Origin of the sequence: Limnohabitans sp., from assembly GCF_046052765.1 — a bacterium.
Lineage (GTDB): Bacteria > Pseudomonadota > Gammaproteobacteria > Burkholderiales > Burkholderiaceae_C > Limnohabitans.
This window is the reverse complement of record NZ_JAVLFQ010000055.1, coordinates 1-48,396: the sequence shown is the minus strand read 5'-3', so window position 1 is coordinate 48,396 and position 48,396 is coordinate 1. Positions and strand designations below refer to the sequence as shown.

Below are 48,396 nucleotides of genomic sequence, written 5' to 3'. Positions count from 1 at the left end.
AAAAAAACCCCGCACCAGGCGGGGTTTGATAGGCATGAAAGTTAATCAGTTCTTACGCGCACCGACCACTTCAATTTCGACGCGGCGGTTTTTGGCGCGGCCTTCTTTGGTGCCATTGTCAGCAACAGGTTGTTTCTCGCCCTTGCCTTCTGTGTAAATGCGAGATTTGTCCACGCCTTTGCTGATCAAATAGGCCTTGACAGCATTGGAGCGACGCATAGAGAGCTTTTGGTTGTATTCATCGGAACCTACAGAGTCGGTATGACCCACAGCGATGATGACTTCCAAATTGATGGCTTTGATTTTGTCAACCAAGTCGTCCAATTTGGCCTTGGCTTCAGGTTTGATGACGTACTTATTGAAGTCGAAGAAAGTATCGGCAGCATAAGTCACTTTGGAGGACACTGACACGGGTGCCGGTGCAGCTGCAGGGGCAGGTGGGGCGGGCTGAACTGCAGGTGGCGCAGACTCCATTTGAGGCGCAGGTGCAGGCGCTGCTGGTGCTGGTGCTGGTGCAGGAGCGGCCATCTTTGGCTCCTCGACAATCGCGCCATCACACCCTGCTGCTGCAGTGGCAGGCGTCCAAGATGAATTGCGCCAGCATTCACCGGTTGCGTTCTTCCAAACTTCACCAGATGATGACAACCAATTATTGATTTCTCCAGCAGTTGCCATATTGGCAAGTGCAAAAGTTGACATAACAATCGCAAGAAATTTGCTTCTTTTCATAACATTCCCTTTGTTACTGAGCACGTTTTGTTTCAATCTTAGTTGATGTACAGGCTAGGTTAAACCCCTAGTTCACACTGATTATGGCACATGAAACATAAAAATTCAAAGTAAGCCTTAGCCTAAAATGACCTATTTACCTGCCCTGAATAGACTGCCTACATGACCCAGTTTGCCAAAGAAACACTGCCGATCAGCCTTGAAGAGGAGATGCGCCGCAGTTACCTAGATTACGCCATGAGCGTGATTGTCGGCCGGGCCCTACCCGATGCGCGTGACGGATTAAAACCTGTACATCGGCGGGTCTTGTTCGCCATGCATGAATTGAACAACGACTGGAACCGTCCTTACAAAAAATCGGCACGTATCGTTGGTGATGTGATTGGTAAATACCACCCGCACGGCGACAGCGCGGTTTATGACACCATTGTTCGCATGGCCCAAGACTTTTCCTTGCGCCACATGCTGGTCGACGGTCAGGGTAACTTCGGCTCGGTTGATGGCGACAACGCAGCAGCCATGCGTTACACCGAAATTCGCTTGTCCAAAATCGCCCATGAAATGCTTGACGATTTGGACAAAGAAACCGTCGATTTCGGGCCCAACTACGACGGCAGCGAAAAAGAACCGCTGGTCATGCCTGCCAAATTCCCCAATTTGTTGGTCAATGGTTCGGCCGGTATTGCTGTTGGCATGGCCACCAATATACCGCCGCACAACTTGAACGAAGTGGTCGACGCCTGTCTGCATATGCTGCGTCACCCAGATGCATCTATTGATGACCTGATGGACATCGTGCCTGCGCCCGACTTTCCTACCGCTGGCATCATTTATGGCATCAGCGGCGTCAAAGAGGGCTATCGCACCGGTCGCGGTCGTGTGGTCATGCGCGCCAAATGCCATTTCGAAGACATAGACCGTGGTCAGCGTCAGGCCATCATCGTTGATGAACTTCCCTATCAGGTCAACAAAAAGACCTTGCAAGAACGCATGGCCGAATTGGTTCACGAAAAGAAAATTGAAGACATCAGCCATATTCAGGATGAATCTGACAAGTCCGGCATGCGCTTGGTGATCGAACTCAAGCGTGGCGCGGTGCCCGAAGTGGTGCTGAACAACTTGTACAAACAAACCCAGTTGCAAGACACCTTTGGCATGAACATGGTGGCACTGATAGACGGCCAACCGCGTTTGTGCAATTTGAAAGACCTGATCAGCGTCTTCTTGCAACACCGCCGCGAAGTGGTGACACGCCGCACCGTGTTCACCTTGCGTAAAGCGCGTGAACGCGGCCATGTACTCGAAGGTTTGGCGGTGGCATTGGCAAATATTGACGAGTTCATTGCCATCATCCGCAACGCACCCACACCGCCGGTAGCCAAAGCCGAATTGATGAGCAAGCCTTGGGACAGCCAGTTGGTGCGTACCATGCTGACGCGTGCCAAGGCCGATGGTGGCGTGATCAACGCCGATGACTACCGCCCTGATGGATTAGAAAAACAATACGGCATGGGCGCTGACGGTCTCTACCGCTTGAGCGATACGCAGGCGCATGAAATTTTGCAAATGCGTTTGCAACGCTTGACTGGTCTGGAACAAGACAAGATCGTCAATGAATACAAAGAAGTGATGGCAGAAATCGACGACTTGCTCGACATCTTGGCTCGGCCCGAACGAGTCTCCACCATCATCAGCGACGAGTTGGCGGCCATCCGCCAAGAGTTTGGTCAAAGCAAAATTGGCGCGCGGCGCAGCCACATCGAACACAACGCGCAAGACTTGGCCACCGAAGACCTGATCACGCCGACCGACATGGTGGTCACCCTGTCACACAACGGTTACATCAAAAGCCAGCCTTTATCGGAATACCGCGCACAAAAACGCGGCGGTCGCGGCAAGCAAGCCACTGCCACCAAAGAAGACGATTGGATTGAGCAACTGTTCATTGCAAATACCCACGATTACATTTTGTGCTTTTCCAACCGAGGTCGTTTGTACTGGCTCAAGGTGTGGGAAGTACCAGAGGGTTCGCGTGGTTCACGCGGCCGCCCTATTGTCAATATGTTTCCGCTGATTGAGGGCGAGAAAATCAACGTTGTGTTGCCACTGACTGGCCCTGCTCGAACCTTTCCTCAAGACCAGTTTGTGTTCATGGCGACGTCCATGGGCACGGTCAAGAAAACCTCGCTGGATGAATTCAATAACCCGCGCAAAGGCGGCATCATTGCGGTGAATTTGGATGACAACGATTTCCTGATCGGCGCAGCTCTCACCGACGGTAAACACGATGTCATGTTGTTCAGCGACGGAGGTAAAGCCGTTCGTTTCGATGAAAACGATGTTCGCCCATTGGGGCGCAGTGCCCGTGGCGTGCGCGGCATGTCCTTGGACGATGGACAAAGTGTGATTGCTTTGCTGGTAGCGGAACAAGAAAACGTGGTCACCGATGACACTGCCCTCAGTCGCAACAGCGTGCTGACGGCTACCGAAAATGGCTACGGCAAACGCACACCCATCGACGAGTACACCCGACACGGGCGCGGTACCAAAGGCATGATCGCCATTCAGCAAACCGAGCGCAACGGCAAAGTCGTGGCTGCCACCTTGGTGCACAGCGAAGACGACATCATGCTCATTACAGACCGTGGCGTACTGGTGCGCACCCGAGTCAGCGAAATCCGTGAAATGGGCCGTGCCACACAAGGCGTCATACTCATCGGACTGGACGAAGGCTCCAAGCTCAGCGGCATGCAGCGCATTGTGGAAAACGATGCTCAGGGCGGATCTGACGATACGGGCGAAACCGGTGGCGAAGAGACTCCCGCGGACGACACTCCATGAGCGACAAAGCCACTGACGGACTGGCCGATTTGCGTGCGCAAATCGACACCCTCGACCGTCAGTTGTTGGACATGCTGAATCAACGTGCGCAACTTGCCGAGCAAGTCGGCAACATCAAACGCGCGGAAGGCTCGCCTTTTTTCAGGCCTGACCGTGTGGCGCAAGTATTGGAAAAAATCCAGCAACTCAACACTGGCCCACTCAAAAACAACCACGTCGCCGCCATCTGGCGCGAAATCATGTCAGCTTGTTTGGCCTTGGAAGCGCCGCAACGCGTGGCTGTACTGGGTCCTATTGGTACTTTTTGCGAGCAGGCAGCCATCGAATATTTCGGCAGTGCTGCAGAGCTGATTTACTGCAATAACTTTGACGAGGTGTTTCACGCCACCGCTGCGGGCACGGCGGATTACGGCGTCGTTGGCGTGGAAAACTCAACCGAAGGCGCCGTGGCACGTTCACTCGATTTATTTTTGCGCACGCCGGTTCATGTGGTCGGTGAGGTCAGCCTGCTGGTGCGCCACAACCTGTTGCGTCAATCTCCTTCTCTGCAAGGCATAGAAGTGGTGCTGGCTCATCCGCAGGCATTGGGTCAATGCCAAAACTGGTTGACGCAACACTTGCCGAATGTCGAACGCCGCGCAGTGTCCAGCAATGCCGAAGGCGCTCGACTCGCCGCCACCAACCCTGCATGGGCAGGACTGGCCAGTGAACGTGCCGCCTCTCAGTTTGGTTTGCATGTGGTAGCGCACGCCATCCAGGATGAAGCCTACAACCGCACACGATTTGCCATTGTTTGCCTACCGCAGACCTTGGCCACACCACCCGCAACCGGACGTGATTGCACCTCGCTGGTAGTCTCGGTGGCCAACAAACCCGGCGCGGTGCACGACTTGTTGGTGCCCCTCAAGCAAAACGGCGTGTCCATGACGCGCTTCGAATCGCGCCCTGCCAAGTCAGGCCAATGGGAATATTTTTTCTACATCGATCTTGACGGTCACATCAGCCAAGCTCATGTAGCCCAAGCCCTCAGCGAATTGCAAAGTATGTGCGCGTTTTACAAAGTGATTGGCTCCTACCCGGTCAGCGCTTGAGGCTTATCGTTTCAACTTTTCCGCGTTGATTTTTTTGCTGTACCTTATCTATGCCACACACTCTTAAATTCAAGCAACTCGGCCTGATCGGCTGTGGCCTGATGGGTGCGTCATTTGCATTGGCATTGCAAAAATATGGACTGGTTGACAAGGTCGTAGGCTTCAGCCCCAGTCAACGCTCGCGAGACAGGGCCTTGCAACTCGGCGTCATTCATCAAGCCGTTTTGACAGCCGAGGAGACAGTTAACCACAGCGACATCGTCTTAGTGGCTGTACCTGTAAGTCGCACTGCCGAATGTTTGCAAGCGATTGCATCCTCACTGTCTCCTGATTGTTTGCTCATGGATGTGGGGTCTACCAAAACCGATGTGGTGCAAGCAGCAGTTGCTCATCTGGGTGATCGTTTGTCCTGCTTTGTGCCCGCGCACCCGATCGCAGGCAAAGCGCAAGCTGGTGTGGACCATGCTGAAGCCGATCTCTACCAAAACAGGCGCACCATACTCACGCCGCTGGTGCAAACTGGCGCAGTTCAGCTAGAAAACGCCCAACAAGTGTGGACCGCCATTGGCAGCCATGTCAGCCTGATGGCGGCGCATGACCACGACGCCACATTTGCAGCCGTCAGCCATGTGCCGCATTTGCTGGCATTTGCAGCGGTCAACGCACTTTCTGGTCAAGCACAGGGCGCTGAGTTTTTGCGAATGGCAGGACCAGGTTTTAGGGATTTCTCGCGCATCGCCGCCAGCGACCCAGATGTGTGGCGCGACATTCTGAGTGTCAACCAGAGCGAAGTACTCAAGCAAACTGCTCACTTTCGCGCAGCACTTGATGCATTTGAAAAAGCCATTCAACACAATGACTTGGACCAACTGCAACGGCTGATAGAACAAGCCAGCCGTGTGCGCTCGGGCTGGGCACTGCAAACCGGGTCAGAAGACCACGACGATTGACCGACTCAATGGCCTGACTTAAACTAGTCAGAAAACTGGTCAGATAAAACCCAAGGAATTACCGATGAATAGATGGCCTGTTCAAGACGCTAAGGCTCGGTTCAGCGAGTTGCTGACAGCTTGCCTGACCGAAGGTCCACAAATGGTCACTAAGCGCGGCACTGAAACCGCCGTATTGGTTCCTTTGAAAGAATGGCGTCGTCTGCAAAACGCAGAGAGGCCCCAATTAAAGCAACTTCTGTTGCAAGATGGTACGCGTACCGCCCAACTGGTAGCACCCCGCGCGCCCAGCCTGCGGCGCAAGGCCTCGTCTCTGGCCTGATGCCATGTATTTGCTAGACACCAATGTCGTCTCCGAGTTGCGAAAGCCCAAACCTCACGGCGGGGTACTGGCATGGTTCAAAGAAGCAGATGAAACCCATCTTTTTTTGAGTGCTGTCACGCTGGGGGAGATCCAATCAGGCATAGAAATCACAAGGCAACAAGACCCGGTCAAAGCGCAAGCCATTGAACATTGGTTGGATCAACTGGCGGCCTCCTACAACATCTTGGCTATGGACGCCGCAGCATTCAGACTTTGGGCGAAATTCATGCATCAGCAACCCAACACCGTTTACGAAGACGCCATGATTGCAGCCACAGCCAAAGCACACAAGCTCACAGTAGTCACTCGCAATCTGGCTGATTTCAAACGCTTTGATGTGGCTTTACTTAACCCTTTTCAAACAGCATAAAGCCTTATCCTGCATGTTTTCCAACACCTTCCTCGACCTACCCGCGCTAGACAGCGCCAGCGGCACGGTCACCCTGCCCGGCTCTAAAAGCATTTCCAACCGCGTGCTGCTACTGGCGGCGTTGTCGCAAGGCACCACTGAGTTACGGGACTTGCTTGACTCTGACGATACCCGCGTCATGCTCAATGCCTTGCGTGAACTTGGCTGTCATTTGCAAGCGAATGACGCCAGTTTGAAAGTCAGCGGTATCCAAGGAAAAGCGCCAGATAAATTATTAGATTTATTCATGGGCAATGCAGGTACTGCCATGCGCCCGTTGACCGCAGCGCTGGCACTCATGGGCGCACATGCGGACTTACACGGCGTGCCACGCATGCACGAACGCCCCATTGGTGATTTGGTGGACGCGTTGCGCCAGCTCGGTTGCCGCATCGATTACACCGGAAACGCGGGCTACCCGCCACTGGCTTTGCGCGGTCATGACGGCTTGCAACTGGATAAGCCCATACAAGTACGCGGCGATGTGTCCAGCCAATTTTTGACCGCGTTGCTGCTGGCGCTGCCACTCGTAGCCCAGCAAGATATTGTCATTGAGGTAGTGGGCGAACTTATATCCAAACCTTATATAGAAATCACCCTTCACTTGCTGCAGCGATTTGGCGTGCACATCCAACGCGATGGCTGGCAGCGGTTTACCGTTCCTGCAGGTAGTCGCTATTTATCGCCTGGTGTATTGCCAGTAGAAGCCGATGCGTCTTCAGCCAGTTATTTCATCGCGTTGGGCGCAATTGCGTCCGCGGATGGTGTGCGCATACAAGGCGTTGGTGCAGATTCCATACAAGGCGATATCCGCTTCACGGACGCGGCACGCGCCATGGGTGCGGACATCACCAGCGGACCGAACTGGGTACAAACCAAGCGCGGGGCTTGGCCATTGAAAGCCATTGACATGGACTGCAACCAGATTCCAGATGCCGCCATGACGCTGGCCGTCATGGCCTTGTACGCCGACGGCCCCAGCACCTTGCGCAATATCGCCAGTTGGCGTGTGAAAGAAACTGACCGCATCGTTGCCGTGGCGACAGAAGCTCGCAAACTCGGCGCGCAGGTAGAAGAAGGTGACGATTGGATTCGTATTCACCCCATTCGTCACTGGCAGGCTGCCGCCATTCACACCTATGACGACCACCGCATCGCCATGTGTTTTTCGCTGGCGGCTTTCAATCCGGCCAGATTGCCAGTGCGGATTCTTGACCCTCGATGCGTGGCTAAAACATTTCCCGATTACTTCGAGGCACTTTTCACGTTGTCACAGTCATCCAGCATTCCAGTGATAGCGATTGACGGACCGACCGCCTCAGGCAAAGGCACCTTGGCTTCGCTGGTTGCGCAACAACTTGGCTACCACTATCTCGACAGTGGCGCACTGTACCGATTGACAGCTTTTGCCGCACTGCAAACCGGTCTAGCGCTGGACACGGCAGATGAAGACGCCATTGCCGATTTGGCACGCCAACTTCCGGTGGTGTTCGAAGGTGAGCACGTGCTTTTGTCCGGTGTCAATGTTTCCGAGGCTATACGCAGTGAGGAAGCAGGAATGAATGCTTCCAAAGTATCGGTTTTACCGGCTGTTCGGCAAGCTTTGGTGGATTTGCAACTGAGTTTTAGACGACTGCCCGGTCTGGTTGCAGACGGTCGCGACATGGGCACCGTCATCTTCCCGGATGCTGCTTTGAAGGTGTTTTTAACCGCCAGCGCAGAAAAAAGAGCAGAACGGCGCCACAAGCAACTGATTTCAAAGGGAATTTCTACTACAATCGACATTCTTCGCGCAGACCTCACAGCGCGTGACGCACGCGATACTCAACGCAGCGTTGCTCCCTTAAAGCCCGCGCAAGACGCTTTGCCTCTGGACAACTCATCGCTTTCCATCGACTCGTCGGTGACCCAAGTGATGCACTGGTGGCAAAACAAACAGGTGTTCGGCCCCGGCCACACCTGACTCTGGTTCCTTACCATCCCCTTCGCGCTGCATGGCGCACCGGTGGTGAGGTTGTTTCACCCAACTGCGGTCAACCCGCGCCAACAGTCGATCAAGATGTTTCCTTGCAACCCCGTTTGCATGCCGCTTGGCCGACGAAATTAGGAAATTGAATGTCTGAATCTTTTGCAGCCCTGTTTGAAGAATCCCTGAAACGCTCTGAGATGCGCATCGGCGAGGTCATCACCGCCGAAGTCATCCGTGTCGAGCACAACCACGTCGTGGTCAATGCGGGGCTGAAATCAGAGGCCTATGTGCCCATCGAAGAATTTAAAAACGACTTGGGCGAAATCGAAGTACAGGCCGGCGACTTTGTGTCGGTGGCCATCAGCTCTGTCGAAAACGGCTACGGCGACACCATACTCAGCCGTGACACAGCCAAGCGTTTGGCGTCTTGGATGTCATTAGAAAAGGCCTTGGAATCCGGCGAATTCGTCACCGGCACCACCAGCGGCAAAGTCAAAGGCGGCCTGACTGTGCTGGTCAACGGTATCCGCGCCTTTCTGCCCGGCTCGCTCATCGACACCCGTCCCATCAAAGACTTGTCGCCGTTTGAAAACAAGACCATGGAATTCAAGGTCATCAAGCTCGACCGCAAGCGCAACAACGTCGTGCTGTCACGCCGCGCTGTGATTGAAGCTTCGATGGGCGAAGAACGCGCCAAACTGATGGAAAACCTCAAAGAAGGTTCTATCGTTCACGGCGTCGTCAAGAACATCACCGAATACGGTGCGTTTGTCGATTTGGGCGGCATCGATGGTTTGCTACACATCACCGACATGGCTTGGCGCCGTGTGCGTCACCCGTCCGAGGTGGTGGTTGCAGGACAGGAAATCACCGCCAAGATTCTTAAGTTCGACACCGAGAAAAACCGCGTCTCATTGGGCTTGAAGCAAATGGGCGACGATCCTTGGATGGGCGTGAACCGCCGCTACCCGCAAGGCACCCGCATGCACGGCAAGGTCACTAACATCGCCGATTACGGCGCGTTCGTTGAACTCGAACCCGGCATTGAAGGTTTGGTCCACGTATCCGAAATGGACTGGACCAACAAAAACGTTGCACCTTCCAAAATCGTGGCCTTGGGCGACGAAGTCGAAGTCATGGTGCTCGAGATCGACGAAGACAAGCGCCGCATCTCTTTGGGTATGAAGCAATGCAAAGCCAATCCTTGGCAAGAGTTTGCATCTGCCACCAAGCGCGGAGACAAAGTCACCGGCCCGATCAAATCCATCACCGATTTCGGCGTTTTCGTGGGTCTGGCAGCAGGCATAGACGGTCTGGTGCATTTGTCTGATTTGTCTTGGAATGAAACCGGTGAAGTCGCTGTTCGTAACTTCAAAAAGGGACAGGATGTCGAAGCGGTGGTGTTGGCTGTGGATGTGGAGCGCGAGCGTATCTCCTTGGGCATCAAGCAACTCGACTCTGACCCGTTCACCAACTTCGTGTCTGTCAATGACAAAGGTCAAACCGTCACCGGTACCGTCAAAACGGTGGATGCTAAAGGTGCAGAAATCGATTTGGGCGAAGACATCATCGGCTATTTGCGTGTCTCAGAAATCAGCCGCGACCGTGTCGAAGATGCCAGCCATGTGCTCAAAGTCGGCGACGAAGTCAGCGCTGTGGTGGTCAATATCGACCGCAAAACACGCAATATCCAGTTGTCGATCAAAGCCAAGGATGCTGCTGACCAAGCAGACGCCATGGCCAATCTGAGCCAGCAAAATACGGGCAACGCCGGCACGACAAGCTTGGGTGCGTTGTTACGCGCCAAGCTCGATAACAACGAGAAGTGATCGACTGACATTCCAACAGTCAATCACAGCCACCTGTGCGGTAGATAGCCGTCAGGTGGCTTTTCAAACTATTTTTTAAGCTGAGTTGTATCTCCATGACCCGCAGTGATTTGGTTGAAGAACTAGCCACCCGTTTTCCGCAACTGGCGCACAGAGACGCCGAGTTTGCAGTCAAGGCATTGCTGGAAGCCATGAGCGACGCATTGGTCAAAGGTCATCGCATCGAATTGCGTGGCTTTGGCAGTTTTTCTGTCAATCGGCGACCTCCGCGCATGGGACGCAATCCGCGCTCAGGCGAAAGCGTTGCCATACCTGAAAAACGTGTGCCCCATTTCAAACAAGGTAAAGCCTTGCGCGAAGCCATTGAAATTCGTACCCGGGAAATGCTCGCCAACCCGGGTGGTTCCAACGCCTGATCTGTCACCCATAAAGGGGAATACGCTTGAGCACATTCTTCAGGCTGCTTCAGTGGACGCTGAAAGCAGCCGTTTTTTTCATACTGCTGGCATTTGCACTGAATAACCAAGAAGATGTCTCGGTTCATTTCTTGTGGGGCTTTCAGTGGCGTGCACCCATGGTGCTGGTGTTGTTGATTGTGTTCACCTTGGGCTTGGTAGTAGGTGTGCTTGGCATGGTGCCTCGCTGGTGGCGTCAACGCCGTTTGGCTCGCAAAGCATTGCAACCGGCCACCCCTGAAGTCAAAAAGCAAACGGTTGAAACAGTAGCGGCGGACATGTATGGGCCTTGATATCGGATGGATTTTCTTTGGCCTGCCGATCGCATTTATTTTGGGTTGGCTGGCTTCGCGTTTTGACATTCGTCAGTTGCGTATGGAAAACCGCAGCAACCCCAAAGCCTATTTCAAGGGACTGAACTATTTGCTCAACGAGCAACAAGACCAAGCGATTGACGCGTTCATCGAAGCGGTTCAACGCGACCCAGACACTTCTGAACTGCATTTTGCGCTAGGTAATTTGTTTCGCCGTCGCGGTGAATTTGAACGTGCTGTTCGGGTGCATCAGCATTTGCTGTCACGCGGCGATCTAAGCAAGGCTGACAGAGACCGCGCCCAATACGATTTGGCGTTGGATTATGTGAAGGCAGGTATTTTGGACCGCGCAGAAGCCGCACTGCGTCCGTTGCTCAATACCTCCTTGGCGCCGCAAGCTTTGTTAGCTTTACTCAGCATTTATGAACGCAGCCGTGACTGGCGTCATGCAGCTGATATTTCCAGGCAACTTGATGGTCAAGGCCAAGGAAATTTTTCTGTTCGCAGAGCGCACTATCTGTGTGAATTGGCTGCCTCAGAAACAGATCTGGTCCAAGCGGAGGCACTGCTCAAAGAGGCGATTCAAACTGCCCCCGACAGTGCCAGGCCGCGTATTGCGCTGGCCCATTTGCTTGAACAAGATTCACGTTATGCCAAAGCCTGCGATCAGTTAGTGGAATTGGCGCAATTGGTGCCCGCAGCCATGCCCTTGGTTGCCGCCTCTCTGGCCAGATTGGCTCCCCTGGTGCAAAGACAAATTCCAGTGCTGACATTGTTGCAAGACAGCTACCACCAATTACAAAGTTTGGATTTGCTCGATGGCATTGTGAGTTTGCAGGCATCGATGGGGCAATCCGACGGGCCAGCGTTATTCGGCCTGCATTTAAAAAATCATCCTTCTTTGATTGCCGCCACGCAACTCTTGTCTGGCGCGCCCTTGAGTGTGGAGCAGCAACCGCAAATTCAACGCGCCTTGGAGCATGCAGCCAAGCCGTTGCGACGCTACCGGTGTGCCGCCTGCGGGTTTGAAGCTTTACAACATTTCTGGCAATGTCCCGGTTGCCAAGCCTGGGACAGTTACCCGCCAAGGCGCATAGAAGAACTGTAATTTTTTTCCCATACAGGTTGCTCATTTGGACTGTCTTTTTTTGTTTCTCTCCATCACCCTAAGACGACCTTGAAGCTATTTCAATTCGGTTTCATACATAAAGGGGTGGCAATTGAAAAAATGGACGTCTTTCTTTGTTCTTGTTTTGGTCATGTCATCCGTTCAGGCAGTCGATATCAATCAAGCCACCGAAGCTGAATTGGATGGACTGCGGGGCATAGGTCCTCCCTTCACCCGGCGTTTATTGGAGGCACGACAGCACCAATCGTTCAAAGATTGGCAGGACTTGATTGCGCGTGTCTCTGGCATGGGGCCCGGCATCGCCAAGAGCTTGTCAGAGCAAGGATTGACAGTGCAAGGACGCAGCTATGAACCGGATCAGCCCCGCAAGCATTCAAAAAAACTTGATCAGCCCAAGCCCTGACGAAAGTTCATCACAAGCTCACATTCTGACCCTGTAGATGAATTAAGCTGACGGTATCTGACCCTTATTCAACCCATGACGCACCACACTGGTTCCGGATTCCTGATCTTTCACAGCAACCGCATGGAGGAATTGCGTAATCTGCTGGTTCAATACTTAGGCAAACACCCGCTGCCGCCCTTGGCTGCTGAAACCCTATTGGTACAAAGCAATGGCATGAAGCATTGGCTGACCTTGTCTCTGGCCAAGGACGATGCCATCGGTATTTGTGCGGCCACGCAAATGGTGTTGCCATCCAGTCAGCTGTGGCAAATTTACCGTTCCGTGCTGGGCAAACACCGCCTGCCCTTGGCCATGCCGCTGGACAAGTCCCCGCTGGCCTGGCGCATATTGCGCCGATTGCCGCACTGGCGCGAACAGCCACAGTTTGCACCGCTTGCACATTACTTGGGCGACGATACCCATGGCATTCGTGCCTACCACTTGGCCCAACAACTTGCTGATGTGCTGGACGGTTACCAAAACTACCGATCCGACTGGTTGACGCAGTGGGCGCAGAATCGCGACACCTTGGACCATGGGCAACCCTTGCCCGATACCCAGACCTGGCAAGCCGTGATGTGGCGCGATCTTCTGGCAGATGTCAAACAATACGCCGAGCATGGCATGGGGTTTGAATCACGGTCCGAGGTGCATCAGGCGTTTTTGTCCGAGTTGACACAACGCAGCCCTGGCAGCATTGAAGGCTTGCCCAAGCGACTGGTCGTGTTTGGTATCACTGCCTTGCCCATGCAAACCATGCAAGCGCTGGTAGCGCTGGGACGTCATATCCCCGTTTTAATGTTTGTGCACAACCCTTGCCAAGAACATTGGGGTCATCTCAGCGAAGACTTATCCACCGGCGGCCATCCCTTGCTGGCCTCTTGGGGCAAACAAGGGCGTGACTATCTCCACGCCATCGATCAATTTGAATCGTTCACAGAACAATCGCCGGTCTACCAGCGTGAGGCACTGTTTTTTGACCCACTGAACGATGCCTTGGCGCTACAACAACCACCGACCGTTTTACAAAAACTGCAATCCCATATCCTGACCTTGACCACGCCTGCGCCCGTCAAAACCACAGCTTCTGACATCGATGACAGTGTCTTGTTTGTACAAACCCATTCGGCCCAGCGTGAAGTCGAGGTGCTGCACGACCGCGTACTTGGCTGGCTAAATGCTGACCCCGAGCTACAACCTGCTGACATCATGGTCATGGTGCCAGACATGGCATTGTTTGCGCCACACATACACGCCGTCTTTGGGCGTTATGCAGGCCAAGGCCAAGCCGCGCTAGACCTGCCTTTTTCAGTCACCGACAGCACGCCACGCACTCACCCATTGGTGCAAGCTGTTGACACGCTGCTGCAACTGCCCCAGCTTCGCCTGAGCCTGCGCGAATGGCTGGGCTTGTTCCAAGTCCAAGCAGTGCGACAACGTTATGGTGTGAGCGAAGCCGATGTCTCGCAACTGCACGAATGGTTGACTCAATCCGGTGTACGTTGGGGCCTTGATCCGGATCACCGTCAACCTTGGGGCATGTCGGTCACCTTGGCCGACGCTGATCAAAACACCTGGCAATTTGGCTTGCACCGTTTATTGCTGGGTTACGCCATAGGGTCGCAAGCTGAAAACACCCTTTGGCACAGCACGGCGGCACAAGCCGGCGTTGATGGTCTGGATGCGCCAGTGATCAGCGGTCTGTTGCTATGGCTGAAAGACATGAACCATTGCTTTGAAGAATTTCAAACTGATCGAACGCCGTCGCAATGGGTGCCGCTGATGCAGCAAACACTGCTGCGTTTTTTCAATGCCACGGAAGATGCAGACCAACGGGTGCTTGATCAAGTGATGTCGCCGCTGCAAGATTGGTTGGCAGATTGTCAGTTGGCTACGTTTGAAGAGCCACTTTCGCTGAGTGTGTTGCGTACCCATTGGATGATGCAACTCGACAGCATCGGTTTACAACGCCGTTTTGCAGCGGGCGGGGTGCAATTCGCCACCCTGATGCCCATGCGAGCTATCCCTTTCAACATTGTGTGTTTATTGGGTATGAACGACAGCGCATACCCGCGCAGTCCTGCGCCACGCGATTTTGATTTGATCAGCCACCCTGGTCACAGCAGGCCAGGCGACCGTGCAAGACGCGAAGATGACCGCTATTTATTTCTGGAAGCATTGTTGTCTGCCCGCGAGCGTTTATATATTTCCTGGCAAGGCAGGCGCGCCAGTGACCATGCCAAGTTGCCCCCATCGGTGCTGGTAGCGCAATTGATGGACCATTTGAACCAATGCTACCCACACCCCGACAAAAATAAAAAAGTTTTCAACGCTGTGCTTCAACCCTTGCAAGCTTTTTCAAACCGTTATTTCCAGACAGGTTCAGGGTTTGAAACTTATGCCGCTGATTGGGCTGCACTGCGTCAACCCGCTGACTACACTGAAGAATGGCAAGCATCACAGCCCTTGCCGCCCCCAGACATACTGACAGCATCAAGCTTACTCACGTTATTGAGACAGCCATTAGAGGTTTTTTTCAAACACCATTTGCAAGTTCAACTCGATGCCCCCACCACATCGGAAGATGAAAGCGAGCCCTTCGATTTGAACGGCTTAGATGGTTATCTATTGAAGCAACAAGTACTGTATGCCGATGAGCCGGAACAACTTCTATGGCAGATGAAATTGCAAGGCAAACTTGCCATGGCCGGTGGCGGTGATGCTCAACAATCACAACTGCTTGAATTGCAAAAACAAATCTATGCCCGCTTTGTGCCATTGTTAAATGCATCAGATCAGGAACTACTACCACAACAATTTCAGACGCAAGCACATGGCAGTACGTTGACCATGCACTGGGGTGCCGAGCCTATGCGATGGCGCCTCAAAGCGGATGGCAGTGTATTGCAAATGGACAGGCGAGCTGGCCATGTGAAAAGCGAAAAATCTGTTCGCCTAGATACGTTACCAGCTCTCTGGCTAGGACATTTGTGTGCGAATGCCTCAGGTATGCCAACCACCAGTGTCTTGAGTGGTGCCGATGATATGGTTTGCCTACAACCGCTATCACCAGCAAAGGCTTTAGCGATATTGCACGATCTCATGCATTTATATCAACAGGCATGGTTATCGCCTTTGCCTTTACCTTCCAAAACCGCTTGTGCTTATGTGCTTGCGCTCCACAACAACAGGGCATCTGCCTCTTCTGGGTCGCCTCATAGTCAGGCGCTGTCAGAGGCCAAGAAAATTTTTCACGGCTCCCGTTTTTACAAAGGTGAATGCCAAACTTCAGCCTATGTGCAAAGAGTTTTCACACAATTTGAAGACATGGACATCGATATGTTCAGTACGTTAGCCAACCATGTATACGGACCCATGCTGCAAGCCTGTCAAGCCGTCAACGATGCGCAAGAGCAAGACAAAGCATGAATATCCTAGATCCCTTGCGTATGCCTTTGACGGGGCGTCAAATCATTGAAGCCAGTGCTGGAACCGGTAAGACATGGACATTGGCTGCGCTCTATGTGCGTCTTGTCATCGGCCACGGACGCACCAACAACCAAGGTCTGAGCCCGCGCCACATTCTGGTCATGACATTCACCGAGGCAGCCACCGCCGAGTTACGCGAACGCGTTCGCAAACGCTTGCATGAAGCTGCGCTGTGGTTTGAGCGACTCAGCTCTGCGCAAGCATCAGAGCCAGACGATTTTTTTCATGCGCTGAGTTTAGAAATACCTGCTGATCAATGGCCCGCTTGCGCCAGTCGCTTGCATTTGGCCGCGCAGGCGATGGACGAGTCGGCCATCTACACCATACACGGCTGGAGCCGCCGCATGCTCAGCAGTTTTGCATTACTGAGCCGTGATCTGTTTGAACAAACGCATCTGGACAATCCCAAAGAGTTGTTACAACAATTGGTGCGCGACTACTGGCGTCAATGGTTTTACCCCTTACCTGCCCATTGTCAACACGCGCTGCTTGAGCAACTTGGCAACGCCCCAGACAAGCTGCTAGATCAGTTGCTGCGGGTGTGGAAGCAATGGGATGTACAACCACCCACTGCGGTCATCAGCACCGCTGGCTCTGAAGCCCTGTCTACTGACTCCCCGCTGTCGACCCCTGAAGAAGCTTTAAAGGTGTTTGCGCAATGGCAATCCGAATACGATGCTTTAGCAAACACCGTGCGTGAAGCTTGGACACCCGATTTGCCCGCGATGCTGCGCGACGCACGCATGGCAGGATTGATCAAAGCCAAAAGCATCAACACGCCCCATTTTTTGAAATGGGTCGATGAGCTTGAAGCTTGGGTTGAACATGGGCAAACCATACGACCAGTCACATTGGCTCGCTTCACCGCTGATAAATTGAAATCATTCGGATGGGCCAAAGCAGCAAACATGGATGTGTTTCAAAGGATCAGTGAATGTGTGGCATTCGCCGAGCGTGAACCTGAGTGCAAATCATTATTGATTCAACACGCGGCACACACGGTACGCCTGACTTACCAGCAAGCCAAGCAGAACCAGTCTGTGTTCGATTTCAACGACTTGCTTCAACGACTTCACCATGCATTGCACGCGGACCAAGGCGAGCTGGCAGCGGCCATACGAGAGCAATACCCCGTCGCCATGGTCGATGAATTCCAAGACACCGACCCTTGGCAGTACCAAAGTCTGGATCGTATTTACCAAGTCGGTCAAGCGAATGACAGCAACGCCTTGGTGATGATTGGCGACCCCAAACAAGCGATTTACAGTTTTCGTGGCGCCGATCTGAATACCTATTTGCTCGCTCGCAACACCGCGTATTCGATCGACCCTCTGGCCTGTCATACGCTTGATACCAACTACCGCTCTACCCCCGCTTTGGTGAGTGCGGTCAATCGAATTTTCAGCAGCATTGACCACCCTTTTCGATCTGGCGAAAACACGCTTGAGTTCACCCATGTTCATAGCGCGTCCGACGCGAAAGCTTTGTGTAACGACCGAGGCCAAGTGATGGCCCCGCTGACCTTCTGGTATTTACCGCCGCCCACAGCGCATACTGACAAACCGTACTGGCCTGCCGATCAGCATGTGCAAACCATGGCCACCGGTTTCGCCACCCAAATGGCCAAGTTATTGCAACAGCACACAGACATACATCCCGCAGACATGGCAGTGTTGGTGCGCTCACATGCACATGCGCAAGCCATGCAGTCGGCATTGGCGCGTGTAGGACTGCCCAGCGTGTTTTTGTCAGACCATGCCAACGTCTACCAGACTGAACAAGCCGTTGATTTATGGCGTGTGTTGCGAGCCATTAGCATGCCGCGCAACTCACGTTGGCTTCGCAGTGCCATGGCCAGTAGCTTATGGGGTTGGACTGCAACATCCTTAGCACAAGCCATGCATGACCCGCAGTTAAGTGATGCGCTCGCCGAATCTTGTCAAGCTTGGCTGCAACAATGGCAGCAGCACGGCGTGTTACCCATGCTTTACCAATGGATGCACAGCCAAGGCATTGCACGCAGACTGTTGGCGCAGCCGTTGGGCGAGCGACGCTTAACCAACCTACTACATCTGGGTGAGTTACTTCAAACCGCAGCTGCAGGTTTGCAGGGGCCGCAGGCTTTGTTGCATTTTTTGGCGCAGCAAATTCAATCGAGCAACGACAACCCTGAAGAACAAAAAATGCGGCTCGAAACCGATGCGCATTGCGTTCAAGTCATTACTTTCCATAAAAGCAAGGGGCTTGAATATCCGTTGGTTTTTGTGCCCTTCTTAGGAAGTTTTAAAACCGCGTCTTCACGCAAGGATGAGGAAGATGACGCCGACTTCACTGAGTCCAGCGTAGATGAAGATATGCGTCTGCTGTATGTCGCACTAACACGAGCCGAACGTGGCATGTGGCTGGGCTTGGCACCTACGGCCAACAGCTTGTCTGGGGAAGGAGAAAAACTCAAACTCAGTGCAGTTTCTGAATTGCTGCAAAGAAAAAATCACGCAGATTTGATCGAACGTTTGCAACAACAATTCGGTGATGCACCTGAAATCACCATCGCACAGCTACCGCTTGATACGGGTATTCGTTATCAACCTGACATACCCCAAGATGAGCAAAGCCGTCAAGCGTTGACAGCGCATCGCCAGAACTATGCCCATTGGGGGGTAGCCAGTTTCAGTAGTTTGACGCGTGGTTTACACGTCGGATCACAACGCGATGAAGCGCTCACTGATGCGGCGATTGATGCTGCGATTGATGCTGCGTTTAGCATCAGTTCAGAAGATGAAGTCACTGTGCCACCATCGGCGATGGAATCCGCAGCGACAATTTCTCTTGCCTCCGAAGCAAAATACGAAGAAAACTCCCATCTGCTTGCATGGCAAAATTTTCCTAAAGGCGCCGAGTACGGCAGTTTGTTACACGATTTACTGGAGTGGCAAGCGCAACAGGGTTGGCCTTTGACGCAAGCGCACAGCGAACATGAAAGTTCGATTCAACAAGCTTGGCAACATTTGCTGATGCGTAAGACCCGCTCGCTGGTTATTCCGCCGCGTGCTCATGCCATGTTGCCTGACTGGATTACAAGCATCATCACCACACCCTTACCGCTGACCAATACCCAGACACCTCTACAGCCGCTGGTTTTACAAAACCTAAAGTCTGCATGTGTGTGGCCAGAAATGGAATTCAACCTGACGACGCAGGCTGTCAACAGTGAAGTCATCGACAGTTTGATACAGCAGCATGTATTACCCTCCCAAACCAGACCCGCATTACCAGCGCGTCAACTGCAAGGAATGCTGACTGGCTTCATGGACTTGGTGTGCGAACACGAAGGTCAGTATTGGGTGCTGGATTACAAATCCAACTGGTTGCCTGCGTATGACGCATCCTCTTTGAACTCGGCTGTGTTAGACAAGCGCTACGACGTGCAATATGTTCTCTACCTGTTGGCATTGCATCGCTTACTGTCATCGCGTTTACGGAGTTACGACTACAACACGCACATCGGTGGCGCAGTTTATGTGTTTTTAAGAGGCATCAGCAGCGAAGGCGCAGGTGTGCATGTCATGAAGCCACCTTTGACATTGATTACCCAACTCGACAACGCCTTTGCGGGAAGACCATCATGAGTCTGAGAGAACTCACACACAGCGCTTGGCTGGGTACTGGCGCCACACCATTGAACGGGCTTGGTCTCTCGCTGGCTCAGTTTTGCCATGCCCTTCAACCATCACCTGACATCAGACACCGTTGGTTAGTGGCATTGGTCAGTCACCAGTGGGGCCGTGGCCATGCTTGTTTAGATCTCAGCCACTGGTCGCAACAAACCGCTGACTTACTGGGGTGGACAACCGAACAATTACAAGCCTTGCCTCCAGATTTGGTCACGGCCACAGACAGCTTGCCTTGGATTCATGGTGATAACTCTCCACTGGTACTGAGCGGACATCGCTTGTATTTGCGACGCGCTTGGCATGCCGAACAAAGTATTCAACAAAATCTTGCTGCTCGTTTGCGCCAATTACAAAATGTGCCTAGCGATTTAGAGCAACAACTCGATGGACTGTTTGGGCAAGCAGACAAAGCCACGGACCTGCAACGCGCAGCCTGTGCCCATGCCGCACAACATGCAGTGACCTTGATCACCGGTGGACCTGGCACCGGCAAAACCACCACAGTGGTCAAACTCTTATTGCTGCTGCAAGCCAATGCACCAATGCCCTTGCGTGTGGTGTTGACAGCACCCACGGGCAAGGCGGCAGCTCGCTTGTCGCAAACCATGTCACAGGCGCGTGCACGTCTTCCTGCAGAACAAGCAGCCGTATTGCCTGAGCAAGCACAAACCTTGCATCGCTGGCTGTTGGCATTGACTGCTGAACACGCTGCGGCTACGCCTGATGTGGTGGTGGTCGACGAAGCCTCCATGATTGATCTTGAAATGATGGCACGCTTGTTAAAAGCGGTTCCTTTGACAGCACGCTTGATTTTGCTTGGTGACAAAGACCAACTTGCATCGGTTGAAGCCGGCGCGGTGATGGCTCAGCTTTGTCAAAGCGCGCAGCTGTCATCGCACACACTCAGCCTGTTGCACAGCCACCGTTTTAACGATAAGCAAGGCATCGGCCAATGGGCGCGGGCAGCCAACAGCGGCGACACACTGGCCTTGCAAGAACTGTGGCAGAAAACTTCCGAAGCGTGTTTCCAAAACGGTGAAGTGGTGACCCGATTGAGCGTGACTGACAGCAAAGATTCAACCGCGCTCGCGCAATTGACAAAAATTTGGAAGCCGTGGCTCTCAGCCTTATCTGAATTGCAACGCCACCATGTCGCCTGTGATGATTCACAGGCATTGGAACTGCTGCAAAGCTTTGCCCGTGTCGGCGTGTTGTGCGCCCTGCGCGAGGGTCGCTGGGGCGTCAAGACTTTTAACCGTCAACTCCAACTGGCACTGGGTTTTGCAGACACCGACTGGTTCATTGGTCGCCCAGTCATGGCCAGGCGAAACGATTACGCCCTGGGCATCATGAATGGTGATTTGGGTTTGTGTCTGCCTCGCTTGATTGGCGGAGTGATTCGCTTGCGGGTGGCTTTTGCAGACGCTTTAGGCGGTGTACGTTGGCAAGTACCCGGTCGTTTGGATGACGTGGACACGGTCTTCGCGATGACAGTACACCAATCGCAAGGCTCGGAATTCGATCAGGTTTTGCTGGTTTTGCCAGACCGTTCAGCGCCCCTATTGACGCGTGAACTCATTTATACGGGTATGACCCGCGCGCGCAGCCAATTGTGCGTATGGGCACCAGCTCCGTCCTTGCTGATCGCTGCTTGCGAACGACGGGTACAGCGCAGCGGCGGCCTGAATTGAAGCTTGCAGTTGCGGGGTTTTTCTTCAATGGCAAAATGCGTTCATGAAACCCATCAGTTGTATGAAATGGATGCTCACCGTTTGGTTACTTTGCCAACCTTGGTTGGCGTGGGCCGACTGGGAAAAAGTCGATGAAAACCATCTGGCTGTCGTCTACATAGACCCCGACAAAATCCGCGCCAGCAGCGTGTTTCCGCAAGCATGGCATTTGATTGATTTGCTGGACGCATCCAAATCCGGTGTCAAGTCACGTTTGGTATTGATGGAGTACGACTGCCACGAATACCGCCGCCGCTCGCTGGCGTTCGCCTCTAAGTCTGAAGCCATGGGAGAAGGCAAGACTCTGTTCACCAGCACCCAATCTACCTCTTGGAAACCGGTCAGCGGTGAAACCGTGGGTGAAAAAGTCATTGGGATTTTGTGTGGACACCATGCCAAATCCCCAGGTCAAGGCAAGAAGAAAGATGACAAGGCCGGACCCGCAAAGGATGCGCATGGGGACGGCCATGGTGCCCCACCTGCTGCGCATGGCGACGCCAAACCCAGCCATTAAACCCACAGGACACACATGCAAGTCAACCAACACACCGAACACTTCGCCACTGCCCCCCAATTAGCGCCCCAGCACATGGCGTCATTGGCTGAACACGGTTTTCACACCGTCATCAATAACCGTCCAGACATGGAAGGCGGCCCTGATCAACCAAGCTCTGCACAAATGCAAGCCGCGGCCGAGGCAGCCGGACTGGTGTACCACTACCTGCCTGTTGTCAGTGGCGCTTACACGCCTGATCAAGTAGCGCAAATGGCGGCGCTGGTCAATGAGGCACCTGGTCCTGTGCTGGCCTTTTGCCGCAGTGGTGCACGCTCCACGCAGTTATGGATGATGGGACAGCCCTGATCCCTGTAGCGTCTGTTTGCGTTGAGTGATGGCTTCACGTGAACAGCGACTATGGAAGTCGTTTTCGCAAACCTATTCAATGAAAAAACAATCAGGCTTCGGTGATTGAACTGAGTTTGCGTGAATTGATGGGATCGCGAAACACCAGTGGCTTGACCTCGATGCGTTTTGCATCAGGCACTTGCGCGTAAGCCACTGCATCAAGCACCGTTTGGTGGTGCTCGGATTTATCGCACACCGGATCGGCATTGGCGGCGTCTCCGGTCAGCATTAACGCTTGACAACGGCAACCGCCCAAATCTTTTTCTTTTTCTGGACAAGTCTGGCAAGGTTCTTTCATCCAAGCATCGCCACGGTAGTGGTTGAACGCTTCTGACTCGTACCAAATATCTTTGACCGACATGTTTTTGACATTTGGAAATTCCAAGTGTTTGATCATCTTGGCCGTATGGCAAGGAAGCGCCGAACCGTCAGGCGTGATGGTCAGGAAAATATTGCCCCAACCGTTCATGCATTTTTTAGGGCGGGTTTCATAGTAGTCAGGCACCACAAAAAAGATACGCAATTTATCGCCGAGTTTTTCTCGGTATTCGTTGGTGACGCGTTCAGCGCGTTGCAATTGTTCGCGGCTGGGCATCAGACCGTCACGGTTGAGTTGCGCCCAAGAATAGTATTGGCTGTTTGCCAATTCCAAGTACTCGGCACCCAAGTCCACGGCCAACTCAATGATCTTGTCTATGTAGTCAATGTTCAGTCGATGGATGACGCAATTGAGCACCATGGGCCAGCCGTTGGACTGGATCAACTGCGCGGCTTTTTGTTTCAAAGCAAAGGTTTTGGTGTGTGACAGAAAGTCATTCAATTCACGTGTGGAATCTTGAAACGACAACTGCACATGGTCCAGCCCAGCGTCTTTCAAAGCTTTGGCACGCTCCGCTGTAAAGCCAATACCCGATGTAAGCAGGTTGGTATAAAAACCAAGTTTGTGCGCTTCAGCAACCAACTCTTCCAAGTCGTCGCGTACCAACGGCTCACCGCCTGAAAAACCGCATTGCACACTGCCAGCTGCCCGCGCATCGCGCAAAACCTTGAGCCATTCCTGCGTGGTCAACTCCGGGCCGTGCTGTGTGTAATCCACTGGGTTGTAGCAAAACACGCAATGCAATGGACAGGCATACGTGATTTCGGCGAGCAACCACAAAGGTGGTCCCACAGTGACTTCCTTGCCATTGACCGTAGGTGTCATGCTTTTACCCATCCTTGTTGATGGGCGATTTCCAGAAATGCCAACACGTCTTTTTCCAGGCCCGTGGTTTCAAAATCTTTTTCCAATTCGGCTATCAACTCAGTCACAGATTTTTTTGCGTCCAAGCGCTTGATGATTTCACCCGCACTGCCGTTCAACTTCACCATGCCCTCGGGGTACAACAATACCCATGCCTGCTGTACCTCTTCCCATTGCAATCGGAACATGGCTGACAACACAGGCGTGCTGCTCAATATCGCGTCATCATTGCTCATGTTTTGGGTCCGGTGATTTGCACATTGCATTGATCAAGCATGATGGCGTCTGCCAAGGCCCACAACACATTGAGTTTGAACTGCAATATTTCCAGTGCGCGTTCTTGCATGGCGCGTGTTTGGCTGAAATAGTCGAGCGTGAACTTCAATCCATGCGCTACATCACGTCGGGCTTGGGTGAGGCGGTTTTTGAAATATTGCAGTCCAGTGGCATCTACCCAAGGGTATTTTTCAGGCCAAGTGTCAATGCGCTGTTGGTGTATGTGCGGAGCGAACAATTCGGTCAAGCTCGAAGCCACGGCTTCTTGCCAAGGTTGGCGGCGAGCGAAATTCACATACGCATCAACAGCGAAACGACTGGCAGGCGCGACATAGCGCAATGAAGTTACATCGTCACGGCTCAAACCAACAGCCTGTCCGAGATGAATCCAAGCCTCAATGCCGCCCTCATCATTCAATCCGTTTAATTCGAAACCATCGTGGTCTAAGATGCGCAATATCCATTCGCGCCGTATCTCGCGGTTATCACAATTGGACAAAATAGCCGCATCTTTGAGCGGTATAGATATTTGATAGTAAAAGCGGTTCGCCACCCAACCGCGTAACTGTGCAGCGTTGAGTTTGCCCTCGGCCATCATCACGTGAAACGGATGGTGAATATGGTAGCTAGAGCTTTTGCCACGCAGCAGCGTTTCAAATTGTTCGGCATTCCAAGGCGTACGTGTATCAGCTTTGGCCTCGTTCATTGTGTTGTTCACAGTTCTATCTCCATGCCGTCATATGCCACCTCGATGCCATGCGTATTCAAAGTCTGGCGTTGCGGGCTACTGTCATCCAAAATAGGGTTGGTGTTGTTGATGTGGATCAAAATTTTCCTGACATGACTGGGTAATTTGTCCAGCCATGCCATCATGCCATCTGCGCCGCTTTGCGGCATGTGTCCCATGGCACGCGAAGTTTTTTGGGAAGCGCCCAAGGCAATCATTTCATCATCGGTCCACAACGTGCCATCCACCATGACGCAATCGGCCTGTTGCATGGCCTGCCACACATGAGGCTCCATCTGCCCCAACCCAGGCGCGTAAAACAATGTTTTGCCACTGGTTTCGTCTTTGACAGTCAAGCCCACGTTATCGCCTGGCTGGGGTTTGTCACGGTGAGGAGAATAAGGCGGCGCATTGCTGATGAGCGGCAAAGCTTGGAAATGCAAACCTGACAAGCCTGGCACATGGAAGCTGGTTTGCAATTGCAAATCATGCCAGTCAATGTCACAGTAATGCGACAACACTTTAAATAAAGGGTTGCCAGTGCTCAGGTCTTCACGCACCAGTGGATGGCAATACAGGGGTAATTTCTGGCGGTGCTCGCGCAGCATCAGCAATCCGGTGGTGTGGTCAATCTGCGCATCCATCAGCAATACCGCGGCAATACCAGTGTCGCGCAATGCCCGAGCGGGTTGCAATGCGGGAAAGGCCTTGATCTGTTGCAGCACATCAGGCGAAGTGTTGACCAACAACCAATCAATTTCGTTGGCGGTGACTGCAATGGAAGACTGTGTGCGAGGTAAATGGTGCGGACTGCCGCTTCGTACAGCGCTGCACTGCGGGCAATTGCAATTCCACTGGGGGAAACCACCGCCGGCGGCAGAACCAAGTACATGAATCTTCAACATAGCGCCGCTTTAAAAAAAAACCGCGTCAAGCGCGGAACATCAAATCAAAACCAGGAAAAAGGTCTGCCGGGTTGCCCCGACAGACCACCGTCAAATTAACGGTTAGCGATGTACATGGTGATTTCGAAACCGAAACGCATGTCGCTAGCTGCAGGTGTTTGCCATTTCATGGTGTATCTCCTAAGGGACGCCGCTGATCACGGCCAATCGTGTACAGAGACATTCCGAACACAGGTATGAACTATGCCCCACGCCCACCCCTGCGGCTATCGTCAGGACATGGAATCTACCCTCAAGATTATCTGTAGATCAGACTAGGGTTTTTACGCACAACAACCGTCTAAGGCTGACTGACGGCTTAAACAGACTAGGATCAGGCGTTATGACAACAGTGCGCCCTACCGATTTGTTCCCCCCCACAGAACCTTACCATCATGGGTTTTTACCGTCTGTGGCAGGGCATGCCGTGTATTTTGAAGAATGCGGCCATCCCGATGGGCTGCCGGTGGTATTTTTACATGGGGGGCCTGGCAGCGGGTGCGGCCCCAAACACCGTCAATTGTTCAATCCTCGCACCACCCGAGTGGTTTTGTTTGATCAGCGCGGCTGCGGACGCAGTACCGCAGACAAGCCTTTACACGCCAACACCACCACCGATTTGCTGCACGACATGGAACGGTTGCGCGAGCATTTAGGAATCAAGCGTTGGCTGGTGGTTGGGGGCTCTTGGGGTGGTGGATTGGGCTTGGCTTATGCAAGCACGTATCCCTCGAAATGCTTGGGCGCAGTGATTCGCGGTGTATTTTTGTCTCGACCTGCTGATCTGCAGTGGTTCTTTGAAGAGGCCCGCCAATGCATGCCGGATGCCTGGTCTGTGTTTGCAGCTGCATGCGCCAAAGCAAGGTCTGAAAAACTGCTGGACTATGTTTGTCACCAGATGCTGAACGCCCATGACCAAGAAGTCTTGCCGCTGGCAATGGCTTGGCAAGCTTGGGAGAATGCCTTGACCCAACGCAGCGTTTCATCAACTCATGCAACTGCTATGAACGAAAAAGAGGCCAAAGCCTTGATCGCTAAATACCGTTTACAAAGCCATTATTTGATCAACCAATGCTTTTTTCCTTCGACAGGTTTGCTTGCTCAATTGGCCGCATTGAATGAAATGCCAGTGACTTTGGTACATGGTCGGCTAGATTGGATTTGTCGCCCCGAATCTGCTTGGGCTGTGCACCAAGCAATACCGCACAGCCAGCTGATTTGGGTGGATAACGCAGGACATAACCCGTTTGAGCAACCCATGACAGGCGTACTGGTTAAAGCCATTGAAGACCTGGTTCAAAAACTCTGTACACAAGGCTGACTACACCATGTCCTTGCGTCTTCAAATCAATTTGATCATCGGCGTTTTGCTGGTTAGTTTTGCCTCACTGTTGATTGGCATGCAACTACAAGACACCCGACGAAGTGTGGACGATGAAATGGAAGGCGCCAACATGGTGGCTACTCAATTGCTGTCACGTTTACAAGCGAGCAACAGTCAAGCCAATTTGGATGACATGAAGCAATTTTTAATGAAACTCGGACGTGTGAGAGCCAACGAAATTGAATTGCTGGATGAACACGCCAATGTGATCTACCACTCGCCGCCGCCCATCTATAAAGCCGGGCGAGACGCGCCTGAGTGGTACAGCCGCATTGTTTCTCCCTCGGTCAGAACCCGTCAAATACAAATGACGCAAGGACAACTTCTTGTGCGCGCAGACCCTTCACGCGCTGTTCTTGACGGCTGGGACGATTTTGTACCTATGTTGATAACGCTTTTTTCTGGCGTATGTGCCGTGATTTTTTGTGTCTATTGGTTGGTCGGGCGAGCACTGCAACCCATACAACAAGTGGTTCAGGCCTTGGGGTCAGTCAGAAGCGGCAACTATGACACGCGTTTGCCCGAGATGCGTGGTCTCGAAGCGCAAATGATGGGGCAAGCCTTCAACGACATGACCCAGTCACTGCAAGAAGGCATTGATGCCAGAGACAAAGCGCACGAAGCCACTCGTGCATTGGCACAAAACCGAGAACTGACACAAGTCATTCAATCGCGAATTGAAGAGGTTAGAGGACAAATTGCGCGCGAACTGCATGACGAATTGGGTCAGCAAGTGACCGCCATCAAAAGCGTGGGTATGGCCATTGCGCACCGCGCCAAAGGCTTGGATTCCCACATTGAATCGTCGGCGCAGATGGTGATGGACTGCGCTGACGCGATCTACGAAGAAGTCCACCAGCTGGTGACCAAGCTCAGACCCTTGGCACTGGACAGGTTTGGACTCAAGGATGCGTTACAGGATTTGCTAGAAGAGGCTCGTAGCAGACACACAGGAATACAAATCACGCTGAATATCAACACTCCCCTTGACAAACTCGAGGACAACTTGGCCACGGCGATTTACCGAATCATGCAAGAGTCTTTAACCAATGCGTTACGTCATGCACAAGCCACACGCATTGATATGGAGCTTGCCGCTATGGATGGCAACTTACTGCTGGAAGTCAGAGATAACGGTCAAGGGCCTTCGCAGAACTGGCAACAATCAGGACATTTCGGGGTCGTAGGCATGGGCGAACGTGCCCAAGGGCTTGGCGGTCATTTGGTGTTTGAGGCCTTACAGCCACACGGGGCAAGGGTTCAAGCGGTTTTGCCACTCAGCCACAATCTACCCCATGGCTAAATTGAAATTGATGTTGGTTGACGACCATGCGGTTGTGCGTGGCGGCTTCAAGGTGCTACTACAAACTTGGGACGATGTAGAAGTCGTCGCTGAGGCTTCTAGCGGCGAAGAAGCTTTACAAATGTATGAGCTGCACCGCCCTGACGTGGTAGTGATGGACATTGCCATGGCAGGCATGGGTGGCATTGAGGCTATCAAACGAATGATTGCCAAAGACCCAGGTGCGCGCATTTTGTCACTGTCTGCTCATGAAGACACCAGCTACTCCAAACGAGCCCTACAGGCAGGTGCACTTGGTTATTTATCCAAACGAACTGCGCCTGAGGTATTGATTGACGCTATTCGCTTAGTCGCACAGAAAAAAAGATTTATCGACCCGGTCATTGCGCAACGCATGGCCATGCAGGATCTCGATGGAGATGAAAGCCCCATTGAAAAGCTTTCACCGCGTGAGTTTGAAGTGTTCATGCAATTGGCACGCGGGCAATCTGTGGCGCAAATATCTGACACGCTGAAACTGTCAGCTTCAACGGTAGGAACACACTTGTACAAAGTGAAGCAAAAACTTCAACTGAGCAACCAATCCGAGATCACCTTGCTGGCCATGCGTCATGGCTTGCTAGATTCAGATGTGTCTTGATCACCTACATATTTAATCATTATTAATTCATTTCCCATCTTTCCCTCATTTAAAAACAACAGATTTAATAAATTTACCGAATCAAATTTCTAGTCTTACCTATCAAATTAAAATAGGGTATTCGCAACAGGAGAAACCCTATGAAAAAACTGATCGCTTTAGCCGCACTGACATTTATTTCTGGCCTTGCCATGGCCAACGAACCAGGCAAATCTGAAACAGGTCTTGACTACAACAAAATTGAAGTTGATTACGCTTCAGCCAAAATAGGAACAATTTCCAATTACTCAGGTTACTACACCAGTGGTTCTTTTTTGGTTAACGAAAATATTTATGTATTGGGTAACTACGCAAGCCTGACTAAATCTGGTAAGAGCAATTACGAAAAATCCAATCTGGGCCTTGGGTATCGTTTGCCCATCGCCACCAACGCAGACTTTTTGACCTCGATTTCATACTATTCACAAACTTACTCTGGAACCAAAACTGGCTACAACCTATCTTTAGGCGCAAGAGCCAAGGTTTCAGGTGACGCAGATGTTTTGGGTGCCTACTCATACATATCTGCTGGATCGGTTTCATACAACAACTTCAGCTTGGGTGTCAAATTCAACATCACAGAATCTATTTTTGCTTCTGGTGGTTATTTCTCCCAAACCGGAAGCTCAAGTTCTTCAGGCTACACCATTGGTGCAGGCCTAAAATTCTGATACCAGACGTCTATCAAAAAATTAAAAAGCTTCCTTCAAAGTTGGATTTGTTTCCAACTTTTAGGGAGCAGTCTTTATAGGGCGTATTTGTATCTTTTATCTTTGTGTATTTCAATTACAAATAAGCTACCCGAGGCGCATCAGACTCAATCAAACAAATCCGGCTGGTCTTTGGAGATACGGGCCAGCAAAGGCTGAAACTGGAACCAACCTGCATACGACGACCCGACAATGGGAAACGCTTGCTCAGCTGCAGTCTGAGTCACCATCTTCAAAGGTTTGCCATGAGAAGCAGCCTCAGCCATCAACTGCACCTGACAGCAACGCTCCATAGCGATATACCACCAGGCGGCGGCTTCTACCGAATCACCCACGGTCAACAAACCGTGGTTTTGCAAAATAACGCCTTTGTTTTTACCCAAAGCATTGGCAATGCGATCACCTTCATCCACTTCAAGCACCACCCCCTCGAAATCGTTATGGACCACATGGTCTTTGTAAAACGCGCACGAATCCAAAGAAATAATATCCAAGGGCTTTCCCAAGGTAGCCCAAGCACGGCCATGTGGCGCATGGGTGTGCGCAGCAGCAACGACATCAGGGCGAGCCTGATGGATACGTGAATGGATGGCAAACGCAGCCTCATTCACTGGCAGCGCACCGTCCACCACATTGCCACGGTGATCAACACGAATTAAATCGGATACTTTGATGTGACTGAAGTGCATCCCAAAAGGGTTGACCCAGAAAGTATCTTGGAATTCAGGGTCACGTGCTGTGATGTGCCCAGCCACGCCTTCGTCAAAACCAAAACGCGAAAACAGCCTGAATGAAGCCGCCAACATTTGCTTACGGTGCAACCGTTCTTCCTGAACGTTCGCAAATTTTCGCGGCTGTGGCAATGAAGGGGAAACGCCATCTCCAAGTTTTTGGTGGCGATCAAGCATGATCGCGGCTTCTGCTGGTGCATTCATAGAGAGTCTCCCATAAGTTCTCAATCATCACATGTCCGTTGATGCTTGGGTAAGAAATCAATCGGACTAAGTTCGCGGTTTTTTTGAGTATAGAACTTTCCGTCGGTTGCTGGCTCATTGACTGGAACTGTCAAATATTCAGTGGAATTAATTCGCTCATGTTGTTTATCAGAGAAATAACCTTTCTTGACAATACCTACAAAGAGGCGTCCACTCGATAAATACATGAATGTATAAATACAACCATTGATTGAAAGACTTTTTCATGCGTAAAAACTCGTCCCTAGCCATCCAATTCGCAAATTCAATTTGGGTTTTATGGGCCATCTGTGGATACCAAACTGCTGTCGCGCAAGCGAACGATATGGTTGCAAAACTCAAACAGTCTCAAACATTAACGTGTATTCCAGAAGAAACTGTGTTTTGCTCTAATGTGCATGTCAATTGCGCAGGGAGAACAAAAATCCCCACCTTCACTTTCAAAGTGCAATCTAAAGCCAATGCCATCACCTTAACAGTCCCACCCGCATTCAAAGAATTCACTGAAACATACCAGAACATCCGCGTGGAATGGGATGAAGAAGGCCAAGCTGTGGTTGTCAATCCATCAGACAACAAGGGCTACATCAAAATATCTAAAGATGGGCAGTATGTTTTTAGACACTACCCTAGGCAACAAGAAGGCGTGATGTCAATCGGGAAGTGTGAACCCTAAGTCCATTCGCATCTAATAGCGAGTTGTTATAACTCGCAGGAAAAAAAGAAATAAGACATTGGCGGAAGCGGTGAGATTCGAACTCACGAACGGTTTCCCGTTGCCGGTTTTCAAGACCGGTGCAATCGACCACTCTGCCACGCTTCCTTATCGTGTCTGGTCAAGCAGGGATATTCTAACCAGCTCCAGATACATCGGTCTGCGGCAGAAAAAGGGATTGCAAGTCGCTCAAAAAATCAAACCCTTTGTCGGTAGGTTTGATACGTGAATAGTCATTAGCAAGCAAGCCCTTTTCCTGCGCCATTTGCAAGTTTTTCTCAATCGCTGAAAGCGGCATGCCGGTTCGTTCGCTAAAAGCATTCAAGGGCACACCTTCTCTCAACCGCAATGCGTTCAGCATGAATTCAAATGGCAATTCACTGCGGCTGACTTCGTTGCATTGCGCCACAGCCGCACCTGTCATCGACTTTTGCATGTATAAACTTGGCTCGCGGTGTCTCACCATGCGGCAGACGCGGTGCGCAAAACTGATTTTGCTGTGTGCGCCAGCACCCAGCCCCAAGTAATCACCGAACTGCCAGTAATTGGTGTTGTGCCAGCAGCGGTGCCCCTCCTGTGCAAACGCAGACACCTCATAGCGTTGCAAATGGTGTTTTGATGTTTGTTCGACGATGAGATCTAACATGTCATAGGCCAAATCGTCTGGCGGCAGACCTGACGGTGTGTATTTCGCAAACAAGGTGTTGGGTTCAATCGTCAAGTGGTAAATGGATAAATGTGGCGGTTTCAAACTCAGCGCGGTCGCCAAATCGGTTTGCAAATCCGCCAGGTCCTGCCCTGGCAAGGCGTACATCAAATCAATATTGAAAGTGTCAAATGCCTGCGCCGCCTCTTGCACCGCAGCCATGGCTTGCGATGCATCATGTACTCTGCCTAAGGCCTTCAAATGTGTATCGTTAAAACTTTGCACGCCTACCGACAACCGTGTCACCCCAGCTTGGCGGAACGCATGAAACCGGTCCTTTTCGAACGTGCCGGGGTTGGCTTCTAGCGTGATTTCACAATCAGGCACCAAAGGCAAGCGTGCACGCAAATCACTGATTAATCGCGCAATGCCTTTGGCAGAAAACAAACTCGGCGTGCCTCCGCCTATGAAAATACTGTGCACAGGCCTGCCCCAAATAAGCGGCAAACTCCCTTCTAAGTCCATACAAAGTGCATCAAGGTAAGCCTGCTCAGGTAAACCGCTGTCAGCGTTTTGCAGATAAATCACTTCCTTGCTTGTCACTTCAGACCGCCATTCGTGCGAATTGAAATCGCAATAGGGACATTTTTTCAAACACCATGGCAAATGCACATACACCGACAGCGGCGGCAGCGAAGTCAATGACAAAGTACCCGGGCGCATCAGATGCGCAATATCTAAGTTCATGCCAGCCAGCGTTGTTGCATCAATTCGCACATCAAGCGTGCCGCTTGTCCTCGGTGACTGCGCGTATTTTTTTCAACTTCGCTCATTTGTGCAAACGTCATGTTCACTTCTGGAATGAACATCACCGGATCAAAACCAAAGCCTTTGTCGCCACGCAACTCCCGCGTAATTTCGCCTGCCGCTCGACCGCTGGCGATCAAAGGTTCAGGGTCATCGGCGTGGCGCAACGCCACCAACGTGCTGACGAGTGCAGCGCGGCGGTTGCTTGTGTTTTGCATTTGCTCCAGCAAGGCGCGGCGGTTGTTGTCATCGCTTTTCTCATAGCCAAATTGGGTGCAATAAAAAGCGGTTTGCACGCCTGGCAAACCATTGAAGGCGTCCACACACAAACCTGCGTCATCGGCAAGCGCAGGCAAACCGCTGATGCGGCTGGCGTGACGCGCCTTGGCCAAAGCGTTCTCGACAAAGGTATGAAAAGGTTCTTCTGCTTCGGGAATATTCAATTCGGCTTGGGCAATCAATTGCAAACCCAGCGGCGCAAACATGGCCTGCAATTCGGCCAATTTGCCCTTGTTATTGGACGCCAGGACAATGGTTTTCATCACTGGTTCAAAGCCGCTTTTTGCAATGAAACCAATTCGCGTATGCCTTTGTCAGCCAGCGCCAGCAACTGGTCAATTTCAGTCCGGCTGAAAGCTGCGCCCTCTGCCGTACCTTGCACCTCCACAAAACCGCCTGAACCCGTCATCACCACATTCATATCGGTATCACAAACAGAATCTTCCACATATTCAAGGTCCAGCAAAGCAACGCCATGCAGCAAACCGACCGAGATGGCAGCCACGTGATCGATGATGGGCGTCTCGCTGAGTTTTCCGCTTTGTAGTAAGCCATTGACTGCATCCTGCGCCGCCACGAAAGCGCCGGTGATGGCCGCAGTACGGGTCCCGCCATCGGCTTGCAATACATCGCAATCGAGTTGAATGCTGCGCTCACCTAGTTTTTGGAGATCAAACACCGCCCGCATGGAGCGCCCTATCAATCGCTGAATTTCCTGGGTACGTCCACTTTGTTTTCCCTTGGCAGCCTCGCGGTCGCTGCGGGTGTGGGTGGCGCGTGGCAACATGCCGTATTCAGCGGTGACCCAGCCCTCGCCAGAGCCGCGTTTGTGCGGTGGCACTTTTTCCTCCACTGAAGCAGTGCATAACACTTTGGTATTGCCAAATTCAACCAATACGGATCCTTCCGCATGCATGGTGAAGTTGCGGGTGATGCGAACCGCACGCAAAGCGTCGTTAGCGCGGGTCTGTCGAGATGCAATAAATGTCATGGTGAAAAACAAGCAATGTGAATGAAGCCGCCATTGTCGTTCAGACAATCGCTGACGCCTGAGATAATGATGGTTTTAGAAATGAGAGCGACATGTCCCTGCAAAGCATGACCGGTTACGCCAGCGCCCAGACTCAAGTTGGCACTGACTCGTCAGCAGCACATGGTTTGCGCCTCGGACTTGAAATTCGCTCGGTCAACAGCCGTTACCTAGACCTCAGTTTCCGTTTGCCCGAAGAGTTGCGCCAATTCGAACCCGCCCTGCGTGAACTGATCGGCAAACACATCAAGCGTGGCAAAGTAGAAATGCGCGTCCATCTGGAGTCTGCCGCTGAGCTTGTGCTGGCCGCACCTGATACGCCTTTGCTGAAAAACTTGGTGGGCATTCAAAACCAGATACGCATGTGGCTGCCGGATGCGCCACTGCTGTCAGTGTCCGAAGTCATGCGCATGGCCTCAAACAGCAATCCTGTATTGCAGCAAGATATTTCTGCTGACGTCATGGCATTGGCCAACACCGTCATTTCTCAATTGTGCGAAGCCAGACACCGTGAAGGCCTCAAACTCGCTGACGATTTACTCAGTCGCGCCAAGCAATTGCACACCTTGTCTGAACAAGCGCTGCCTTTGGTGCCGCAGGCAGTGGCATTGCAAAAGCAGAAATTTTTGGAGCGCTGGCGCGAAGCCTTGGCCTTGGCCGATGCGCAGGCTTTGCCTGAAACCGTCCACGAGAGGGCGCTGGCAGAGGCAGCAAGCTTCGCCATTCGTGCCGATGTGGCTGAAGAAATCACCCGTCTGAAAACCCATTTAGATGAAATTGCCAGACTCTTAAAGCAAAAGAAACAAGCCGAGGGCGTCGGTAAACGGCTGGACTTTTTAATTCAGGAATTGCACCGTGAAGCCAATACCTTGGGCTCCAAATCCAGCGCCATCGAACTCACACGCATTTCGCTGGACATGAAAGTGTTGATCGAGCAAATGCGTGAACAAGTACAAAATCTCGAATGATGACTACTTATCCTGGCAATTTATTTGTGGTGGCTGCTCCCAGCGGGGCCGGTAAATCCAGCCTCGTCAAAGCCTTGATGGAGCTTGATGCAGGCGTGCAACCGTCGGTGTCGCACACCACCCGAGCGCCACGCGGCCAAGAGTTTGACGGACGCGAATATTTTTTCATCAACAACGAGGAATTTGACCGCATGGTGGCCGAGGGCGCGTTTTTGGAATGGGCACATGTACACGGCAACCGCTATGGCACTTCGCGTGCCACCATTGAAGAACGCATCGCCAACGGCATGGACGTCATCCTTGAAATTGATTTTCAAGGTGCTGTACAGATCAAGAAAATATTTGCCAACGCGGTGTTGATCTTTATTCTGCCCCCCAGCATGACCGAATTACGCGCACGTTTGCAACGCCGTGGCGAGGACAGCCCCGCAGTGATTGAATTACGCTTGGAAAATGCTGCACAAGAAATGGCACAGGCGCATGAATTTGACTTCGTTATAATTAACCAACTTTTTGACAAAGCCTTGTTCGACCTCAAGGCCATTGTTCATGCGCAAAGACTCAAATACGCGTCCCAGCGCCGAAGCAGGTCAGATATTTTTCAGGCTTTAAACCTCACTTAACCGATCCGGAGCACACCACCATGGCACGCATTACCGTTGAAGACTGTCTCGCACAAATCCCCAACCGCTTCCAATTGGTACTGGCTGCCACTTACCGCGCACGCATGCTGGCTCAAGGCCATACCCCGAAAATTGAGAGCAAAAACAAGCCAGGCGTCACTGCTTTGCGCGAAATTGCCGCAGGTAAAGTGGGCATAGAAATGCTGAAAAAAGTACCCGGCTAACAGCCAATCGCATTTTCTTCCCCAAAAACACCGCCAAGTCGGTGTTTTTTTTCGACATTTTTTGCTCGTCAGAGGGCAAAACGCTACATTTAGTACATGGCAACCCTCGTCGCTCAAAAACCTTCACCTCCAACGCCTGCCAGTAACGCTGCGGCAGCGAGTTTTGCGTCGCTGGTCGCCAAACTCGATTACCTGGGAGCAGAAGGCATAGAGCAGGTACGTCGCGCCTACAAATTTGCCGATGAAGCGCATCTGGGCGTATCCCGCCGCAGCGGCGAACCCTACATCACACATCCCATCGCGGTGGCTTTGCAATGCACCGAATGGAAACTAGATAGCCAGGCCTTGATGGCCGCGTTGCTGCATGATGTGATGGAAGACTGCGGCATCAGCAAAACCGATTTGTTGGAAAAATTCGGTCCTACCGTGGCAGAACTCGTCGACGGCCTTACCAAGTTAGACAAATTGAGCTTTGACACGCAAGAGGAAGGTCAGGTTGAATCGTTTCGAAAAATGCTGTTGGCCATGGCTCGCGATGTGCGCGTTATTCTGGTCAAGCTGGCTGACCGCACCCACAATATGCGCACCATGGAGGCGATGCCACGCACCCGTTGGAAAGCCATCAGCAGCGAAACCTTGGAAATTTATGCGCCTATCGCGCACCGTCTGGGATTGAATCAGACTTACCGCGAATTGCAGGACTTGAGCTTCAAACACCTCAAACCCTGGCGGTATTCAGTTCTCGAAAAAGCAGTGATGCGCGCACGCAACCGCCGCCGCGATTTGCTGCAAAAACTCCAACTTGAAGTAGAGACTTCATTTCACCAAGCCAAGCTCAGCATCAGCATCTTCGGTCGGGAAAAAACGCTTTACTCCATTTACCAAAAGATGCGCGGCAAGCACCTGAGCTTTGCCCAAGTTACCGATATTTATGGCATGCGCATTCTGCTGCCCAGTCTGATCGATTGCTACACCAGTTTAGGCATATTGCATCAACTCTACAAACCGGTTCCGGGTAAATTTAAGGACCATATCGCCATCGCCAAAATCAACGGTTACCAATCGCTGCACACCACGCTGGTCGGTCCTGCAGGCATCAATGTCGAGTTTCAATTGCGCACCGAAGCCATGCATTTGGTGGCAGAGTCAGGCGTGGCCGCGCACTGGCTTTATAAATCCCATGACACCAGTGAAAAAGCCGAGAGGCTGGGAACGCAATGGCTACAGTCCTTATTGGACATACAAGACGAAACACGAGACGCCACCGAGTTTTGGGACCATGTCAAAGTGGATTTGTTCCCCGACGCCGTTTATGTGTTCACGCCTAAAAGCCACATCATGGCTTTGCCGCGCGGGGCAACCGTTGTTGATTTCGCCTATGCCGTGCATAGCAATGTCGGCGACCGCGTCGTGTCAGCGCGAATCAACAGAGAGCCTGTGTCCCTGCGCACCGAGTTACGCAACGGAGATGTGATCGAAGTCGAAACCGCCGAGGAAGCCACACCCAATCCGGCGTGGCTGGCGTTTGTGCGCACAGGCAGAGCACGCTCCAAAATCAGGCACTACCTGAAAACCCGGGCTCAAACAGAATCACTGGACTTGGGTGAAAAATTATTGGCGCAGGCGCTGCGCGCCGAAGGTTTCATCAGCCTGCCTGCCCATGACCACACGCACAAATCCTTATGGGAAAAATTATTGCGCTTTACCGGCAGCAAAACCCGCGAGGAACTGCTGACCGATCTGGGCTTGGGTAAACGCGTCGCCAGCATTGTGGCCAAACGCTTGGTTCGCCTGCTGGCTGATTTAGGTGAACGCCCTGACCCACTGCTGCTCAGCCGAGAGCGATTCACGGCCCATGAAACTGTGTCCCAAGGTGGTGTGGTGGTTGACGGCAGCGACAACGCTTCGGTCACCTATGGGCAATGTTGCCACCCGGTACCCGGGGACACTATCGTTGGCTATCTGGGGCGCGGCGAGGGGTTGGTGGTACATGTGCAGGACTGCCATGTGGCGCAACGCCTCCAACACAAGGACAGTGAAAGATTCATCACGGTGGAATGGTCGGATGAACCGATTCGCAATTTTGAAGCGGGTATTGTGGTGACTGTGCTCAACGGCAAAGGCGTGCTGGCCAGCGTAGCGGCAGCTATCACCTCGGCACAGGCTGACATCAAACTGGTCAGCATGGCTGACGAAGTCAGCGGTAAACAAGCCACCGATTTGCGTTTTTTGATTGCCGTTCAAGATACGACACATCTGGAAAGCGTATTGAGCAGTTTGCAACGACTGCCTTCTGTCAGCCAAGCCAAACGATCCAACTCCAACAGACATTCCTAAATCTGGCGACAGGTCAGTCAGACTTTGGCGGGTAGGCTACCTGAATCACTTCAATATCCTGCGTTCCTGCCGGGGTTTGCAATCTGACCATATCCCCGACTTTAGACTTCAGTAATGCGCGGGCAATGGGAGATACCCAACTCACCTGCGCATTCAAACTGTCGGCTTCGTCAATGCCTAGGATAGTGATAGTTTTGGCATGCCCTTGGTCGTCTTCATAGGTGACAGTCGCACCAAAAAACACCTGATCACTGCCGAAATGAACCGCCGGGTCGGTCACACTGGCCAATTCCAAGCGTTTGGTTAAAAACCGAATGCGCCTATCAATTTCACGCAAGCGTTTTTTCCCGTAAATATAGTCACCGTTTTCAGAACGATCGCCGTTGCTGGCCGCCCAATGCACAATCTCCACCACCTTGGGGCGTTCATCGTCAATCAAGGCGAGCAACTCTGTGCGCATACGCGCATAGCCTTGCGGCGTGATGTAGTTTTTACTGCCACTAGGAATCGCTGCAAGGCCCTCATCTTCATCGTCGTCTTCGCTGTTGACTTCGCGAGTGAATGCTTTGCTCATGGTTGGCCGTCGTTATTCATCAGAAAAATTTGCATGGCATTTAAACAGGTATTTGGACGAAATGGCTGCCCAAATTTGCAATGACCCGATCAGCAATAGCCAAGCTTGCGGTAATACCGGGCGATTCGATGCCGAATAAATTGACCAATCCCGCGACACCGTGCGCATCGGGTCCCTGGATTTGGAAATCAGCATCAGCACTGCCCTTGGGAACAATCTTCGGTCGAATGCCTGCATACGCAGGCTGTAAAGCATCGTCAGCTAAATGGGGCCAATATTGACGAATGGCGCCATAAAAGACTTCTGCACGCTGGGGATTGACGGTGTAATCCTCAGCTTCTACCCATTCAACATCAGGGCCAAAACGCGCTTGCAGTCCTAAGTCCAATGTCAGATGCACGCCTAGTCCACCGGGTTCAGGCACGGGATAAATCAAACGAGAAAAAGGCGAACGCCCGGCGAGCGAAAAATAATTGCCTTTGGCTAAATAAGCTGTCAGGATTTTTTCTGCTGCCATTGAAGAACAAGTGCGGGCCAGTCCAATCGCCTGATGCCCCGCAGCATTCACCACAGATTCAGCAAGCAAATCCTCTTCTACGCAGTCGCATATGACAGTTAAACGCACGCCCTCAGGTGTTGCTTGAATTTTTTTCACACTGCTGTTCAATGCCAAACTGGCGCCATGCCGCTCTGCGTCACCCAATAAAGCCAACATATAGGCACGGCCATTGATGATGCCCGTCGATGGTGACAGCAGCGCTCCCTTGCAATGCAATTGATGCTCAAGCGCTATGGCTTCAGATGCTGACAGCAATTGCAAATCGTCGACGCCGTTGGCACTGGCACGCGCTTGAATTTTTTGCAGATCGTTCAATTGGTCATATGAAGTAGCAACAATCAATTTGCCACATTGGCTGTATTCAACGCCGTATGCATCACAAAAAGCGTAAAGTTTTTTTCTTCCATCGACACACATATTTGCTTTGAGTGAACCTGTGGGGCAATAAATGCCTGCATGAATCACTTCGCTGTTGCGTGCACTGGTTTCAAGCCCGAAATCTGCATTGCGTTCCAAAATAATGACTTCTTTGCCTTCGCGTGCCAGCGCACGGGCGCAAGCCAATCCAACTGCGCCTGCACCAATAACGACGGCTTGAACTTGAAGAGACATATCGACTGAACTGTAAAGCTATGCGTTTCTGTGCCAAAAAAAAGGCTTAGCGTGAGAACACGCTAAGCCGTTATGAGATGGTGCGGCTGGCAGGAATCGAACCCACGACCCCTTGGTTCGTAGCCAAGTACTCTATCCAGCTGAGCTACAGCCGCACTGCTTCGCATCTTAACACGCAGTCTGCGCTGAAAAAATTCTGGTGGGCCCCCCGTGAGTCGAACACGGCACCAACGGATTATGAGTACGCTTCATTAATTTCGATTTTATCAAAACCCAGCATTTATAGGCATTTCAAGACCATATTGACAAAAAGTATAAAACTCAGTATAAAACTCTCTAACAGATTTTTAACCACTTTTAGACCCCGTTTTGACACCCCAAAAGTCCACCCCCAGTAAGACATCAAAGAAGTCAACCAAGACCTCTATGAGTCGAGTTAACCCCATCAAAGAATCCAAACAAACCGTCCACGGTTACCCCAAGACTCTCACAATCTACAAAACAAACGCCTCTCGTTTTTACTGGGTTCGTTGCTTTTTCAATTCAAAATATAAAGTCAAAACCACCAAAGCAGAAAACATCAAAGATGCTAAGAAGTTCGCTGTCCAGTTTTACAAAGACACCCTACTCTCAAGTGTCAGTTCAAATACAAGTAATCAATCCAAACAGTTTGCCGTTATAGGTAACGAGTTCTTTCATTCAATTGAACGAAACTCCAATAAATCTACTTACAGATCCGACTACAACCGATACACCCAACACATATTGAACGAGTTCAATCAACAAGAGATTGACACCATCACCAACTCACAAATCAGTAAGTTTGTGACGAAGTTACTTGAAACTGGAATCAAACCAGCAACAGTCAAACATCATCTTGTTGTTTTGAGAAAAATAATGAAGTTTGCTATTGCAAATGATTTGATGAATTACCTACCTGTATTTCCAAGGATTACAGGAAAACTCCAAACTTCCCTTAAAAGAGATTACCTAACTCTTGATGAATACAAGTTAGTCTGCAAATGCTCTGATGAACTATCTGAAAAAAATACTGTTGTACAAGGTATACCACTCACCGATGAGATGAAGTACCTAATTCAGTTCATGGTGAACACATTCATTCGACCGTCCGACCTGAGAGTTCTTCGTCATAAACATATAACCAGAAAACAAGACGGATCATCCCACTGGTTAGAACTCAATCACCCAGCGACCAAGACCAATCAAAATCCTGTTCAATCAATGGAAGGAATAGTTCACACATACGACAAACTGATTGAGTTCAAAAAGTCAAAAGGAAAAAATCCTCAAATGAATGACTATGTGTTTTTCAATGAGTATGCTGACAGAGACAAGATGATGTCCGTAGTTGCCAAATTGTTCAAACGAATCGTCAAAGAGTCAGGTATCGAAGTCACGACAGATAAAAAGTTGACTCTCTACAGTCTCAGACACTCATCAATCATGTTCAGATTGACTTTAGGACAAGTAGACACACTGACACTCGCTCGTAATGCTCGTACCTCACAAGCAATGATTGATAAGTTCTATGCTTCCCACCTAACAACACAACAGACTAGGAAACAACTTCATGCCTTTCCCGAGACGGAAGAAAAGGCAAAAATCGCTTCCGTAAAGAAAATTGCCAAAAAAACTCCCATGAAAACCACTAAGACTGTTGCCAAGAATATCGTTACAAATAATAAAAAATCGATAACCACATCAATAAAGAAAAACAATAATGATTAAAATAACTTATCTTTTTCCAATCATATTTTTAGTTGCTTGTAATTCAAGTGATAGTATTCAAATAAAATATAAAAATTTATTATTTGATGAGAGTAACGTTTATACTTTATATAGAAATTCTCCAATAGATATAACTATGAGAATACATGTTGCTTCTTTTGATTCGTCTAATGGCAGCACATTTAACATGTCTTATTGTCAGACTGCTCAAGAATTATTTCAAAAAAATGAGGGTTCAAATTTTAAATTTTGGTGCGAAAAGGGAAAATTTAAATTATGACTACTTGGCACCGTGCAACTATCAAGTTCCAATACTCACCAAAGAGTGATTTGAATCATCGTTCAATCACTCAAGTGACTACACAGGTCTATGGCAACACAGAGAGTGCGGCAATGCAGACACTACGCAAGATGTATCCAAGTTGGGACAATTTCGTGATTCTTGAGATTGAGTGGAAGACTTGATGCTTAAAGATTTGAATGGTTTTTTAACCTATGCGCTGATAATGATTCCTTTGGGATCAAAGTTGGGTTATTGCTATGTTTAAGAGGGGTTCTCAATACACTCGAGATGAAATTGGTAATCTCATTCGCCCAGAAAACCCTCCACATGGTGGAGACTGGACAACTGGTTACGCTCGAATCGATGACAAGTTGTTTGTCTTTATGAATATAGGTGTTGCGGGTAGGACTGGACACGACTTTGAGAACTACTACGATGAAAAGACAAATACACTGATTTGGTTTAGTAAACCTAATAAAAAGTCGACTAATCCACTGTTTCAAAAACTCATTTCTGGAGAACTCAAACCGTATTTTTTTGCAAGATGGAATCAGAAACCTCCATTTACATTTTTAGGAACTGGTTCAATCCTAAAATTTGAAGATGGATACAAAACACCACAGGGTTACGAGTGTGTTCGACTTGTTATCTCTGTTGCCGAGTTGCAAGCAATCATTTCACCGCATCATAAAACTGTAGTCGTTGAAGATAATTTGGTTGTTGAGAACGAGAGAAGTTCGTTCTTTTTTGAGAAACAACTTGAAGATTTCTTGGTGTCAAATTGGGATCGAACCCCCCTTGCTAAGGAATACGAAATCTTTGAAGAAAAGGGACAAAGATGTGGACAGCAATACAGGACAAACACAGGTCCTATAGACATACTCGGACAGCGAAAAGATAAGTCTGATTTCTTGGTAGTCGAATTAAAACGGGATCGAGCATCAGATGTTGTAGTGGGTCAAACACTCAGATACATGGGGTGGGTAAAAGAACATCTCTGTAACTCAAATCAAAGGGTAACCGGATGCATCATTGCGCAAAGGAAAGATGAAAAATTAGACTATGCACTTAAGCATGTCGATTCAATTCGCTTCTTAAAGTATGAAGTTGACTTCAGACTGTTGAGTTAGCAATGGCACTTGTTTCATCCGATTTTCTTGAAACCAATGCTTTCTATGAAGACCGAGAGAGCGATTGCCTCTTTTGTAATCTTCAAAAAAATGACAGAAAACGCATCATTACAGAGAACAATCTTGCCTATGTCATCCGTGACGGATTTCCTGTCACTGAGGGACACACTCTATTCATACCCAAAAGACATATTGCAGACTATTTCGGTCTTGTTCCAGCAGAAGTATCAGCAATCAATCTGTTGATGACAGAACAGAAACAATTGTTACAAGAGACAGACGCATCAATTGACGGTTTCAATATTGGCATGAATTGCGGTGAATCTGCTGGTCAGACTGTATTTCACTGTCACGTGCATTTGATACCTAGACGCAAAGGAGATGTTGAGAACCCAAGAGGTGGTGTGCGTCATATCATTGCCGGTAGAGGTTTTTATGAGGAAAAGAAATGACTTTAAGATTAATTATTTTATTAATATTTAGTTGCGCATTTTCAACAACATATGCTGATGATGAATTTTTATTTCTTAACTGCGAAATAGTTGTTACAAATAACTATAAGTATCAAAATAATTCTAAACCTAGAATCGAAAAGAAAAATTTATCTATGCTGGTTAATAAAAAAACTGGTGAATTATTAGAAGGTTCAATTGCTGCTGTAGGAAATGATAATTTAATTACTTATGTGAATGAGACTAACTATTCAGGAATCATTGTAGATAAAGGAATAAAACATAAATGGGATGAGAAATTGATTATTCTTACAGGGGATTATCGAATTGATAGGATAAATGGAATATTCAAAGCAAATATATGGATGAGATTTCCAGATGAAAAAAATTGGGAACTACGAGATTTGGAAGTAAGTGAAAAAGGAAAGTGTAATCCTGCTCAGGAAAGAAAATTTTGATGAATAAAACAGAACTTGTCCGAGAAATGCATGAACGCACAAACAAAAAACTATTATTGAAAGACTTGGACTTGATGGTTAACTCAATGATAGAAATAATGTCAGAGAAACTGAAACAAGGAGAAGAAATACAACTTGCTGACTTCGGTACATTTTCAATTGCACGTAAGTCCATCAAATCACTTAACGAGATGTAATATGTCTCGCAATTCAGATTCAATTGACGATCCAAACTATGTGAGTTGGTTTGCCAACGAAGAATCTAAATCCTATTCTGTTACTGAATATGAACAAGAAAAAAATAAGATAAAGAAGTTAGTTATTGCAGAACTACGATTCTTACAAAATATTCAACGCAAATCTGCCAAACTTTATCCACTTGCACATAAGCAAATAGAACTGCAAGAGTGGTTACCAAAAGTAAATAATAAAAAAATTGCATGGGTTGACCGACTTACATGGCGTCCGACTGGTGTTTCAGATTTCAGACGCATAGAACCAATGTTGGTTCAAGTTAACAAACCCCATACTGTTCAGTCTTTCAATATCTGGGGTGAAGAATCTACAAAGTTACTTGCTGATAATGAACCATTGAGTTTGCACTGGAACATCATCAAGACACTTGTTTCATCTGCACCTAATGACGGTACTGTTGGGCGACAAATTTACTTTATTGTTGTTGATAAAAATACGAAAACCTATCTTGGAATTATTTGCATATCTTCTGGTCTTTTTGATGTGAAGTCACTTCACGATGAAATCGGATGGGATAGGAAAGAAGTTCAAAAAGCAAATAGTAAATTACGATATGTTGCCAACGGGCAAACAATAGTAGCAACAAGATTCTTTGGTGAAATGCTGCGTGGTGGCAAGTTGCTATCACTTCTATGCCTTTCAAAAGAAGTAGCAGAAGTATGGGAAGAACGATACGGAGAAAAACTTGTTAGCGTTCACACAACATCACTTTATGGAAATAGTGATGGAACTCAATACGATGGATTAGATCCATTTCTCAAGAAATTACCTTCACACTCATCACAACCAATTAAACCAAGGGATCACATTTATCGTGAACTTAATCAATGGATGCGAACATATCATCCTCTTGAATATTGGAAACATTTTGAAAAAAAGAATAGTGCAGGTAATGGAATGCGGGATAACAAGACCCGTGCAATTTTGAAATGCTATAAATTTCTTGGAATTCCCGAATCCGAGTTCGCCACTTCTGAAAAGCGAGGTGTTTACAACTCATTTCTCTATAAGAATGCCAAAGATTTTTTGTGCGACCGTATTTCTGAAGATGAGTTAGTACCAGAAGAACATTTCATGACTGTTGCCGAAATTACGCAACTGTGGAGATTTGGTGCCTATGGTGATACCACCAGAAGAAAACAAGACGATGTTGAATGGTTGAACAAGATTCCGAAAGTAGAGACTGAGCGTAGGCAGAAACGCATCAAACGAATAGATAGAGGAATACAGGAACAACAATTCGTCAAAGGTGTTGTGGACCGAATGTCAAAGAGTTTAACCAATCTTGCTGAATTGAAAAAACAAGGCAAGTATGAAAAAGTAGATTGGTATCTCGGACTAGAAAAACTTAGTTGGGATGAAATTGAAAAGAAATTCTTTGACCAACAGATGCAGAATCAAAAACAGTCACAGGTTCTATCAACCTCTGATCCCGAATCAGGTATGAATCAGAATTTGAAAACGGTTTGATTTCAGTCACTCCATTGACCCCCACCCGTAAATTCCAGTTATCCATAGGAATTTTGTTGATTGATTTGGTGTTCAGTGTGGTTGAGAATTCATTAACGACAGTGGTATCAAGTTCAAGATAATTCAACTCCAAATTGTTTTTCCGACCAATCCGAGTGCGGAACTCAAAGTCCCTGCAATCAAAGATAGTTACATTTACTTTTTGCCCATCTGACCAAATACGGATGTGTGTTGCATCCAAAGATGTGATTGATTTTTTTATGCGTTTCACATCATCAGAGTAGATTGTAAAGAAGGCATTTGCAGCAGTTTGCTTGAGTGCTACTACTTGCTGAAACAACCGTTGAAGTTCATCTACTGTTACAACAACTCTTTTATCCTTTTTGTATAAAGAAACAGGTGGATTTCTTAGTTTGTGCTGACCAATCTGAACTAGGTCATCAAATTTATCTTTTCCAAAAATTGCATACGAATCTGGAGTCAACAAAATATGCGAACCGGCATTCTTCTTAGATTCAATGAACTCAGTAATCGTCATTAATGAACCCTAAGTGTTATGCCTTCAAATTGTTCTATGTGTGCCACTAGTTCAGTAATGAAAACTTCGGCATCAACTGTGGATTCGATAGTCAACTGGAAATTAAATTTGTGCCCTCTATCAGTTCGTGGTTTCTGCGGTTTCTTCAAACTGCCGTATTTCAATGCAAGAGTTTTGGAATCGGAAAGTGTTGTTGCGGGAGTTATTTCATTCTTGTCCATGAGTGCAATCAATTTCTCACTTCTGATGCGACTAAGAAACCCAAGATTACTGTAATGAGGTGGAAGGTGTTTAAAGTATTTTTTATTTGTGAGTATGGGGTTTCCAGCAATACCAATTAGGATTTGTTGCACAGACATATCAATGATCCTCCTATCGTGTAGGACCTTTCGGATAGCGTCATAGTCAGGTGTTCTTTGATATTCATGCAACATCTTCGCAGTCTCAATTAATGCATGGATAGTCTTTGTCCACGATCCTGTGATTCTTTCAACCGCCAGTTCAACTTCCTTCATGTTTACCGCTGGAAGAACTTCAGAATTAGTTGCCACTTTGTTGTCCATCGTGAGTCTCAACTTGTATTTACAAGTTGTTTTGTACCACACCACATATTCACCACTATTTTTGCGGTAAATATGTATCTTGAGTAATCAAGTTGTATAAATAGATATATTAAACTAGAATTAAAGGTTGGCACGCCGATTGTCATAGTGCTACTGAATCCGTTCTGATGTGTGACGGTAGGTAAATCAGATTGCTCGTTATCTGACTTCATCGCACTACCCAACTGATGGTTGGATGCCTTAAATAGACCGGACCCTCCTCCGTGATTTACATTTGCGATGTCGGAATGGTTGTTCATGCAGTAATGTATGAAGGTAAGTAGTTGCAAGAATTTGTATCTACCGAAAGTGAGTGGGAAATGCCTTATACCCACAAGAAATGTGACTGCTTCAGTTATGGCACCACACTTCTGCGTAAAGCAAGCATGTAAAACGGAGACCGCATAACCTGCCGTTGTCTTGATTCAATCAAGTTGTGTAATAACTGAAGCACGATAGAACTCGTTGAAAGAACTGCAACAACCTTGCCTGTCACTGGGCAAGGTCCGCAAACACATCCAGAATCTGTTGAAAGGTTATTTATAAATGATTCCAGATAATTCATCTCCGCTACGCTCCAATGAATGTTAACTTCGTTAACGGTTCCATAGATTTTATTTACCTATTTCACCAAAAGACCTGAAACGGCGAAGCATCATCTGAACGAGTTTACGAGTGAAGATGATTGAACCAGAACACCAATAGAACTTATCCAAATAACCACTAGAAATCTGAAGAATCCAGATGACATAAATATCTACATGAATCAATACAGATTCCGGTAGTACCCGTTAACACCATCGCACATCAAGAACTGAATCTAGTTCTAGTGTCTAACCAGCATAAGGAAACACCATATGAGCACAAGAAACACCGAAAACGAACCAAGAATTCAAGTTCCAATCCGCCTAGATGCATCCATGTACAACAAATTCAATCGCATCTCCAAATCCACTAAGATACCTAAAGCGACTCTTGCTCGTGATGCGATTGCTCGTCACTTGAACGATATACAGACCCGTGGTATTTCAGCAGTACTTTCCGAATGTGAGAGTTGCATATGAACTCGCTAAAGACATTCAAACGATATCTCAAAGAACAGAGGGAAACTTTTTATACACTTGATTTTGATACAGGCATGACCAAGTCTGATGTCAATTACCTAGTCTTACAAACTGTTCCTCTAGTGATGAAGTTGTTAAAGAACGGCGATGTTCGCTTTGTGATTGAACCGTTGCTTGATGAAGTTGAGGATGTCAATTCATGAATATTGACAAGACCAAACTAAAAGAGATGATTCAGAAGTCTGCCACCAAAGACCTTCTGTATCTCCACATTAATCCAGTTGAACCGAAGTCACTTGAGAATGCTTTGAAAGAGTTACAGAAATTTGTTGGCAAAGGTGGTGCAGAAGTGGTGCTCATAAAAAAATCAGAGTGAACAGGAAGAAACAAACGTTACCAAGTACGATAATTGGATGTGCTGTGCAAGACAACACTTGTTGCCAAAATCGAATGAACTTA

Annotated in this window: 47 protein-coding genes and 2 tRNA genes; 34 read left to right on the top strand and 15 right to left on the bottom strand. The window is 49.6% G+C overall.

From position 1 onward, the window contains the following. Window positions 1-45: 45 nt before the first annotated feature. A complete protein-coding gene (ompA, locus tag AC9UG7_RS07800; protein WP_509586281.1) occupies window positions 46-729 on the bottom strand; it encodes an outer membrane protein OmpA in 684 nt (227 codons plus the stop codon). A 162-nt stretch (window positions 730-891) separates the two neighbouring features. On the opposite strand from ompA, the gene gyrA reads away from it, so the two are divergent. The 16 genes from gyrA to AC9UG7_RS07720 all read left to right on the top strand — a co-directional run bounded on the left by gyrA (window position 892) and on the right by AC9UG7_RS07720 (window position 22,280). After that, window positions 892-3,570 carry a DNA gyrase subunit A gene (gene gyrA, locus AC9UG7_RS07795; RefSeq protein WP_509586279.1) on the top strand — a complete coding sequence of 893 codons (2,679 nt, stop codon included), beginning with the start codon at window positions 892-894 and terminating at the stop codon, window positions 3,568-3,570. Then, window positions 3,567-4,661 carry a prephenate dehydratase gene (gene pheA / locus AC9UG7_RS07790; RefSeq protein ID WP_509586277.1) on the top strand — a complete coding sequence of 365 codons (1,095 nt, stop codon included), beginning with the start codon at window positions 3,567-3,569 and terminating at the stop codon, window positions 4,659-4,661. Before gyrA ends, pheA begins: the two co-directional genes overlap by 4 nt. A 50-nt stretch (window positions 4,662-4,711) precedes the next feature. After that, the gene (locus tag AC9UG7_RS07785; RefSeq protein ID WP_509586275.1) at window positions 4,712-5,611 is read left to right on the top strand and encodes a prephenate dehydrogenase; all 900 of its coding nucleotides are present in this window, start codon (window positions 4,712-4,714) and stop codon (window positions 5,609-5,611) included. A gap of 64 nt (window positions 5,612-5,675) precedes the next feature. Next, the gene (locus AC9UG7_RS07780; RefSeq protein WP_509586273.1) at window positions 5,676-5,933 is read left to right on the top strand and encodes a type II toxin-antitoxin system Phd/YefM family antitoxin; all 258 of its coding nucleotides are present in this window, start codon (window positions 5,676-5,678) and stop codon (window positions 5,931-5,933) included. Window positions 5,934-5,937: 4 nt separating this feature from the next. Continuing rightward, entirely contained in the window at window positions 5,938-6,345 is a 408-nt protein-coding gene (locus AC9UG7_RS07775) for a type II toxin-antitoxin system VapC family toxin (RefSeq protein ID WP_509586271.1), read from the top strand. Between the two features lie 13 nt (window positions 6,346-6,358). Next, entirely contained in the window at window positions 6,359-8,347 is a 1,989-nt protein-coding gene (locus AC9UG7_RS07770; protein WP_509586269.1) for a bifunctional 3-phosphoshikimate 1-carboxyvinyltransferase/cytidylate kinase, read from the top strand. Window positions 8,348-8,499: 152 nt separating this feature from the next. Continuing rightward, the gene (gene rpsA / locus AC9UG7_RS07765) at window positions 8,500-10,182 is read left to right on the top strand and encodes a 30S ribosomal protein S1 (protein ID WP_509586267.1); all 1,683 of its coding nucleotides are present in this window, start codon (window positions 8,500-8,502) and stop codon (window positions 10,180-10,182) included. Between the two features lie 95 nt (window positions 10,183-10,277). Further along, on the top strand, window positions 10,278-10,598 hold the full coding sequence (locus AC9UG7_RS07760; RefSeq protein WP_509586266.1) for an integration host factor subunit beta: 321 nt from the start codon (window positions 10,278-10,280) through the stop codon (window positions 10,596-10,598). 26 nt (window positions 10,599-10,624) lie between these two features. Further along, entirely contained in the window at window positions 10,625-10,930 is a 306-nt protein-coding gene (locus AC9UG7_RS07755) for a LapA family protein (RefSeq protein WP_509586264.1), read from the top strand. Beyond that, on the top strand, window positions 10,920-12,059 hold the full coding sequence (gene lapB / locus AC9UG7_RS07750; protein WP_509586262.1) for a lipopolysaccharide assembly protein LapB: 1,140 nt from the start codon (window positions 10,920-10,922) through the stop codon (window positions 12,057-12,059). The genes AC9UG7_RS07755 and lapB overlap by 11 nt, the downstream gene beginning before the upstream one ends. A gap of 151 nt (window positions 12,060-12,210) precedes the next feature. Beyond that, a complete protein-coding gene (locus AC9UG7_RS07745; RefSeq protein WP_509586260.1) occupies window positions 12,211-12,483 on the top strand; it encodes a ComEA family DNA-binding protein in 273 nt (90 codons plus the stop codon). A 75-nt stretch (window positions 12,484-12,558) separates the two neighbouring features. After that, the gene (recC, locus tag AC9UG7_RS07740) at window positions 12,559-15,954 is read left to right on the top strand and encodes an exodeoxyribonuclease V subunit gamma (RefSeq protein WP_509586258.1); all 3,396 of its coding nucleotides are present in this window, start codon (window positions 12,559-12,561) and stop codon (window positions 15,952-15,954) included. Further along, window positions 15,951-19,643: an exodeoxyribonuclease V subunit beta gene (gene recB / locus AC9UG7_RS07735; protein WP_509586256.1), complete on the top strand. Its 3,693-nt coding sequence runs from the start codon at window positions 15,951-15,953 to the stop codon at window positions 19,641-19,643. The genes recC and recB overlap by 4 nt, the downstream gene beginning before the upstream one ends. Next, the gene (recD, locus tag AC9UG7_RS07730) at window positions 19,640-21,379 is read left to right on the top strand and encodes an exodeoxyribonuclease V subunit alpha (RefSeq protein ID WP_509586254.1); all 1,740 of its coding nucleotides are present in this window, start codon (window positions 19,640-19,642) and stop codon (window positions 21,377-21,379) included. Before recB ends, recD begins: the two co-directional genes overlap by 4 nt. A 43-nt stretch (window positions 21,380-21,422) precedes the next feature. Beyond that, window positions 21,423-21,932, top strand: coding sequence for a surface-adhesin E family protein (locus tag AC9UG7_RS07725; RefSeq protein WP_509586252.1), 510 nt, complete (start codon window positions 21,423-21,425; stop codon window positions 21,930-21,932). A gap of 15 nt (window positions 21,933-21,947) precedes the next feature. After that, a complete protein-coding gene (locus tag AC9UG7_RS07720) occupies window positions 21,948-22,280 on the top strand; it encodes a protein tyrosine phosphatase family protein (RefSeq protein ID WP_509586250.1) in 333 nt (110 codons plus the stop codon). Between the two features lie 91 nt (window positions 22,281-22,371). Here AC9UG7_RS07720 and pqqE read toward each other — a convergent pair whose 3' ends face one another. The 5 genes from pqqE to pqqA all read right to left on the bottom strand — a co-directional run bounded on the left by pqqE (window position 22,372) and on the right by pqqA (window position 25,643). Then, complete coding sequence (pqqE, locus tag AC9UG7_RS07715; protein WP_509586248.1) at window positions 22,372-23,526, bottom strand: pyrroloquinoline quinone biosynthesis protein PqqE; 1,155 nt, start codon at window positions 23,524-23,526, stop codon at window positions 22,372-22,374. Further along, window positions 23,523-23,801 carry a pyrroloquinoline quinone biosynthesis peptide chaperone PqqD gene (pqqD, locus tag AC9UG7_RS07710; RefSeq protein WP_509586246.1) on the bottom strand — a complete coding sequence of 93 codons (279 nt, stop codon included), beginning with the start codon at window positions 23,799-23,801 and terminating at the stop codon, window positions 23,523-23,525. Before pqqD ends, pqqE begins: the two co-directional genes overlap by 4 nt. Further along, a complete protein-coding gene (pqqC, locus tag AC9UG7_RS07705; RefSeq protein WP_509586285.1) occupies window positions 23,798-24,547 on the bottom strand; it encodes a pyrroloquinoline-quinone synthase PqqC in 750 nt (249 codons plus the stop codon). Before pqqC ends, pqqD begins: the two co-directional genes overlap by 4 nt. An 8-nt stretch (window positions 24,548-24,555) precedes the next feature. Beyond that, entirely contained in the window at window positions 24,556-25,473 is a 918-nt protein-coding gene (gene pqqB / locus AC9UG7_RS07700; protein WP_509586244.1) for a pyrroloquinoline quinone biosynthesis protein PqqB, read from the bottom strand. A gap of 95 nt (window positions 25,474-25,568) precedes the next feature. Further along, window positions 25,569-25,643: a pyrroloquinoline quinone precursor peptide PqqA gene (pqqA, locus tag AC9UG7_RS07695; RefSeq protein ID WP_506610519.1), complete on the bottom strand. Its 75-nt coding sequence runs from the start codon at window positions 25,641-25,643 to the stop codon at window positions 25,569-25,571. Window positions 25,644-25,855: 212 nt separating this feature from the next. On the opposite strand from pqqA, the gene pip reads away from it, so the two are divergent. The 4 genes from pip to AC9UG7_RS07675 all read left to right on the top strand — a co-directional run bounded on the left by pip (window position 25,856) and on the right by AC9UG7_RS07675 (window position 29,549). Continuing rightward, window positions 25,856-26,833, top strand: a complete 978-nt coding sequence (gene pip / locus AC9UG7_RS07690; RefSeq protein WP_509586242.1) for a prolyl aminopeptidase — start codon at window positions 25,856-25,858, stop codon at window positions 26,831-26,833. Between the two features lie 7 nt (window positions 26,834-26,840). After that, window positions 26,841-28,199 (top strand): HAMP domain-containing protein, encoded by a 1,359-nt coding sequence (locus AC9UG7_RS07685; RefSeq protein WP_509586240.1) that lies wholly within the window; start codon window positions 26,841-26,843, stop codon window positions 28,197-28,199. Further along, window positions 28,192-28,839 carry a response regulator gene (locus tag AC9UG7_RS07680; RefSeq protein WP_509586238.1) on the top strand — a complete coding sequence of 216 codons (648 nt, stop codon included), beginning with the start codon at window positions 28,192-28,194 and terminating at the stop codon, window positions 28,837-28,839. Before AC9UG7_RS07685 ends, AC9UG7_RS07680 begins: the two co-directional genes overlap by 8 nt. A 140-nt stretch (window positions 28,840-28,979) precedes the next feature. Then, complete coding sequence (locus tag AC9UG7_RS07675; RefSeq protein WP_509586236.1) at window positions 28,980-29,549, top strand: hypothetical protein; 570 nt, start codon at window positions 28,980-28,982, stop codon at window positions 29,547-29,549. Window positions 29,550-29,695: 146 nt separating this feature from the next. On the opposite strand, the gene AC9UG7_RS07670 is transcribed toward AC9UG7_RS07675, so the two are convergent. Beyond that, window positions 29,696-30,523, bottom strand: a complete 828-nt coding sequence (locus AC9UG7_RS07670; RefSeq protein ID WP_509586234.1) for a class II aldolase/adducin family protein — start codon at window positions 30,521-30,523, stop codon at window positions 29,696-29,698. Window positions 30,524-30,788: 265 nt separating this feature from the next. On the opposite strand from AC9UG7_RS07670, the gene AC9UG7_RS07665 reads away from it, so the two are divergent. Beyond that, the gene (locus AC9UG7_RS07665) at window positions 30,789-31,238 is read left to right on the top strand and encodes a hypothetical protein (RefSeq protein WP_509586232.1); all 450 of its coding nucleotides are present in this window, start codon (window positions 30,789-30,791) and stop codon (window positions 31,236-31,238) included. Window positions 31,239-31,297: 59 nt separating this feature from the next. Here AC9UG7_RS07665 and AC9UG7_RS07660 read toward each other — a convergent pair. The 4 genes from AC9UG7_RS07660 to rph all read right to left on the bottom strand — a co-directional run bounded on the left by AC9UG7_RS07660 (window position 31,298) and on the right by rph (window position 34,000). Continuing rightward, window positions 31,298-31,385 (bottom strand) — tRNA-Ser (locus AC9UG7_RS07660). A gap of 28 nt (window positions 31,386-31,413) precedes the next feature. After that, the gene (gene hemW, locus AC9UG7_RS07655) at window positions 31,414-32,670 is read right to left on the bottom strand and encodes a radical SAM family heme chaperone HemW (RefSeq protein WP_509586230.1); all 1,257 of its coding nucleotides are present in this window, start codon (window positions 32,668-32,670) and stop codon (window positions 31,414-31,416) included. Continuing rightward, window positions 32,667-33,272, bottom strand: coding sequence for an RdgB/HAM1 family non-canonical purine NTP pyrophosphatase (gene rdgB / locus AC9UG7_RS07650; RefSeq protein ID WP_509586228.1), 606 nt, complete (start codon window positions 33,270-33,272; stop codon window positions 32,667-32,669). Before rdgB ends, hemW begins: the two co-directional genes overlap by 4 nt. Further along, the gene (gene rph, locus AC9UG7_RS07645; RefSeq protein ID WP_509586226.1) at window positions 33,272-34,000 is read right to left on the bottom strand and encodes a ribonuclease PH; all 729 of its coding nucleotides are present in this window, start codon (window positions 33,998-34,000) and stop codon (window positions 33,272-33,274) included. The genes rdgB and rph overlap by 1 nt, the downstream gene beginning before the upstream one ends. A 92-nt stretch (window positions 34,001-34,092) precedes the next feature. On the opposite strand from rph, the gene AC9UG7_RS07640 reads away from it, so the two are divergent. From AC9UG7_RS07640 to AC9UG7_RS07625, 4 genes are all read left to right on the top strand, one after another. Beyond that, on the top strand, window positions 34,093-35,007 hold the full coding sequence (locus AC9UG7_RS07640) for a YicC/YloC family endoribonuclease (RefSeq protein WP_509586224.1): 915 nt from the start codon (window positions 34,093-34,095) through the stop codon (window positions 35,005-35,007). Beyond that, entirely contained in the window at window positions 35,007-35,630 is a 624-nt protein-coding gene (gene gmk, locus AC9UG7_RS07635; RefSeq protein ID WP_509586283.1) for a guanylate kinase, read from the top strand. Before AC9UG7_RS07640 ends, gmk begins: the two co-directional genes overlap by 1 nt. A gap of 20 nt (window positions 35,631-35,650) precedes the next feature. After that, window positions 35,651-35,854: a DNA-directed RNA polymerase subunit omega gene (rpoZ, locus tag AC9UG7_RS07630; RefSeq protein WP_509586222.1), complete on the top strand. Its 204-nt coding sequence runs from the start codon at window positions 35,651-35,653 to the stop codon at window positions 35,852-35,854. A gap of 96 nt (window positions 35,855-35,950) precedes the next feature. Next, window positions 35,951-38,191, top strand: coding sequence for a RelA/SpoT family protein (locus AC9UG7_RS07625; RefSeq protein WP_509586220.1), 2,241 nt, complete (start codon window positions 35,951-35,953; stop codon window positions 38,189-38,191). 13 nt (window positions 38,192-38,204) lie between these two features. Here the strand turns inward: AC9UG7_RS07625 and greB are convergent, their stop codons facing one another. From greB to AC9UG7_RS07610, 3 genes are all read right to left on the bottom strand, one after another. Beyond that, complete coding sequence (gene greB / locus AC9UG7_RS07620; RefSeq protein ID WP_509586218.1) at window positions 38,205-38,765, bottom strand: transcription elongation factor GreB; 561 nt, start codon at window positions 38,763-38,765, stop codon at window positions 38,205-38,207. Between the two features lie 40 nt (window positions 38,766-38,805). After that, window positions 38,806-39,936 carry an NAD(P)/FAD-dependent oxidoreductase gene (locus AC9UG7_RS07615; protein ID WP_509586216.1) on the bottom strand — a complete coding sequence of 377 codons (1,131 nt, stop codon included), beginning with the start codon at window positions 39,934-39,936 and terminating at the stop codon, window positions 38,806-38,808. 78 nt (window positions 39,937-40,014) lie between these two features. Next, window positions 40,015-40,091: transfer RNA gene (locus tag AC9UG7_RS07610), tRNA-Arg, on the bottom strand. A gap of 271 nt (window positions 40,092-40,362) precedes the next feature. On the opposite strand from AC9UG7_RS07610, the gene AC9UG7_RS07605 reads away from it, so the two are divergent. The 7 genes from AC9UG7_RS07605 to AC9UG7_RS07575 all read left to right on the top strand — a co-directional run bounded on the left by AC9UG7_RS07605 (window position 40,363) and on the right by AC9UG7_RS07575 (window position 45,733). Beyond that, entirely contained in the window at window positions 40,363-41,685 is a 1,323-nt protein-coding gene (locus AC9UG7_RS07605) for a tyrosine-type recombinase/integrase (protein WP_509586214.1), read from the top strand. Further along, a complete protein-coding gene (locus tag AC9UG7_RS07600; RefSeq protein WP_509586212.1) occupies window positions 41,678-41,965 on the top strand; it encodes a hypothetical protein in 288 nt (95 codons plus the stop codon). The genes AC9UG7_RS07605 and AC9UG7_RS07600 overlap by 8 nt, the downstream gene beginning before the upstream one ends. A 260-nt stretch (window positions 41,966-42,225) precedes the next feature. After that, the gene (locus AC9UG7_RS07595; RefSeq protein ID WP_509586210.1) at window positions 42,226-43,098 is read left to right on the top strand and encodes an endonuclease NucS domain-containing protein; all 873 of its coding nucleotides are present in this window, start codon (window positions 42,226-42,228) and stop codon (window positions 43,096-43,098) included. 2 nt (window positions 43,099-43,100) lie between these two features. Then, a complete protein-coding gene (locus AC9UG7_RS07590) occupies window positions 43,101-43,550 on the top strand; it encodes an HIT family protein (protein WP_509586207.1) in 450 nt (149 codons plus the stop codon). Continuing rightward, window positions 43,547-44,008, top strand: coding sequence for a hypothetical protein (locus AC9UG7_RS07585; RefSeq protein ID WP_509586205.1), 462 nt, complete (start codon window positions 43,547-43,549; stop codon window positions 44,006-44,008). The genes AC9UG7_RS07590 and AC9UG7_RS07585 overlap by 4 nt, the downstream gene beginning before the upstream one ends. Next, entirely contained in the window at window positions 44,008-44,205 is a 198-nt protein-coding gene (locus AC9UG7_RS07580; RefSeq protein WP_509586203.1) for an HU family DNA-binding protein, read from the top strand. Before AC9UG7_RS07585 ends, AC9UG7_RS07580 begins: the two co-directional genes overlap by 1 nt. 1 nt (window position 44,206) lies before the next feature. Next, window positions 44,207-45,733 (top strand): Druantia anti-phage system protein DruA, encoded by a 1,527-nt coding sequence (locus tag AC9UG7_RS07575; RefSeq protein ID WP_509586202.1) that lies wholly within the window; start codon window positions 44,207-44,209, stop codon window positions 45,731-45,733. A 537-nt stretch (window positions 45,734-46,270) separates the two neighbouring features. Here the strand turns inward: AC9UG7_RS07575 and AC9UG7_RS07570 are convergent. Continuing rightward, the gene (locus tag AC9UG7_RS07570) at window positions 46,271-46,834 is read right to left on the bottom strand and encodes a hypothetical protein (protein WP_509586200.1); all 564 of its coding nucleotides are present in this window, start codon (window positions 46,832-46,834) and stop codon (window positions 46,271-46,273) included. Between the two features lie 1,177 nt (window positions 46,835-48,011). Here AC9UG7_RS07570 and AC9UG7_RS07565 point away from each other — a divergent pair. Together AC9UG7_RS07565 and AC9UG7_RS07560 are read left to right on the top strand one after the other, a co-directional pair. Beyond that, window positions 48,012-48,140: a hypothetical protein gene (locus AC9UG7_RS07565; protein ID WP_509586198.1), complete on the top strand. Its 129-nt coding sequence runs from the start codon at window positions 48,012-48,014 to the stop codon at window positions 48,138-48,140. Next, on the top strand, window positions 48,137-48,313 hold the full coding sequence (locus tag AC9UG7_RS07560; RefSeq protein ID WP_509586196.1) for a hypothetical protein: 177 nt from the start codon (window positions 48,137-48,139) through the stop codon (window positions 48,311-48,313). The genes AC9UG7_RS07565 and AC9UG7_RS07560 overlap by 4 nt, the downstream gene beginning before the upstream one ends. Window positions 48,314-48,396 lie beyond the last annotated feature (83 nt).

What these genes read in the sequence shown, in the direction of transcription:
- recB (WP_509586256.1), top strand. Translation starts at nt 15,951, where the DNA reads ATGAATATCCTAGATCCCTTGCGTATGCCTTTGACGGGGCGTCAAATC.
- AC9UG7_RS07720 (WP_509586250.1), top strand. Translation starts at nt 21,948, where the DNA reads ATGCAAGTCAACCAACACACCGAACACTTCGCCACTGCCCCCCAATTA.
- AC9UG7_RS07580 (WP_509586203.1), top strand. Translation starts at nt 44,008, where the DNA reads ATGAATAAAACAGAACTTGTCCGAGAAATGCATGAACGCACAAACAAA.
- rdgB (WP_509586228.1), bottom strand. Translation starts at nt 33,272, where the DNA reads ATGAAAACCATTGTCCTGGCGTCCAATAACAAGGGCAAATTGGCCGAA.
- AC9UG7_RS07665 (WP_509586232.1), top strand. Translation starts at nt 30,789, where the DNA reads ATGCGTAAAAACTCGTCCCTAGCCATCCAATTCGCAAATTCAATTTGG.
- AC9UG7_RS07575 (WP_509586202.1), top strand. Translation starts at nt 44,207, where the DNA reads ATGTCTCGCAATTCAGATTCAATTGACGATCCAAACTATGTGAGTTGG.
- pheA (WP_509586277.1), top strand. Translation starts at nt 3,567, where the DNA reads ATGAGCGACAAAGCCACTGACGGACTGGCCGATTTGCGTGCGCAAATC.
- recC (WP_509586258.1), top strand. Translation starts at nt 12,559, where the DNA reads ATGACGCACCACACTGGTTCCGGATTCCTGATCTTTCACAGCAACCGC.
- pqqD (WP_509586246.1), bottom strand. Translation starts at nt 23,801, where the DNA reads ATGAGCAATGATGACGCGATATTGAGCAGCACGCCTGTGTTGTCAGCC.
- AC9UG7_RS07770 (WP_509586269.1), top strand. Translation starts at nt 6,359, where the DNA reads ATGTTTTCCAACACCTTCCTCGACCTACCCGCGCTAGACAGCGCCAGC.
- ompA (WP_509586281.1), bottom strand. Translation starts at nt 729, where the DNA reads ATGAAAAGAAGCAAATTTCTTGCGATTGTTATGTCAACTTTTGCACTT.
- hemW (WP_509586230.1), bottom strand. Translation starts at nt 32,670, where the DNA reads ATGAACTTAGATATTGCGCATCTGATGCGCCCGGGTACTTTGTCATTG.
- pqqC (WP_509586285.1), bottom strand. Translation starts at nt 24,547, where the DNA reads ATGAACGAGGCCAAAGCTGATACACGTACGCCTTGGAATGCCGAACAA.
- pqqE (WP_509586248.1), bottom strand. Translation starts at nt 23,526, where the DNA reads ATGACACCTACGGTCAATGGCAAGGAAGTCACTGTGGGACCACCTTTG.
- rpsA (WP_509586267.1), top strand. Translation starts at nt 8,500, where the DNA reads ATGTCTGAATCTTTTGCAGCCCTGTTTGAAGAATCCCTGAAACGCTCT.
- rph (WP_509586226.1), bottom strand. Translation starts at nt 34,000, where the DNA reads ATGACATTTATTGCATCTCGACAGACCCGCGCTAACGACGCTTTGCGT.
- AC9UG7_RS07760 (WP_509586266.1), top strand. Translation starts at nt 10,278, where the DNA reads ATGACCCGCAGTGATTTGGTTGAAGAACTAGCCACCCGTTTTCCGCAA.
- AC9UG7_RS07615 (WP_509586216.1), bottom strand. Translation starts at nt 39,936, where the DNA reads ATGTCTCTTCAAGTTCAAGCCGTCGTTATTGGTGCAGGCGCAGTTGGA.
- rpoZ (WP_509586222.1), top strand. Translation starts at nt 35,651, where the DNA reads ATGGCACGCATTACCGTTGAAGACTGTCTCGCACAAATCCCCAACCGC.
- pip (WP_509586242.1), top strand. Translation starts at nt 25,856, where the DNA reads ATGACAACAGTGCGCCCTACCGATTTGTTCCCCCCCACAGAACCTTAC.
- AC9UG7_RS07745 (WP_509586260.1), top strand. Translation starts at nt 12,211, where the DNA reads ATGTCATCCGTTCAGGCAGTCGATATCAATCAAGCCACCGAAGCTGAA.
- AC9UG7_RS07560 (WP_509586196.1), top strand. Translation starts at nt 48,137, where the DNA reads ATGAATATTGACAAGACCAAACTAAAAGAGATGATTCAGAAGTCTGCC.
- AC9UG7_RS07775 (WP_509586271.1), top strand. Translation starts at nt 5,938, where the DNA reads ATGTATTTGCTAGACACCAATGTCGTCTCCGAGTTGCGAAAGCCCAAA.
- greB (WP_509586218.1), bottom strand. Translation starts at nt 38,765, where the DNA reads ATGAGCAAAGCATTCACTCGCGAAGTCAACAGCGAAGACGACGATGAA.
- gmk (WP_509586283.1), top strand. Translation starts at nt 35,007, where the DNA reads ATGACTACTTATCCTGGCAATTTATTTGTGGTGGCTGCTCCCAGCGGG.
- lapB (WP_509586262.1), top strand. Translation starts at nt 10,920, where the DNA reads ATGGGCCTTGATATCGGATGGATTTTCTTTGGCCTGCCGATCGCATTT.
- recD (WP_509586254.1), top strand. Translation starts at nt 19,640, where the DNA reads ATGAGTCTGAGAGAACTCACACACAGCGCTTGGCTGGGTACTGGCGCC.
- AC9UG7_RS07625 (WP_509586220.1), top strand. Translation starts at nt 35,951, where the DNA reads ATGGCAACCCTCGTCGCTCAAAAACCTTCACCTCCAACGCCTGCCAGT.
- AC9UG7_RS07675 (WP_509586236.1), top strand. Translation starts at nt 28,980, where the DNA reads ATGAAAAAACTGATCGCTTTAGCCGCACTGACATTTATTTCTGGCCTT.
- pqqB (WP_509586244.1), bottom strand. Translation starts at nt 25,473, where the DNA reads ATGTTGAAGATTCATGTACTTGGTTCTGCCGCCGGCGGTGGTTTCCCC.
- AC9UG7_RS07725 (WP_509586252.1), top strand. Translation starts at nt 21,423, where the DNA reads ATGAAACCCATCAGTTGTATGAAATGGATGCTCACCGTTTGGTTACTT.
- AC9UG7_RS07670 (WP_509586234.1), bottom strand. Translation starts at nt 30,523, where the DNA reads ATGAATGCACCAGCAGAAGCCGCGATCATGCTTGATCGCCACCAAAAA.
- gyrA (WP_509586279.1), top strand. Translation starts at nt 892, where the DNA reads ATGACCCAGTTTGCCAAAGAAACACTGCCGATCAGCCTTGAAGAGGAG.
- AC9UG7_RS07685 (WP_509586240.1), top strand. Translation starts at nt 26,841, where the DNA reads ATGTCCTTGCGTCTTCAAATCAATTTGATCATCGGCGTTTTGCTGGTT.
- AC9UG7_RS07640 (WP_509586224.1), top strand. Translation starts at nt 34,093, where the DNA reads ATGTCCCTGCAAAGCATGACCGGTTACGCCAGCGCCCAGACTCAAGTT.
- AC9UG7_RS07570 (WP_509586200.1), bottom strand. Translation starts at nt 46,834, where the DNA reads ATGGACAACAAAGTGGCAACTAATTCTGAAGTTCTTCCAGCGGTAAAC.
- AC9UG7_RS07780 (WP_509586273.1), top strand. Translation starts at nt 5,676, where the DNA reads ATGAATAGATGGCCTGTTCAAGACGCTAAGGCTCGGTTCAGCGAGTTG.
- AC9UG7_RS07785 (WP_509586275.1), top strand. Translation starts at nt 4,712, where the DNA reads ATGCCACACACTCTTAAATTCAAGCAACTCGGCCTGATCGGCTGTGGC.
- AC9UG7_RS07605 (WP_509586214.1), top strand. Translation starts at nt 40,363, where the DNA reads ATGAGTCGAGTTAACCCCATCAAAGAATCCAAACAAACCGTCCACGGT.
- AC9UG7_RS07585 (WP_509586205.1), top strand. Translation starts at nt 43,547, where the DNA reads ATGACTTTAAGATTAATTATTTTATTAATATTTAGTTGCGCATTTTCA.
- AC9UG7_RS07680 (WP_509586238.1), top strand. Translation starts at nt 28,192, where the DNA reads ATGGCTAAATTGAAATTGATGTTGGTTGACGACCATGCGGTTGTGCGT.
- AC9UG7_RS07595 (WP_509586210.1), top strand. Translation starts at nt 42,226, where the DNA reads ATGTTTAAGAGGGGTTCTCAATACACTCGAGATGAAATTGGTAATCTC.
- AC9UG7_RS07590 (WP_509586207.1), top strand. Translation starts at nt 43,101, where the DNA reads ATGGCACTTGTTTCATCCGATTTTCTTGAAACCAATGCTTTCTATGAA.
- AC9UG7_RS07600 (WP_509586212.1), top strand. Translation starts at nt 41,678, where the DNA reads ATGATTAAAATAACTTATCTTTTTCCAATCATATTTTTAGTTGCTTGT.
- AC9UG7_RS07565 (WP_509586198.1), top strand. Translation starts at nt 48,012, where the DNA reads ATGACCAAGTCTGATGTCAATTACCTAGTCTTACAAACTGTTCCTCTA.